Origin of the sequence: Allobosea sp. (assembly GCF_036675845.1) — a bacterium.
In the GTDB taxonomy this organism is placed as follows: domain Bacteria; phylum Pseudomonadota; class Alphaproteobacteria; order Rhizobiales; family Beijerinckiaceae; genus Allobosea.
Map to the genome: position 1 here is coordinate 1 of NZ_JAKFED010000155.1, position 54,532 is coordinate 54,532.

A 54,532-nucleotide genomic window follows, 5' to 3' on the forward strand; every position below is an offset into this window, starting at 1 on the left:
GCGCCGAGTGCGAACAGCACCTGCAGCATGTCCCAGAGCGGGAGGTCGGCGTTCTCCGAGCCCCCGCCAGTGATCGCGAGGACGAACTTCTCGGTATCCCGGGCGGAGAAACGGCGCGAAGAGGCAATCGTGCCGATCTCCGCGACCCTTGCCGGGTCGATGCCCCAATCCATTTGACTATCGCCCGCATCCAGCACCGGGCGCGATCGCGAGAAGCGGAAACCCAGCCCTTCCGCCTGCGCCGTCCACAATGCAAATTTCTGCCATAATTAAAATATCAAGCCACCCGGCCCCTGTCGACCGGGTGGCGTTCTTGTATAGCTGGACCGGGATTAATGGTTACCCGGCAGCCTTTTGTGTCAAATCGTCAGCGGGTCGCGACCTTGCTGACGATGAGGCGGTTGCCGGAGAAGGTGATCTGCCCGTTGAGGCCGACCAGTTCCATCATCAGACGGAAATTGCGGGTCAGGCGGGCGGAGTCCGACGAGGTGCTGTAGAAGAAGTCGGCCGAGTTGCCGGTCATCCGCACGGTGCGGTGGCTGCGATAGCAACCCCAGCGCACGAACTCGCTCTCGATCCGGTCGACCTCGGAGGTGGTGAACTCACGCAGCTGGATCTCGAAATCGGTCGGCAGGTTGGCGCAGCCATCGCCCTGGGCGACCGCGATGCCACCACCGACGCCGCCGTCCTTGCCCACGCTGGCGCCGACTCCGGGCTGGCGGGCGAAGCCTTCGAGCTTCTGGGCGATGGCCGCGCCGAGATCGGTGGCCAGCACGCGCGAATGGGTGCCGACTGTCTCGAGCAGGCACTCGGCACCGCAGGGGTTCGGCAGGGCCGGCAGCTGGAAGCCGCCGACCTCGAAGGCCGCGATGAACTGGCCGCTGCGGACGTTCAGCACCCGCCCGGCGATGCGGATCTCCGGGAAGCGGATGTCGGCGGCGACCGAGCGGCGCGCCGAAGCGTAGATCTGGTAGACCACCATCGCATCGACGGGGGTCGAGACGGAGCGGGCGATCTCGATCAGCTCGGCGTCGCGGCGGCGGACGCGGCCGGTCGGCGTGATGCCGAGCGCCAGGCTGGTTTCGTCATAGACCTGGAAGCCGCGGGTGTTGAGATACTCCGAGAGCTGGAGCTGGACCCGGTTGAAGATGCGGTTGTTGCGCGGCACCGTATCGGGGTCGGCGTCGTCCGACATCACCAAGAGGTTGATGCGGGAGTTGGTGGACTGGGCGCTGGCGGCGGCTGCGAAGGAAAGCAGCAGCGCGAGGCCGAGCATGAGACGCTTGAAGAAGGCCATGGTGGTTACCCCTGGAGGCAGGCGGTTGAAGCGGAAAGGCGACCGGCGGATCAGCCGGTGATGGCGATGACTTCGACGCGGCGATTGACCGGCGAATAGGGGTTGCGCGGATTGCGCAGCATGTCGGGACCGAAGCCATGCGCCTGCAGGCGGTTGCCGTCGACCCCGCCATAGCCGGTGAGCCAGCTGCGGACGGAAGCGGCGCGGTCCCGCGACAGCTCGACATTGTAGTCGTAGTCTCCGTCCTGGCTGGTATGGCCGGCGATCAGGAAGGTCTGGTCGGCCAGGATCGGATCGCGCAGCGCCACCGAAAGGCGCAGCAGCGCCTGCTGCGCACCCGGACGCAACGCCGCGGAGTCGTTGTCGAAGAAGACGGTGACCTCGACGCGGCGGCTGAGATCGATCTCGATCTCCTGGACGACACCGCCGGAACGGGTGCGGACGCGGCGCGGCACCGGGGCGCTGCGCCTTGCGCCGGGGCGGCGGTCATGCGGGGCGAGCGAGCGCAGGATGCTGGTCGCGGCCTGGTCGGTCTGCGCCAGCGCCGGCACGGCAGCCAGCAAAGGCAGCGCCATGAACAGTCCGCCCAGTGTCCGGCGCGACATGTTCTGATGAAGCTCGACGTTTTCGTGGTGATTATCTGCGATCTTCACGATCGTATCCCCCTTGTTGTCTTGTCGCATAGTCATATTGCCTCGACAATGCGGCGGCCAGCCCTCAGCCGAGCGGACGCAGCAATGGCGTTGCCCGAGCCTTGCATGCGTCAGCCGCCTTTTCGCGAAGACCGAAACTTTTCTTGGTAACACTACGGAAGGTAGCGACGTCCGGGACCTGAAAGCCGCGATCTGCGAAAGCGGCCCAGAGCCGGCCAAGGGACAGGCAACGTGCTCGCACCCTCAACGAGGAGACCCGAAATGGGCTTCCAGAACGACATTGCCACCGTGATCGGCGCCCGGGTCGAAACCCGCCGGCGCCTCGCCGTCGCCGCCCTCGCCATCCTCGTCTCGGCCGGCGCCGCGCTGGCCCAGCCCGACCGCGACGGCGCCGCCGCCAACCCGATGCCGGCCATCGACGAGCCGGTCGCTTCCGGCATGCCGAAGATCGCGGAACGGCCGCAGTCGCTGCGCCTCGAATTCTCGGCGCGCACCGTCACCATCGGCGTAGTGCAGGCAGCCCGCGAGATCATGACGACGGGCGCCATCCCCTTCGCGCCAGGCAGCTGGGAGGTCACCTCCGAGGCGCAGCGCGCCATCGGCCGCCTGCGCAACGAATTCCGCGGCAACGTCCCCAAGGGCGCCGCCTTCGCCATCCTGGTCTCAGGGGGCGATGAGGTCGTCAACTATCGCCGGGCGCGCGGCCTGCGCACCGCCCTGATCGAGCAGCAGCTCGAGGACGCCGGCCGGATCGTGATCGCGGCGCGTGCAGCCGGCGAGGGGCAGAGCGCCGACAGCGGCAAGGCCCGCGTCGACCTCGTGCCTATCGACCCGGCGCGCTGCGGCGGCTGCGGCAACACGCCGTTCCGGACCATCGCGCTCGACACCGGCGTCTCCAAGCTGGTGCGCGCCACCGCCGAGGATGTCGTGGTCGCGGCCTCTCCGCAGAGCGGCGCCAACAAGGAGGCCGCCGAGGTCACCACTGCACCGCTGCCGGCGGCACGGCCGCGCCTGACCCAGAATCCGCCGGCGCCGGTGCCGGCTCCCCTGCCGGCTCCTGCGCCGCAGCGCGCCCGTGCGCCGCGCCTGGAAGCGCCGGCGCTCGCCGCCCCCGCCCCTGTCCAGCGCCCCGTCGCCCGCACCGCCATGGCCGAACGCGACGGCCATTATGCTCCCAGGCGGCGCGCCGCACGCAGCCAGGGCGGCTGCCCGCGCCCCGACATCATCATCGACGACTATTATCCCGGCGGACCGCTGGTCAGCTGCGACGGCGCCTATGGCCCGCGCCCGCGCTGGTGAAGTTTGCGGCGGCCGGCGGCCGCCGCGCCCTCCGGCTCAGGCCTCGACCGGGACCTGCTCCGCCGGCGCTTCCGAGAGATTGCGCTGGACCATGCCGAGATAGGCAAGGAAGCGCTCGCGGTCCTGCGCGGAGAAGCCTTCCGTGGCCTTCTCGACGACGCCGACCGCCAGCGGCAGGAGCTGCGGCTTCAACGCCCGGCCCTTCGGCGTCAGCCGGACATGCAGCTTGCGGCGGTCGACGGCGTTGCGCTCGCGCACGACGAGGCCGCTCTTCTCCATGCTGGCGATGGCGCTCAGCGTCGTCGGCTCCATCGTGCCGATCCGGCGCGAGAGCTCGCGCTGGGTCAGCCCGTCCTCCTGCCAGAGCACGCGCAGGAAGTACCACATGCCGAGGGTGACGCCATGCGGCTCGATCCGCTCCTGCAGGTAGCGCTGCGTAGCCCGGTGGGCCATGCGCAGCTGATAGCCGACGCTGGTCGAGAGCGGCAGCTCGGCGCCATCCTCCGCGCCGTCTTTCGGGTCGGCCATGCGCGAATCGTCCCCGCGCGCCACATTGCGCCGGCCAAGTATAGACCATGGCGCGGCGAGCGCACCCTGGCTGAGCGCCCCTCCGTAAAAGTTTGGGAGGTCAAGCGAGATAGTCTTGGACCGGGAGCCGCTGCCCTCGCTAGGCTTGGCGCAAGATCGGCCGCCATTGCCAAGAGCGCCATGAGGGGATGAAACGATGCCGCCGCTGCTGACGGCCACCGCCGCCACGCCGCTCCGGGCCCGCTTGCATGCGGGCGGCCGGCGGGCGCCGCGATGACCGGCGAAACGCAAGGAAACGGGACCGACATGACCGCCTCGACCGCCAGGCTGCGACTGGCCTCGAGCCAGACGCCGAACGACCTCGTCCTCGACGATGTCAGCATGCGCTTCCAGACGCGGGAGGGCACGATCACGGCGGTCGACCGGGTCTCGCTCTCGATCGAGCGCGGCGAGTTCGTCTCGATCATCGGCCCGTCCGGCTGCGGCAAGTCGACCCTGTTCAACATCCTAGGCGGTCTGGTCGGCGGCTATGACGGCACGGTCTCGGTCGCCGGCGAGACGGTCAGCGGGCCGCATCCGGCGATCGGCATGGTCTTCCAGGAGGAGTCGACCTTCCCCTGGCGCACGGTGATCGACAATGTCGCCTTTCCGCTGGAGGTGAAGGGCATCGCCAAGGCCGAGCGGCACGCGACCGCGCGCAAGTTCATCGACATGGTCGGGCTCGCCGGCTTCGAGCAGCGCTACCCTTCCGAGCTCTCGGGCGGCATGCGCCAGCGCGTCGCCATCGCCCGGACCCTGGTTTTCGAGCCGAAGATCCTGCTGATGGACGAGCCCTTCGCCTCGCTCGACGAGCAGACGCGGCTGCTGCTCGGCGACAAGGTGCTGAACATCCAGCAGGAACTGAAGCAGACCACCCTGCTGATCACCCACAACATCACCGAAGCCGTGCAGCTTTCCGACCGGGTGGTGATCATGACCTTCCGTCCGGGCAAGGTGAAACGCATCGTCGACATCCGGCTGCCGCGGCCGCGGCGCGGCGACGTCGTCGGCAGCGACGCCTTCGGCCGCTATGTCGCCGAGATCTGGAACGATTTGCGCGAGGAAGCCTCGCGCGGCATGGCCGAATCGGAAAAGGGGGCGCTCGGGCGCCAAGGGCGCTGACGCCGTGGCCCTCGCCCGCATCCCGCCCATTCTCGTCGGCCTCGCCACGCTCGGCCTCTTCCTCGGCCTGGTCGAGATCCTGCTGCGCCTGCAGATCCTGAACGCCTTCGTCATCCCGCTGCCCTCGGCCGTGTTCGGCAGCTTCGGGCGACTGTTCAGAGAGGAGGAGCTGGCGCGCCGACTGCTGCTGACCGGGGCGGAAGCGCTGACCGCCAGCCTGCTGGTCGCCATCGTCGGCATCGGGCTCGGCATGCTGCTCTATCGTTTCCGCATTCTGCGGCTGGCGACCGAGCCCTGGGTCGCGGCAGTGGCCGCGGCGCCGATCGTGCTCGCCTACCCGCTGTTCCTGGTGATCTTCGGACGCAGCGCCGCGACCATCGTCGCCATGGGCTTCGCCGCCGGCCTCGGACCGGTGATCCTGAAGACGCTGGAGGGGCTGAACGGAGTCAGGAAGAGCCTGATCAATGTCGGGCGCAGCTACAACCTGACGCCCGCGCAGCAATTCCGCATGATCCTGCTGCCGGCGGCGGTGCCGACCATCTTCGTCGGCGTGCGCCTCGGCCTGATCTTCGCCCTGATCAACCTGGTCGGCGTCGAGTTCCTGATCAATTTCGGCGGGCTCGGCCAGCTCATCAACGACCTCGCCGAGCGCTACGATCTGCCCGGCATGTTCGCGACCATCATCTTCGTGATCCTGGTCAGCGTCGTGATCTTCGCCGCACTGGAGCGGATGGAGCGCTGGCTCCGGCCGGCACAGTAGGCCGCGCCGGCACGGGCTTGTTGGCGCGGGTGGCAGGCAGCATAGTGCCGGCCGAACGGAAAGCGCGCAAACGACGCCCGGGAGGCCCAGATCAATCTTCGCCAACTCCGCTACTTCGTGAAAATCGCCGAGGTCGGCAACATCACGAGGGCGGCAGAACAGCTCAATGTCGCGCAGCCGGCGCTCGGCCTGCAGATTCGCCAGCTCGAACAGGACCTGAAGACGGAGCTGCTGCTCCGGCATTCGCGCGGCGTCGTGCTGACCGCCGCCGGCAAGCTCCTGCTCGAACGGGCGACGCGCATCCTGCAAGATGTCGAGGAGGCGCGCCGCGATATCTGCGCGCTCTCCGGCAGCGAGCAGGAAACGCTCGTCCTGGGCCTGACGCCGAGCATCATGCTGCAGATCGGCCCCGACCTCCTGGTCGACGCCAAGAACGACATCCCCACCGTCTCGCTCAGCCTGGTCGAGGAACTCAGCCATGTCCTCGTCCAGGCGCTGGAACGCGGCGAGGTCAACATCGCCTTCGCCTATGGCGTCGAGGACCGGCCCGGCATCGAGCGCAAGCCGATCCTCGAGGAAGAGCTGCTCTTCGTCACGGCGCCGGGCCCCGAGCCGGTGCCGGAGACGATCACGCTCGCCGAGGCGCTCGAGCATGACCTGGTCCAGGCCGGCGAGCGCGACATGGTGCAAAGGCTGCTGAAGCAGGCGGCCGAGCGCTTCGCGCTGCCGCTGCGCATCCTCTACGAGGCGCAGTCGATCCCGGCGATGCGCACGCTGGTGGTGCGCGGGGCGGCCGCCAGCATGATGCCCTACGGCACCGCGATCGAGGAACTGAAGGCCGGCAAGCTGATCGGCCGGCGCGTCGTCGACCTGCCGGTCAAGCGCACGCTCTATCTGGTGCGCGCCGCCGGCGGCCAGGCCTCGCGCCAGAACGAGGCGATGGAGCGCTTCCTCGGCTCGGTGACCGAGCATCTGCTCGAATCGCTCGGGCCGCTCGCCAGGCGCATCGGCTGATCTGGCGCAGCCCGCCTCACACCACCTGCGCCTCACACAACTTGATTGAACAATTGCGTCTCGCCGCGCTCGAGCCGGCCGAGATTGTCGAGCAGCATGTCGATGACATTGCCCTCATAGGCGCGCGTCTCGCCGGCGCTGTGCGGCGTCACCAGCGCGTTGGGCAGGCGCCAGAGCGGCGAATCCGCCGGCAGCGGCTCCTCGTGGACGCAGTCGATGCCGGCGCCGGCGATACGGCCGGCCGTCAGCGCCTCGATCAACGCGGCCTCGTCGACGACGCGGCCGCGCGCGACATTGATCAGGAAGGCGGAGGGCTTCATCGCCGAAAGCGCGGCGGCGCCGATCAGGCCCTCGGTTTCCGGCGTCAGCGGGCAGGTCAACGCGACGATGTCGGCCGCGGCCAGCACCGTGGCGATCTCGCCCGGCGGCACGATCCTGTCGATGCCGGGCTCGCTGCCGCCGCGGCGGCGCACGCCGATGACGCGCATGCCGAAGGCGGCGGCGAGGCCTGCGAGGCGCAGGCCGATGCGGCCGAGGCCGACCACGACCAGCGTCTTGCCGCCGAGTTCGTCCTCGCGCCGGGCCCGGTCGCCGATCATCGGCCGCCAGAAGGCTTTCGCCTGGTTGTCGCGGGCGAAATGGAGCTGGCGCGCCAGCGCCAGGATCAGCGACATGGCGTGCTCGGCAACGGCGCGCTCATTGCAGCCCTGGCCGCTGGCGAGGCGGATGCCGGCTCCGGCAAGGCGCTGCTTGTCGAACTGGTCGGTGCCGGCGCTGACCGACTGGATGAAGCGCAGCTTGCCGGCGAGGTCGAGCATCTCGTTGCGCCAGAGCCCGGAGACGACCAGCACATCGGCCTCATGCGCCCGCGCCTTCAACTCGTCGACGGTCCGGACCTCAAAGCTCGTCGCAGGGCCGCGCCGCGCCAGATACTCGTCCCGAAGCTGGTAGGCCGCATGGCCGAAGCCGATGGTCAGGGCGTTCTGCTTCGGCCAGGGCTGCATGTCTTCGTCTCCGGTCATTGCGTGGGCAGGGGGTGCCGCCACGTCGAATTCCTCAAAGCCGTCATTCCGGACAAGCGGCGAAGCCGCGCCGCTCCGGAATCCATCGTAGAGGACAGCGCCCTTCGATGGATTCCGGCGCTGCGCTTCGCTCCGGCCGGAATGACGGCGCGTAGGGGCGAGTTGCGGCGCGCCGCAATCGCTTCCTGCGTTCAAGCCAACTCTGGGAATGCAGCCTCGCTCGTCAAGCCCCGGCCGCGCAGCCCTGCCATATCGGACGCGTCTCCCAGTCAGCCAGCGGAAGTCTTTGTCGCTCCCCTCGGCCGGCGGCATGCTGGCCGAAATGGCGGGGCTCGCAAAGCTCGCCGGGAGGATGGTTTGTCGAAACTGCGCCTGTCCATCGCCATCGGCGACTATGACCGCAACCGCCCGCTGATCGACGGCGCCGTGCAGATCGACGGCGTCGATCCGGTGTTCATGACGCTGGCGCCGGAGGAGATATTCTTCCGCGCCTTCCGCCACGCCGAATTCGACGTCTGCGAGGCCTCGCTGTCGAGCTTCACGGTCAAGACCGCGCAGGGCACGAACCCCTATGTCGGCGTGCCGGCCTTCCTTTCGCGCGCCTTTCGCCATACCGGCATCTTCGTCCGCAAGGACCGCGGCATCGAAAAGCCGGAGGATCTTAAGGGCCGGCGCATCGGCTGTCCGGAATACCAGCTCACCGCCTGCGTCTGGATCCGCGACATGCTGGAGCAGGACTACGGCGTGAAGCCCTCCGACGTGACCTGGGTGCGCGGCGGCATCGAGCAGCCCGGCCGGGCCGAGAAGATCAAGGTCGAACTGCCGGCCGATATCCGGCTCGAACAGGCCCCGGCAGACCGCTCGCTCAACGCCATGCTGGCCGCAGGCGAGATCGACGGCTTCATCGGCCCGCGCTCGCCCTCCTGCTTCGACCAGGGCCATCCGCAGGTCGGCCGGCTCTTTGCCGACCCGACGGCGGCCGCAAGCGATTATTACCGCCGCACCGGCATCTTCCCGATCATGCATACCGTCGGCGTGCGCAAGACCATCGTCGAGGCGCAGCCCTGGCTGCCGGCGGCGCTGCTCAAGGCCTTCGAGCAGTCGAAGGCGATGGCCCTGGTCAAGCTCTCCGACACCTCGGCGACCAAGGTCACCCTGCCCTTCGTCGAGGAGCAGTTGCAGGCGGCGCGCGCGCTGCTCGGCCCGGACTTCTGGTCCTATGGCGTTGCGCCGAACCGGCAGGTGCTGGATGCTTTCCTCAAGGCCCATCACCGGCAGGGCCTGTCGCCGCGCCAGCTCGGCGTCGAGGAGCTGTTCCATCCCGCGACGCTGGAGGGGTTCAAGATCTGATTTCGCAAGCGGCGCCCGTGCCCGCGAAACCGCCGCAGAGCGGCGAGTGCGGGCGCCGAACCAACAACGCATCGCCAGACGATGCGACAAAGGGAGGATGAGATGACAGGATTCAGGCAATTGGGGCTGGCGCTGGCCGCCTTCGGCTTCGTCGCCGGCATGGCCCTGCCGGCCGCGGCGCAGGACAAGCTCAAGCTCGCCATCGGCCAGCGCGGCAACTGGGACACCTCGGTTTCCGAGATCGGCACCCGGCTCGGCATCTTCAAGAAGCACGGGCTCGAGCTCGAGATGCTCTACACCCAGGGCGGCGGCGAGACGCAGCAGGCGGTGCTCTCCAACAGCGTCGACATCGGCGTCGCCGTCGGCATCATGGGTGCCCTCGGCGCCTATTCGAAGGGCGCGCCAATCCGCATCATCGGCGCGGAGACCACCGGCGGCCAGGACCTGTTCTGGTATGTGAAGGCGGATTCGCCGGTCAAGACGCTGAAGGATCTCGACGGCAAGACCGTCGCCTATTCGACCAACGGCTCCTCGACCCATGGCGTGGTCAACGCCTACATCAAGGAGAACAACATCAAGCCGCGCCCGACCGCGACCGGCGGCCCGGCCTCGACGCTGACGCAGGTGATGTCCGGCCAGGTCGATGTCGGCTGGTCGGCGCCGCCCTTCGGCCTGCAGCAGCTCGACAAGGGCGAGATCCGCGTCATCGCCACCGGCAACGACACCAAGGCCTTCAAGAGCCAGACGGTCCGACTGCTCGTCACCAACACCGCGACGCTGCAGTCGAAGAAGCCGGTGCTGGAGCGCTTCATGAAGGCTTATCGCGAGACGGTCGACGCGATGTATTCCGACCCGGCGGCGCTGAAGCACTATGCCGATTTCGTCGGCATCCCGGAGGCGATCGCCAAGCGCACCCGCGACGATTTCTTCCCCAAGGCGGCGATCGACCCCGACAAGGTCGTCGGGCTGGAAACCATCGTCCCCGATGCGGTGACGCTGAAATACACGGCGCAGCCGCTGACCAAGGAACAGCTCGCCGAGCTGATCCAGATCCCGCCGCGCTGACGGTAGTTTGAGCAGGCCATTGCGATGACGATGACGACCGCAACGACAGCCGCCCGCAGCCCCGTCGCCGACGAGGCCCGCGCGGTCATGCTGACGCGCGTCGCCATCATCGCCACCGTGCTGCTGCTCTGGGAGGGGATGGCCCAGTCCGGCCTGCTCTACAAGGACGTGGTCCCCTCCCTCACCCTCATCGTGCGCGAGCTCGGACTCGTCCTGCTCGACCGGTCCTTCTATGCCGATCTCGGCATCACGACCGGCGAGGTCGCGCTGGCGACCGTGATCGGCGGCGGCGCCGGCATCCTCACCGGCATGGCGCTCGGCAAGAGCCGCTTCCTGCAGCAGGCCTACGAGCCCTTCCTGCACTATCTCGGCCCGACGCCGAAGATCATCTTCTTCCCGATCCTGATCATGTGGTTCGGCGTCGGGCCGGGCTCGAAGGTCGCGATGGGCGCGCTCTCATGCTTCTTCCCGGTGGCGATCAGCGTCGCCGGCGGCATGCGCGAGATCGACAAGGTGCTGATCCGCGTCGGCCTCAGCTTCCGCCTGACCAACTGGCAGATGACCTCGAAGATCTACCTGCCGGCGATGCGCGCGCCGGTGATCAACGGCATCCGGATCGGGCTCGGCGTCGCCATCATCGGCACGCTGCTGGCCGAGACCAAGCTCGCCAATCAGGGGCTGGGCTATGCGGTGATCCGGACCTATGCGACCTTCGACATGCCGAAGATGTACGCCCTGCTGATCATCGTCTTCATGCTGGCGGTCGGCATCAACGTCATGCTCGGGCGCTATACCGAACTGCGGACGAAGGCGTGACGACGATCCCCGTCAAGAACCCGGCCATCCCGGCCTCGGCCTGGTGGCTGGCGACCCTGCCGCCGCTGTTCTGGTCCGGCAACTTCCTGTTCGCCCGCGCCATGCGCGACGCCATCCCGCCCTTCCAGATGTCATTCTGGCGCTGGGTGGTGGCGCTTCTGATCCTGCTGCCCTTCTGCCTGCCGCCGATCAAGGCGCAATGGCCGCGTATCCGGGCCAACCTGCCCTTCCTCGCCTTCCTCGGCCTGATCGGCGTCACCGCCTTCAACTGCTTCGTCTATGCGGCGCTGCATCACACCACCGTGGTCAATGGCGCGCTGGTCAACTCGCTGCTGCCGATCGCGACCTTCCTGCTCGCCTTCCTGATCCTGAAGCAGCGGCTGTCGCCCCGGCAGATCCTCGGCGTGGCGATCTCGCTGGCGGGCGCCGCCGTGGTGATCGCGCGCGGCGACCTTGCGGCGCTGCGCGGCTTCTCGCCCAATCGCGGCGACCTGCTCGTGCTGGTCGGGATGAGCTTCTGGGCGCTCTACACGGTGCTGATCCGCTGGCGGCCGCTCGGGCTCGACCCGATGGCGCTGCTCGGCGTCACCGTCGCCTTCGGCGTACTCTTCCACCTGCCGCTGGTGGCCTGGGAATACCAGGCCCGGGGCGGATTCGCGCTCACCCCGGCCAATGCCGGGGCGATCCTTTATTTCGCGATCTTCCCGTCGATCCTGGCCTATATCTTCTGGAACCGCTCGGTCGCGGTACTCGGGCCGGGTCGGACCGGCATGTTCATGCACCTGCTGCCGATCTTCAGCGCCGTGCTGGCGACGGTCTTCCTCGGCGAAAGGCTGGCGCCCTACCACGCCCTCGGCTTCGCCCTGGTCGTCGCCGGGATCGCGATCGTGACCCGCCCTCAGGCGGCGAAGCCGGCCTGAGTCAAACGCTGCGGAAGACCCGGCCCGCGCTTCTCGCGAAAAGCCGCAATCAGCGCCCCGCGCCCTCGGCGGCAAGCACCTTGGCTAGCCTCGCCCAGCCTGCCTCATCGCCAGGCAGGCCGAAGCGGAGCCGCGAGCGATCAAACTGGAAGCGCCGGACATAGATGCCGGCCCGCCCGAGGCGCTCGAACAGCGCCGGAGCGGCCGGTGTCTCGAACAGGCGATAGAGTGCCGTGCCGCCGACGATGCGGCCATGCGATGCGAGCACGGCATCGAGCCGCGCCGAGTCGGCAGCCCGCGTGCGGGCCGTTTCCGCGAGCCAGCCGGTATCGGCCAGGGCCTGCGCGCCGATCTGCAGCGCCGGCCCAGCCACCGCCCAGGGGCCGAGCATGCCACGCAGCGCCTCGACATGGCGCGCCTCGCCGATGGCGAAGCCGAGACGCAGGCCGGCGAGCCCATAGGCCTTGCCGAAGGAGCGCAGCACCAGCGCCCCAACAGGCAGCGCCGGCACCAGGCTGGCCCCGGGCTGGAAATCGGCAAAAGCCTCGTCGATCACCAGCAGGCCGCCGCGCGCCGCGAGGCGCCCTGCCAGCGCGGTCAACGCGGCGATATCGACGACGCGCCCGTCGGGGTTGTTGGGATTGACCACCACCACGACATCGGCGCCGCCGGCCTCGGCGAGTTCCGCGATCTCGCCGACCTCGCACCCCGCCTTGCGCCAGGCCAGCGCATGCTCGCCATAGGTCAGCCCGAGCACGGCGACGCGTGCCTTCGGGACCAGGCGCGGCAGCAATTCGATCAGGATCTGCGTGCCGGGCGCCGCGACGATGCCGCTTGCCGGCTGGACCCGATAAGCCCTGCGCGCCGCCGCCAGCAGCGCCGCCTCGTCGCGCGCGCCGGGCAGGCGCTGCCACAGGCTTAACGGCAGCGCCGGAAGCGGATAGGGGATGGGGTTGATACCGGTCGAGAGATCGATCCAGGGCTCGGGCGCTTCGGGAAAGAGCGCCTTGGCCGTGGCGAGATCGCCGCCATGCCAGATCGCCTCTCCCGCCCCGGCTCCATCCGCCATGATCTTCCCCGACACCTTGCCGCTCCTGCTCGCCGCCCTGATCATCGAGGCGGGGCTCGGCTATCCGGGCCGCTTGTACGCATGGATCGGCCACCCCGTCACCTGGATCGGCGCGCTGATCGCCGGGCTCGACCACGGCCTGAACCGCGAGAACGCCTCCTTCGCCGTGCGGCGTCTGGCCGGCATCGCGACGCTCGCCATCCTGCTCGCCGTCACGCTGGCCGCGGCGCTCGCTTTGCTCTGGCTCTGCCGTCTCGCGGGAGCCTGGGCGCTGCTGCCGCTCGCCCTGTTCGCCTCGACATTGCTGGCGCAGCGCAGCCTGCACGAGCATGTCGCGCGCGTCGCCGAGGGGCTGGAGCGGGACGGGCTGACCGGGGGCCGCAAGGCGGTTTCGATGATCGTCGGGCGCGATCCGGAGAGCCTCGATAAAGCGGGCGTCGCCCGGGCCGCGATCGAGAGCCTGGCCGAGAATTTCTCCGACGGTATCGTCGCCCCCGCCTTCTGGCTCGGCCTCGGCGGCCTGCCGGGGGCTGCTCTTTACAAGGCGATCAACACCGCCGATTCGATGATCGGCCATAAGTCGCCGCGCCATCTCGCCTTCGGCTGGGCGGCAGCGCGGCTCGACGACCTCGTCAACCTGCCAGCCTCGCGGCTGACCGCGCTGCTGTTGGTCGCAGCCGCAGCGCTGACCCGGGACGCCGACGCCTTCGCCGCCTGGAGCGCGGTCCGCCGCGATGCCGGGCGCCACCGTTCGCCCAATGCCGGCTGGCCGGAAGCCGCGATGGCCGGCGCGCTGGACTTGCGGCTCGCCGGGCCGCGTGTGTACGGCGCGGTCAGGGTCGAGGATGGCTGGATGGGCGATGGCCGGGCCGAGGCGAACGCAGCCGACATCCGGCGGGCGCTTCTCCTCTACCGGCGCGCCTGCCTGCTGTTGTGGGGGTTGGCGGGGCTGGGCGCGGCAGCCTGCCTTACCATCACCGTCTAAGTCCGTGGTCGCCTTACTTTGCAGCGCAGAAGGCGTTATATTGCCCAGGTGAGCTGAACGAAGACCTGCCATGGGAACTCATGTCACGATCGATGAGGATGTGGTGCGCGCAGCCGAGAAGCTGGCGCGCGATCAGAAGCGGTCGGTCGGCGAGGTGATATCCGAGTTGGCGCGGAGATCGCTGCCGACAGAGCAGCGGATTGATCGGCGGAACGGCTTCCCCTTGCTCCCTGAACGAGGCGGACCGCCGGTCACAATGGAACTTGTCAACGCCCTGCGCGACGACGACGATAGGTGATATTTCTCCTCGACGTCAACGTGCTGATCGCCATGATCGACCCGAAGCATGTCGGCCATCAAACGGCCCATCGTTGGTTCGAAACCCATTGCTCGGAGGGGTGGGCGACATGCCCGATCATCGAGAACGGGGTGATCCGCATTCTCGGTAATTCTGCTTACCCGTTTGAAGGTGGCTCTGGGACACCTGCGAGAATCGCCGCGCTTCTGCGCGACCTTCGCAGCGTACCCGGCCACGTCTTCTGGCCAGATGACGTCAGCCTACTCGATTCCGATCTGATCAATTTGGATGCGATTCTTGGCTCGCGCCAGAACACTGATACCTATTTGCTCGCGCTCGCGGTCAAACATGGCGGCATGCTCGCCACGTTCGATCGCCGACTCAATGCATCGGCGGTGCCCCATGGCGCCGAGGCGCTGCAGTCATCGCGCCGGCCTGAGCCTTCAGAACTCGATCCCCTCCTGCGCCTTCACCCCCGCCGCGAAATGGTGCTTCACCAGCGTCATCTCGGTCACCAGATCGGCGGCCTCGATCAGCTCCGGCTTGGCGTTGCGGCCGGTGACGACGACGTGCAGGCCCGGCCGGCGCTGGCGGAGCGTCTCGACCACCTCGGCGAGCCGCAAATAATCGTAGCGCAGCGCGATGTTGAGCTCGTCCAGCACCAGCAGGCGGATATCCGGATCAGCCATCAGCGCCTTCGCCTTGGCGAAGGCGCGCTCGGCGGCGGCGATGTCGCGCGCCTTGTCCTGCGTCTCCCAGGTAAAGCCCTCGCCCATCGAATGCCAGGAGACCTGCTCGCCGAAGGCCTCCAGCGCCTTGCGCTCGCCAGTCGACCAGGCGCCCTTGATGAACTGGACGACGCCGATGCGCCAGCCATGGCCGAGTGCCCGCAGAATCAGGCCGAAGGCGGCGGTCGACTTGCCCTTGCCAGGGCCGGTATTGACGATCAGCAGGCCCTTCTCGACCGTCTTGCCGGCGACCTCGGCGTCCTGGACCGCCTTGCGCTTTTCCATCTTCGCCTTGTGGCGGGCGGCTTCGGCTTCATCGATCTTCATCGTTTCACTCTGCTATTTCACCTGCATCGGCAGACCGGCGACCATGAAGACCACGCGGTCGGCCTGCCTCGCAAGGCGCTGGTGCAAACGTCCGGCTTCGTCGCGGAAGCGACGCGCCAGAGCGTTCTCGGGCACGATGCCGAGGCCGACCTCGTTGGAAACCAGGACGACCGGCCCCGAAGCCTCGCGGCAGGCGGCGATCAGTTCGCCGGTCGCGATGGCGATGTCGCGTTCGGCGAGGATGAGATTGGTCAGCCAGAGCGTCAGGCAGTCGACCAGGATGGGCCGCCCGGCCGGCACCGCACGCAGCGCCTCGGGCAAGGCCATCGGCGCGTCGACCGTGCGCCAGTCCGGCGAGCGGCGGGCGCGATGCTCGGCGATCCGCGCGCGCATCTCGTCGTCATAGGCCTGCGCGGTGGCGATATAGGCCCAGGGCGGCGGCAAGGCTTCGACCAGCGCCTCGGCATGCCGGCTCTTGCCGGAGCGGGCGCCTCCGAGGACGAGGGTGAGCGGGGGAATGGTCATGGCGCGTGAACTCCGCGTCATGGTCGGCCTCGAGCCGACCATCTCCTGCCGGAGCTTCCCGGATCTGCGCGGAGTTTATCCTTGGGCCGACTGAAGGTCGGACCCGAGGGCTCCGCCCGAGAATGACGGTGTCCTGCATTGCACACCACCCGCCACATGGCTAATGATCCTGGCGACGGTGCCTCGGCGACGAGGTGAAAAGGGAACGCGGTGCGATGCCGCGGCTGCCCCCGCAACTGTAAGCGGCGCGTCCTGCGCCATCGGCCACTGGGTTTCCCGGGAAGGCGGAGCAGGACACCAAGCCGTGAGCCAGGAGACCTGCCGTCGTTCGATGTCGTCCAACAGGCTGCCGGTGGGGTGGCCAGGAAGTGAAGCAAGATGAATACGGCTACCGTCACCAGCCAGGCCAGCGTCTCCGAACGGGCGAAAGCCGTCGCCGCCGCGCTGATCCTCGGCTTCGTGCTGATCTATACCGTCGGCTTCGCCGCCTCGGCCAATGTCCACAACGCGGCGCACGACACGCGCCACGGCCTCGCCTTCCCCTGCCACTGACGGGGAAGCATCATGGTCACACGTGTTCTCACGGTCAGTCTTCTGGCCGGGCTTCTGGCTGGGCTCCTGGTCTCGACCCTGCAGCATTTCACCACGACGCCGCTGATCCTCAAGGCTGAAAGCTACGAGGCGGCGCAGCGGCAGGGCGCGGCACCGATGCGCGCTGCGTTCTCCGACGGCGCCCGGATCGTCCTGGTGCACAACCACCCGGCCGCCGGCGCCGAGCACATCGGCGAGCATGATTGGAAACCGCAGGACGGCTTACAGCGCACCGCCTTCACCAGCCTGGTGACGGTCGGCACCGCGATCGGCTTCGCCGCGCTGCTGCTCGCCGGGATGATCGCGGCGAACGAGCGCATCGACGAACGCCGGGCCCTGATCTGGGCGGCCTGCGGCTTCCTCGCCTTCGGCCTCGTGCCGGCGACCGGTCTCGCGCCGGAACTGCCGGGCAGCGCCGCGGCCGAGTTGCAGCTCCGGCAGCTCTGGTGGATTGCGACCGCGCTCGTCACCGCCGGCGGGCTCTTCGTCTTCCTGCGCCTGGAAGCGCCTTGGCTCAGAGTGCTGGCGATCGTCGCCATCCTGGTGCCGCATCTGATCGGGGCCCCGCATCCGGCCGCGCCGGAGAGCAAGGTGCCGGCCGAGATCGCGGCGCATTTCGCGGCGCTCTCGCTCGCCATCCAGGCCGCGCTCTGGCTCGTCACCGGCTTTGCCGTCGGCGTGCTCTGGCCCTGGGCCACGCGCCGCGCCGCAGCGGTTGCGGCCTGACGCCTCGCGCGGCCAGCGATGGCCGCGCCAATCCAAGGAGGCGTTTGATGCTCGAGGGCGATCTCGCCATGACGACCGCAGCCCGGCCGGAGCAAGGCTGCACCATCCATGTCTGCACCGCCTGCCGGCGCCAGCGCGAAGACCTGCCGGAAGGCTACGATCAGCCCGGCATCGCGCTGGCGGCGGCGCTCAGCGAGCGCATGGCCGGCGGCGACATCGCCGTCGTTCCGGTCGAATGCCTGGCCGTCTGCAAGCGGCCCTGCACCATCGCCTTGGCCGCCGACGGCAAATGGACCTATCTGATCGGCGACCTGGATACCGAAACCCATCTCGACGAGATCGTCGGCGCGGCCGAAAGCTTCGCGGCCAGCGCCAACGGCATCGTTCCCTGGAAAGAAAGACCCGCCTCGTTCCGTAAGGGCGTGGTCGCGCGCGTGCCGCCATTGCCGCGTCAGCAAGGATTGAACGAATGAACGCTCCGCAGGACACGACGCTCGGCAAAGTGCCGTGCACAATCATCACCGGCTTCCTCGGCGCCGGGAAGACCACGCTCGTCCGCCATCTGCTCGAGAATGCCGGCGGCAAGCGCCTCGCCGTGCTGGTCAACGAGTTCGGCGATCTCGGCTTCGACGGCTCCTTCATCGCCGGCTGCGGCATCGAAGGCTGCTCCGAGGAGGACATCGTCGAGCTGCCGAATGGCTGCATCTGCTGCACCGTCGCCGATGATTTCGTGCCGGCGCTGGAGAAGCTGCTGAGCCGACCGAACCCGCCGCAGCACATCCTGATCGAGACCTCGGGCCTGGCCTTGCCGAAGCCGCTGGTCCAGGCGTTCAACTGGCCGGCGATCCGCAGCAGAGTCACCGTCGACGGCGTCATCGCCGTGGTCGACGGACCGGCGGTGGCCGAGGGCCAGTTCGCCGACGATCCGGAAGCGCTGAAGGCCCAGGCGGCGCAGGACAGTTCCGTCGACCACGACAACCCGCTGGAGGAGGTGTTCGAGGACCAGATCCTCTGCGCCGACCTGATCCTGCTCAACAAGAGCGACATCCTCGACGCCGCCGGCCGCGAGCGGGTCAAGGCCGAGATCGCGCAGCACCTGCCCAAGGCGATCAAGGTGGTCGAGACCGCCCATGGCAAGGTCGAGCCGGCCCTGATCATCGGGCTTGGCGCCGCCGCCGAGGCCGACCTTGCGGGGCGCCCCTCGCATCATGGCGAGGGCGAGGACCACGACCATGACGACTTCGACAGCGTTGCGCTGCCGCTGCCGCAGGCCGCTTCGCCGGAGGAGTTGGTCGCCCGCGTCGCCAAGGCGGCGGAGGCCGAGGGTGTGCTCCGGCTGAAAGGCTTCGCCGGCATCCCCGGCAAGCGGATGCGGCTCGTCGTCCAGGGTGTCGGCCGCCGCGTCGGCCACCATTACGACCGGGCCTGGGGCGCCGACGAGCCGCGCGACGGCAGGCTCGTGGTGATCGGGCTGAAGGGCTTCGACCGCGCCGCCGTGGAGGCGGCGCTGGCAGGATGATGCGATGCACCTTCTCCCGACCAGCGAGGTGAGGCTCGACGACGGCGCGGACGCCATCGACCTCGCCTTGCCGCCGGGAGACATCGTGGTGCTGTCCTTCGCCGACAGCGATCTCTCGGCGCTGGCGGCGGCGGCCCGGAAAGCGGCGACGCCCTCCCCGTCATGCTCGCCCTTGTCCCGACCATCCACGTCTTCCTCCAGCGAAGGCGGTGTTCGAGACGTGGATGCTCGCCACAAGGGCGAGCATGACGGCGAAGCGCTCACCATTCGCCTCGTGCCGCTGCGGCGGCTGAGGCATCCGCTCTCGGTCGACCTGCTGATCGAGAAGACGATCTCGCAATCCCACTTCGTGCTGCTGCGCTGCCTCGGCGGGCTCGACTATTTCCGCTACGGCGTCGAGCAGATCGCCGAAGCCTGCCGGCGCGAGGGTGTCGGGCTCGCGGTGCTGCCGGGCGACGACCGGCCGGATGAGCGGCTGGCCGGCTACGGCACCGTGGCGTCGGCGTTCGCTACGGAACTGCTCGGCTATTTCCATGCCGGCGGCGGGGCAGAGAACATGCGCCGGCTGCTGGGGCGGATTGAGAGCCGTTTCGCGGCACTTCCCTCATCCGACCCGGCTACGCCGGGCCACCTTCTCCCCCAAGGGGAGAAGGTCGAGACGGCTGCGGCAGCCCCCTTCTCCCCTCGGGGGAGAAGGTCCCGGCAGGGGGATGAGGGCCGGCGCGACCTCGCTCCAATCCCACTCCCCACCCTCTTCGCCCTCGGACCGGACGCCACCCCCCTGCCCTGGCGGGACGCGCTCGCCGCCCTGCCTGCCGACGCTCCGCTGGTGCCGATCCTCGCCTATCGCTCCGGCGTCAGCGCCGGCGACACCGCCATGATCGAGGCGATCACCGCCGCCATGTCGGTGCGGGGCCTCGCGGCACTGCCGCTGGCGCTGACCAGCCTCAAGGACCCGGCCGTCGCGGTCGAACTCGCGGCGCTGATCGCGGCACGCAAGCCGGCGCTGATCGTCAGCACCACCGCCTTCTCGGCCCGCGACGGCGCCGGCTTCGTGCTCGACGCGGCCGACTGCCCGATCCTGCAGGCGGTGCCTGTCGGCAGCGCGCGCGAGGCCTGGGAAGCCTCGCCGCGCGGGCTCTCCGCCGCCGACCTTGCCATGCAGGCGGCGCTGCCGGAATTCGACGGGCGCCTCGGGGCAGTTCCCGTCGCCTTCAAGGAGGAGACGCTCGACCCGGCGACCGGCCTGACGCTGCGCCGCCTCGCGCCCGATGCGGAAGGCGTCGTCGCGCTGGCCGACCTCGCCGCCAACTGGATCGCGCTCGGCGCCAGGCCGCCGGCGGAGCGCCGGCTTGCTTTGGTGATGTCCGACTACCCGGCCCGCGGCGGCCGTGCCGGCTTCGCCGTGGGGCTGGATACGCCGGCCAGCGCGCTGGCGATCCGGGAGTTGCTAGGTGACGCGGGATACGATGTTGCGATGGATCGTCATTGCGAGCGCAGCGAAGCAACCCAAGGGGACGTAGAGCTCTGCCGCCCCTGGATTGCTTCGTCGGCTGCGCCTCCTCGCAATGACGAGACGAGTTCTGCGCTCATGAGTGCCCTGACCAGCGGCCCCGCCGATTTCGCGGTCCCGCTCTCGGCCTATCGCAACTGGCTCGCGACCATCCCCGAAAGTGCTCGCGCGGCCCTCCTCGCCGGCCATGGCGCGCCGGAGGACGACCCGACCTGCGACGGCGGGGCCTTCCGCTTCCGCGCCGTGCAATGGGGCAAGCTCACCATCGCCCTGCAGCCGCCGCGCGACGCCGCCCCGGACCGCAAGGCGCGCTATCACGACCCCGACGCACCTCCCGGCCACGCCTATCTCGCCTTCTATCTCGGCCTGCGCGAAGTTCTCCGCATCGACGCGCTGATCCATCTCGGCACGCATGGCACCACCGAATGGCTGCCGGGCAAGGCGGTGGCGCTCTCGGCTTCCTGCTGGCCGCGCCTCACGATCGGCGCCCTGCCGGTGATCTACCCCTATGTGGTCGACGATCCGGGCGAGGCGGCGCCGGCCAAGCGCCGGCTCTCGGCGCTGACGCTCGGCCATCTGCCGCCGCCGCTGGCCGCACATGAAGCAGCTGGCGAAGCGGCCCTGCTGCGCGACCTCGTCGAGGAATATTCGCAGGCGCAGCTGCTCGATCCGCGCCGTGCAGGCATCGTCGCGCGCGAAATCCTCGACCGGGCGCAGGCGAGCGGGCTCGCAGCAGCCTGCGGCGTAACCGCCGACCAGGACATGCCGAGCGCGCTCGCCGCCCTCGATGCCCATCTCTGCGACCTCGCCGAGACCCAGTTCCGCGACGGGCTGCACGTCTTCGGGCAGTCGCCGGTCGATCCAGCCTCGGCCGCGAACGAGCGCCGGAACCTGCTCGCGGCGCTCGACGCGCGCTTCGTGCCGCCCGGCCCCGCCGGTGCGCCGCATCGCGGCCGGCCCGACGTGCTGCCGACGGGCCGCAACCTTTCGACGCTCGATCCGCGCGCCGTACCAACCCGCGCCGCAGCCCGGCTCGGCGCAGGCGCCGCGCAGTCCGTCATCGCCCGCCATCTGCAGGACCAGGGCGACTATCCCCGCCGCATCGTCATGGATCTCTGGGCCTCGCCGACCTTGCGCTCGGGTGGCGAGGACATTGCCCATGCGCTGCACCTGATGGGCGCCCTGCCGGTCTGGGACCATGGCTCGACCCGCGTCACCGGCTTTGCGATCGTGCCGCAGGCGAAGCTCGCCCAGCCGCGTCTCGATGTGACGATCCGGATTTCCGGCGCCTTCCGCGACACCTTTCCGGCGCAGATCGCGTTGCTCGACGGTGCGGCGCGGGCGGTGGCGGCGCTCGACGAGCCGGATGAATGGAACGAGCCGGCTGCCGCACGACGGCGCGGTGAGGCCGGGGCGCGGATCTTCGGCGCCGCACCCGGCCGCTATGGCGCCGCCATGGCCGACCGGGCGCTCGACGGGCAATGGCAGTCCCGCGACGAGCTCGGCGCCGCCTATCTCGCCGCCACCAGCCATGCCTATGGCGGCGCGGAGGCGGCCGGCGCCGCCGATCGCGGCTTTGCATCCCAGGTCGCGCGGGCCGACGCCTTCGTCCATGTCAGCGACACCGCCGGGCGCGACATCCTCGAGGCGACGAGCGCCGCCGACGTGATCGGCGGCTTCGTCGCGGCGATGCAGACGCTGGGCGGCAAGGCCGCGCTCTACAGCCTCGACAGTTCCGATCCGGAAAAGCCCAGGGCCCGGACGCTGGCCGAGGACGTCTCGCGCATCGTCCATGGCCGGCTCTGCCACCCGCAATGGATCGAAAGCCATCTCGCCCATGGCTGGCGTGGCGCCGGCGAACTCGCCGAAGCGGTCGACGCGCTCTTCGTCTATGCCGCAAGCACCGACGCCGTCTCGGACGCGCTGTTCGATGCGGTTTTCCAGGCCTATTGCGGCAATGCGGCAACCTGGCAGGCGCTCGAGCAGGCCAATGCGCCGGCCGCCGCCTCGATCCGCGCGCGTCTCGCCGAGGCACAGAAGCGCGGGTTGTGGCAGAGCCGGCTGAACTCGACGGCGCTTCTCGCCGCCGCGCCCGAGGCGGCGGAGTGAACGCCCCCGCCACCGAGGCGATGCGGCGCGGCTGGTGCCCCGGCACCTTGCGGCCGATGCAGACCGGAGATGGCTGGCTGGTGCGCCTGCATCCGCCGCGCGGCACGCTTTCGCCGGCACAGCTCGCGCTCGTCGCCGAACTCGCCGACCGGTGTGGCAACGGCCAGGTCGAGGTCTCCGGGCGCGGTAACCTCCAGTTCCGCGGCGTGCGCGAGGAGACGCACCCGGAACTGGTCGAGGAACTGCTCGCCGCCGGGCTGGTCGACGAGGCGGAAGGCGACGGGCCGCACCGCCTAACGCTCGCCTCGCCGCTCGCCGGCCGCGCCAGGGACGACCTGCTCGACGCCGCGTTGCTGACGCAAGCGGTCGAGCGCGAAGGCCGCCGTATCGCCGGGCTGCCGGCGAAGTTCTCGATCGCGGTCGATGGCGGCGGCGCGCTGGCGCTCGACGGGTTCGCCGCCGATCTGAGGCTGCGCGCCGTTGCGGCGGATGCCGTCGCTTTCGGCCTGCCGGGCGACCTCTGGTTCGGGCCGGTCGCGCCTGCCACCGCCGCTCGGACAGCCGCCGGCCTGCTCGCCGGATTCGCAGCCGAAAACCGCAAGCGGCCCGATGCGATCCGCCGCATGCGCGATCTCGATGCGGCGGCGCTGACTTCGCTCGCCGCCGCCTGCGGGCTTGCAGCCATGCCGGCGCCCGCAGCCCGGCCAAAGCCCGCCCCTGTCGGCATCGTCGCCGAGCGGGGCGGCCGCTTCGCCGTGCTCGCCGGCTTAGCCCTCGGCCGCAGCGACGCCCAAGGGCTAGGCCGTCTCGCCGCCCTGGCGCAGCGCTTCGCGGTCGACCAGATCCGGCTCTCGCCCTGGCGCGGCTTCGGCTTCTGCGGGCTGTCGCGCATGGATGCGGAGGCGCTCCACGCAACACTGGCGCGGGACGGCCTCGTGATCGAGGCGCACGACCCGCGCCTCGCCGTCTCGGCCTGCGTCGGGGCACCCGCCTGTGAACGCGCACAGGCCCCGACGCTCGCCGATGCGGCGGCCCTCGCGGAGGTTCTGGCGCCATCGCTGGCGAACGGGCTGACGCTGCATGTCTCCGGCTGCGCGAAATCCTGCGCCCGGCCCGGCCTCGCCGACCTCACCCTGGTCGGGAGCGAAGCAGGCTATGACGTCATCCTCGCTGGGGGCACCCGCGACCTGCCGATCGCGCATCTGCCGCTGGCGGAGCTTGTGCGCCGGCTCGAACCGGGTCAGGACATCCGCGCGCGGCTCGACGCAGCGCATCGCCACCGGGAATGAAAGTTTGAACACGCGTCACGCCTATCTCCGCGACGGAGCCGCGATCTATGAGCGCTCCTTCGCCATCATCCGGGCCGAGGCCGAGCTGTCGCGCTTTTCCGGCACGTCCGAGCGCGTCGTGGTGCGGATGATCCATGCCTGCGGCATGACCGACCTGCCGAAGGACGTGGCGATTTCGCCGGATTTCGCGGCGAAGGCGGAAGCCGCGCTCGCTGCCGGCGCGCCGATCCTGTGCGATGCGCGCATGGTCGCCGACGGCGTCACCCGCGCTCGCCTGCCTGCCGGGAACGAGGTGATCTGCACGCTCGGCGATCCGGCCGTACCGAGCCTGGCGCAGGAGATGGGCACGACCCGCTCGGCCGCGGCGATGGAGTTGTGGCGTCCCCGCCTTGCCGGCGCCCTCGTCGTCATCGGCAATGCGCCGACCTCGCTGTTTCGCCTGCTCGACATGCTCGACGAAGGCGCGCCGAAGCCGGCCGCGGTGATCGGCATCCCGGTCGGCTTCGTCGGCGCGGCCGAATCGAAGGCGGCGCTGGCCGAGGACGGGCGCGTGCCGTTCCTCGCCGTGCACGGGCGGCGCGGCGGTTCGGCGATGGCGGCAGCGGCCGTCAACGCGCTGGCGCAGGCGAAGGAGTGAGAGGGTGAGCGACCAGGCACCCCGCACCCTGCTCTACGGCGTCGGCCTCGGGCCCGGCGACCCGGACTATATGACGGTGCGCGCCCGCGACATCATCCTGCGCGCCGACCGGCTGGTGCATTTCTGCAAGCGCGGCCGGCGCGGCAATGCCCGCGTCACGGCCGACGCGATCATCGCGCCCGATGCCGCCCGCGAGATCGAGCTCGCCTTTCCGGTGACGACCGAGGTGCCGGTCGAGGACGAAGGCTATACCGGACCGATCGCCGCCTTCTACGATGCGGCGGCCGAACAGCTCGCCGGCGAGATGGCGGCCGGCCGCAGCATCGCCGTGCTCTGCGACGGCGACCCGTTCTTCTACGGCTCGTTCATGCATCTGTGGCGGCGCCTCGCCCAGCGTTTCCCGACCGAGGTGGTGCCGGGCGTCACCGGCATGGCCGGCGCCTGGACAAGGGCGGACGCGCCGATCACCTGGGGCGACGATGTCATGACCGTCCTGCCGGGCACGCTCACCGAGGGCGAGCTGACGCGCCGGCTCACCGATACCGACGCGGCGGTGATCATGAAGCTCGGCCGCAACCTGCCCAAGGTCAGGCGAGCCTTGCAGGCAGCCGGGCTGATCGAGCGCGCGATCTATGTCGAGCGCGCCACCATGGCCGATCAGTGCGTCGTCAGGCTGGCCGAGAAGGGCGACGACGAGGCGCCGTATTTCTCGATGATCCTGGTGCCCGGCGAAGGGCGGCGGCTGTGACCGGCTCGCTTGCCATCGTCGGCCTGGGACCGGGCGAGGCGCGCTACCTGACGCCCTCGGCGCAGGCGGCGCTCGCAGCGGCGACCGATCTCGTCGGCTACGGCCCCTATCTCGACCGCATCCCGGCGCAGGCCGGGCAGACCAAGCATGCCAGCGACAACCGCGTCGAGATCGAGCGCGCCCGGCACGCGCTGGAGCTCGCTGCCTCGGGAAAGTGCGTCGCCGTGGTCTCGGGCGGCGATCCCGGCGTCTTCGCCATGGCGGCAGCCGTGTTCGAGGCTCTGGAGGCGGGCGAGCCGGGCTGGCGGGCGCTTTCGATCACGGTCGAGCCCGGCATCACCGCCATGCTGGCGGCGGCAGCGGCCGCCGGCGCGCCGCTCGGCGGCGATTTCTGCGCGCTCTCGCTCTCCGACAACCTCAAGCCCTGGGAGGTCGTCACCGCCCGGCTCGAAGCGGTGCTGCGGGCCGATTTCGTGATCGCCCTCTACAACCCGATCTCGAAGGCGCGGCCCTGGCAGCTCGGCAAGGCGCTGGAACTGGCGCTCGAGGTCCGGGCGCCGGAGACGCCGGTGATCTTCGCGCGCGCCATCGGCCGGGCCGACGAGGCGCTGCGCATCCTTTCGCTGGCGGAAGCAGCCGAAGCGGCAAGCAGCGCCGACATGGCGACCCTCGTGCTGATCGGGGCGAGCGGCACGCGCCTGATCGCGCGCGCGGGCCAGGCGCCGTTCGTCTATACGCCGCGCTCGGTGACGAAGAGCCCCTGCGCCACCAGCCAGGGCAGGACCTGATCGATATGGGCGACGTTCTCGACATCGGGCTTGGGCGGCCGCTCGACCATGACCACCGGCAGGCCGAGCCGGCGTGCGGCGACGAGCTTGCCGAGAGTCATCGGACCGCCGGCATTCTTGCTGACCAGGATCTGCGTACCCTCCCGGTGCATCAGCCTTTCCTCGGCCTCGGCCTCGAAGGGACCGCGCTGCTGCAGGACCTTGGCGTGCGGCAGCGGCAGCTCGCCGACGGGCTCGATGACGCGGATCAGGTAGCGGTGCTGCGGCGCGGCGAAGAAATGCGGCAATTCGAGCCGGCCGATGGTCAGGAAGACGTGCTGCGGCGTCTCCCCCAGCGCCTCGACGGCAGCGGCGATGTCGGGCACGCTGCGCCAGCGGTCGCCGGCCTGCGGCTTCCAGCTGTCGCGCCGGATCGCCAGCAGCGGCACGCCCTCCGCCTTGCAGGCTGCTTCGGCATGGTAGGGCATGATGGCGGCGAAGGGATGGGTCGCGTCGATGACCGCGACCACGCCCTCCTCGACGAGGTACTGGCGCAGGCCGGCAATGCCGCCGAAGCCGCCGATGCGGCTCGGCAGCGACATCGGCCGCGGGTCGGAAGTGTGGCCGGCAAGGGAGATCACGGCGCGAATCTCGGGCGCCTGTTCAGCCAGGAGCTGGTCAAGCGCAGCCGCTTCGCTCGTGCCGCCAAGAATGAGGACCGTCATGAATCAGTTTTCGCCTGAAACCCATGAACTGTCGAGCACGGGGCCGACCGGTCCCTGGCTCTCCCTGGTCGGTCTCGGCGAGGATGGGCGCGCCGGATTATGCGAAGCGGCACGGGCAGCATTGGAGCAGGCCGAGGTCGTTTTCGGCGGCGAGCGCCATCTGGCGCTGATCGGAAACGTCCCCGGCGAGGCCCGGGCCTGGCCTCAACCCTTCCGAAATGCGCTGCCGGCGATCCTGGCGGAGCGTGGCCGGCCGGTCTGTGTCCTCGCGACCAGCGATCCGTTCCATTACGGCATCGGCGCCGGCCTGACCAAGGCGGTGGCGCCCGAGGAAATGCGGGTGATCCCGCAATTGTCAGCCTTCTCGATGGCTTGTACCCGGATGCGCTGGCCGCAGGAGGAATGCGCCCTGGTCTCGCTGCACGGGCGGTCGCTGCAAAGGATCATCCCGCATCTGCAGCCCGGTGCGCGCGTGCTCGCCCTGTCCTGGGACGAATCGACCCCGGCCGCAGTGGCGCGGCTGCTCGCGGAGCGCGGCTTCGGCGAGAGCTCGATCACCGTGCTGGAAGCGCTGGGCGGCCCGAAGGAGCGCATTCGCGAGGCGCGCGCCGAGGATTTCGCGCTCGACGGGATCGTGCCGCTCAACATGCTGGCGGTCAGCGTCGCAGCCGGCACTGAGGCCCGCGTCCTGCCGCTCGCCAACGGCCTTCCCGACGAATGGTTCGAGCATGACGGCCAGCTGACCAAGGCCGATATCCGCGCCATCACGCTCTCGGCACTGGCGCCACGCGCCGGCGAGCTGCTCTGGGATGTCGGCGCCGGCGCCGGCTCGATCGGCATCGAATGGTGCCTGCGCCATCGTCATAACCGCGCCCTCGCCTTCGAGGAACAGCCAGAGCGGGCAGCGCGCCTCGGCCGCAACCGGCTGGCGCTGGGCGCGCCGCCGCTCGAGATCGTCGAGGGCAAGGCGCCGGAAAGCTTTGCCGGCAAGGCAACGCCGGATGCGGTCTTCATCGGCGGCGGGCTCACCGATCCCGGCGTGGCCGAGGCCGCCTTCGCCGCGTTGAAGCCGCGCGGCCGCCTGGTCGCCAATGCGGTGACGATCGAGGGCGAGGCCAGGCTCGCGGCACTCTTTGCCCAGCATGGCGGAAACCTGCGCCGGATCGGCATCGCCCATCTCGACCCGATCGGCAGCCTGCATGGCTGGCGCGCCGCGATGGCGGTGACGCAATGGCGGGTGGTGAAGCCGTGACTTCGCGCGACACCTATCTCACCCACGCCGTCATCCTGGGCTTCGCGCAGCGAAGTCCCGGGAGCCATCGTAAGGCACCGGAGCCCTACGATGGATCCCGGAGCTGCGCCGCTCCGCGGCTTGTCCAGGATGACGGCACGGTATTGTCCAGTGGTGGTGTGTACCCATGACGGGCACGCTGATCGCCGGAATCGGTCTGCGTCCCGGCACGAGCACGCAGGATATCCGCGCCTGCCTCGACGATGCGCTGGCGCAGGCTGGACTCGCCGAGGCTCCGACGCGCATCGCGACGCTGGCGAGCCGCTTCGATGAGCCGGGCCTTGCCGAACTGGCGACCGCCCTGAATGTGGCGCTCGTCGCCATTCCCGACGAGGCGCTAGCAGGCTTTGAAGCCGCCTGCGCCACGCGCTCGACCCGGATCGCCGGACTTTACGGCGTCGGCTCGGTGGCCGAGGCGGCGGCCCTCGCCGCGGCAGGACCGGGCGCCGTGCTGGTGCAGCCGCGCATCGCCACCGCCCGCGTCACCTGCGCGCTCGCACGCGGCGCCGAAACGGGCGAGAGCTCTTCATGACCGTGCATTTCATCGGCGCCGGCCCCGGCGCGCCCGATCTGATCACCCTGCGTGGGCGCGACCTGATCGCGGCTGCGCCCGTCTGCCTCTATGCCGGCTCGCTGATCCCGCAGGCGATGCTGGGCTGGTGCCCGGCGGGCGCGCGCATCATCGACACCGCCCCGCTCGACCTCGACGCGATCATCGCGGAAATCGAGAGGGCTCATGCCGAAGGCAAGGACGTCGCCCGGCTGCATTCCGGCGACATTTCGATCTGGAGCGCGGTCGGCGAACAGATGCGCCGGCTCGAGGCGCTCGGCATCCCCTATGAGGTGACGCCCGGCGTGCCAGCCTTCGCGGCCGCCGCAGCGCTGCTCAAGCGCGAGCTGACCTTGCCCGGCGTGGCGCAGTCGCTGGTGCTGACGCGGACCTCGGGGCGCGCCTCGGCGATGCCGGAGAAGGAGAGGCTCGCGACGTTTGCCGCCTCCGGCGCGACGCTAGCCATCCATCTCTCGATCCATGTGATCGAGCAGGTCGCGGCGGAGCTGGCGCCTCACTATGGCACCGACTGCCCGGTCGCCGTGGTGTTCCGCGCCTCCTGGCCGGACGAACGCGTGCTGCGCGGCACACTTGCGGGCATCGCGGCCGAGGTGCGCGCTGCTGCGCTGGAGCGCACGGCGCTGGTCCTGGTCGGCCCGGCGCTCGGCTCGGAAGATTTCGGCGAGAGCGCGCTCTATTCCGCCGGCTACGACCGCCGCTTCCGGCCGGGCGGAGGTATCTGATGGCGAATCGTCATTGCGAGCGGAGCGAAGAAATCAAGGGGGGCACGCTGCACGGCCCCTGGATTGCTTCGTCGGCTGCACCTCCTCGCAATGACGGGGAGCGGCGCTCATGACAGCCCGCGGAATCCTCATCGCGGCGCCGCGCTCCGGCTCCGGCAAGACCACGATCACATTGGGTCTCCAACGCGCGCTGGTCCGGCGCGGGCTTGGCGTGCGCGGGCTGAAATGCGGGCCGGACTATATCGACCCCGCCTTCCACGCCGCCGCCACCGGCGCGCCCAGTGCCAATCTCGACAGCTATGCCATGCCGGACGCGCTGCTCGCCGGCATCGCCGGCGCGGCCGCCGAGGCGGCGGAGATCATCGTCGCCGAAGGCTCGATGGGGCTGTTCGACGGCGTGCCGGGCGCGGAGGGCCATACCGGCGCCAGCGCCGACATCGCCGCCCTGCTCGGCTGGCCGGTCGTGCTCGTCGTCGACGTCTCGGGGCAGGCGCAATCGGCCGGCGCGGTCGCACTCGGCTGCATGCTCTACGATCCGCGCATCAGGATCGCCGGGGTCATCCTCAACAAGGTCGCGAGCGAGCGGCATCGGCGTCTGGCCGCAGCCGGCATGGAGAAGGTCGGCCTGCCGGTCTTCGGCGCGCTGCCGCGCGAGGCCAGCCTGATCCTGCCCGAGCGCCATCTCGGACTGGTGCAGGCCGGCGAGACGGCCGACCTGCATGCCAGGCTCGACGCGCTGGCGGAAGCGATCGCCGCTGCCGTCGATCTCGATATGGTCATCTCGGCGGCGACGGCGACGACCTTGCCGGTATCGGCCAAGGCCGGACCTGCCCTGCCCGCGCCCGGAAAGCGCATCGCCATCGCCCGCGACGCCGCCTTCAGCTTCGTCTACCCGCATGTCGAAGCCGGCTGGCGCGACCAGGGCGCCGAGCTTCTGCCGTTCTCGCCGCTGGCCGACGAGCCGCCGCCGGAGAGCTGCGACGCCTGCTGGCTGCCCGGCGGCTATCCCGAGCTTCACGCCGGCCGGATCGCTGCCGCCTCGCGTTTCCTGGCAGGCCTGTGCACTTTCGCGCAAACGCGGCCCGTCCATGGCGAGTGCGGCGGCTACATGGTGCTCGGCAAGGGCCTGACCGATGCCGAAGGCGTCCATCACGCCATGGCCGGCCTGCTCTCGGTCGAGACCAGCTTTGCCAAGCGCAAGATGAATCTCGGCTATCGCAATGCCGTGCTCGAAGTCGACGGCCCGCTCGGCCCGGCCGGCCAGCGTCTCAACGGGCACGAATTCCACTATGCCAGCATCGTCTCGCAGGGCGAGGATCCGCCGCTCGCCATGGTCAGCGACCCGCATGGCTCGGCGCCGACCGCCGCAGGCAGCCGGCGCGGCCTGGTCACCGGGTCTTTCTTCCACGCGATCGCGGTACGGGAGGAAGCGTGACGCGGCCGGTCGCATCCACAACCCTCATCCTGAGGAGCCGCGCAGCGGCGTCTCGAAGGATGCTTTCAGCGCGCACTGGAACATCCTTCGAGATGCGGGCTGCGCCCGCTCCTCAGGATGAGGGCTGAGAAGCGGAGTCGGGCCCATGCCACCCGCCTTTGACGACGCCTTCACGGAAAAGCTCGGCGAGTTGCTGGCCTGGCGCCGCGATGTCCGCCGCTTCCGGACGGAAGCCCTGCCGGAAGCGCTGCTGGCGAAGCTCATCGAGCTGATGCAGCTCTCGCCCTCGGTCGGCCATTCGCAGCCCTGGCGCTGGCTGCGGCTGCGCGATCCGGGGCAGCGCGCCGCGGTCCAGGCGAGCTTTTCCGCCTGCAATGCGCAGGCGCTGGCCGATTACGAGGGCGAGCAGGCCCGGCTCTACGCCACGCTGAAGCTGGAAGGCCTGCGCGAGGCGCCGGAGCAGTTCGCGGTGTTCTGCGACCATGGCACGGCGCAGGGCCACGGGCTCGGCCAGCGCACCATGCCGGAGATGCTGGACTATTCGGTCGTCGCCGCGATCACGCAGTTCTGGCTCGCGGCGCGCGCCCATGGCGTCGGCGTCGGCTGGGTCTCGATCCTCGATCCCGAGGAGGTCCGGCGCATCGCCGGCGCGCCGCCGCAGTGGAAGCTGATCGGCTATCTCTGCGTCGGCTTCCCGGAGGAGGAGCACGACGTGCCGGAGCTGGTGCGGGCGGGCTGGGAGAAGGGTCGGTAGGTGCTCTGGCCTCGACAAGCAAGCGCGGGAGCCCTCTCCCATAGGGAGAGGGTTGGGTGAGGGGTCGGCCAGAACACCAGCAAAACTGAACGCAGGCAGCGGCCCGGTCACGGCCGGGACGTCGCACGGCCTACACCTCACCCCTGCCCCTCTCCTTACAGGAGAGGGGTTCCCCGCGGGTTCTCGTCGTAGTTTACGCTTCGCCTACAGCGCGACCTTGAAGCCGGCTTCGGTCTTGCCCTTGATCTCGTCGAGGCTGACGCCTTCGGCGAGCTCGATCAGGGTCATGCCGCCGCCGTTCTCGTCGATCTTGAAGACGCCGAGATCGGTGATCACCATGTCGACGACGCCGGCGCCGGTCAGCGGCAGGTCGCAGGCCTTGAGCAGCTTCGGCGATTCCGAGCCGTCCTTGTTCCTGGCGACATGCTCCATCACCACGACGACCTTCTTGACGCCGGCGACGAGGTCCATGGCGCCGCCCATGCCCTTCACCACCTTGCCGGGGATCATCCAGTTGGCGAGATCGCCGTTCTCCGCGACCTGCATGGCGCCGAGGATGGAGAGATCGATATGGCCGCCGCGGATCATGCCGAACGAGTCGGCCGAGGAGAAATAGCTCGTCGTCGGCAGCTCGGTGATGGTCTGCTTGCCGGCATTGATCAGATCGGGATCCTCGTCGCCCTCGTAAGGGAACGGGCCCATGCCGAGCATGCCGTTCTCCGACTGGAGCTGCACGCTCATGCCGTCGGGGATGTAGTTCGAGACGAGCGTCGGGATGCCGATGCCGAGATTGACGTAAAAACCGTCCTGCAGCTCCTTGGCGGCACGGGCGGCGATCTGTTCACGGGTCCAGGCCATGGTTTCTCTCCAAATTCGCGTTCAAACGGTCCGGCCCCGTTCGTCAGGAGCGCAGCGACGAGGCAATCCAGGAGGACGTGGAGCGCTGCCGCCCCTGGATCGCTTCGCTACGCTCGCAATGACGGCGAAGGCCGGCGCATGGCTCAGGCCGCGCGCTTGCGGGTGGTGCGCTGCTCGATGCGCTTGACCGGATCTTGCACATGCACGATCCGCTTCACGAAGATGCCGGGCGTGTGCATCTGGTCGGGGTCGATCTCGCCGGCCGGGACGAGATGCTCGACCTCGGCGACGGTGAAGCGCGAGGCCGAGGCCATCATCGGATTGAAGTTGCGCGCCGTCTTCCGGTAGACGAGGTTGCCTTCGGTATCGCCCTTCCAGGCGTGGACGATCGAGATGTCGGCGAAGAGGCCGCGCTCCATGATGTAGCGCTCGCCGTCGAACTCGCGCTCCTCCTTGCCCTCGGCGATCAGCGTGCCGACGCCGGTCTTGGTGAAGAAGGCCGGGATGCCGGCGCCGCCGGCGCGGATGCGCTCGGCCAGCGTGCCCTGCGGGGTGAATTCGAGCTCGAGCTCGCCGGCGAGGTATTGCTGGGCGAAGAGCTTGTTCTCGCCGACATAGGAACTGATCATCTTGCGGATCTGGCGGGTCTCGAGCAGCACGCCCAACCCCGCCCCGTCGACGCCGGCATTGTTCGAGATGAAGGTCAGGTTCTTGGCGCCGGAATCGCGGATCGCCGCGATCAGCGTCTCCGGGATGCCGCAAAGGCCGAAGCCGCCGGCCATGATGGTCATGCCGTCCTTGACGACGCCGGCCAGAGCCGCCGCCGCATCCGGATAAACCTTCTTCATCGTGATGCCTTTTGTCGCTCGGATTGGAACTGCCTTCCCTCACAGCACTAGCCGAGCGCGTGGTGCGCTTGCAACCTGAAGGAAGCGGCTCCTACGCCTTTGGTCTAAGCGCGGGCCCTTCACGCTTATGGCATGGACTTACCTGCACGCACGCGCCGTTGACATGGGCGATATGCGCGGTGCAGCATGCGGCCAGGGGACAAACAAGCAAGAATGAGCAGGGTGGTCGCCATGTGTGCGTGGTATGTCTGAGGATATTATTCTCTCGACGTCGGGTCTTACGAAAGAATTCGCCGGCTTTACCGCAGTCAATGGAGTAGACCTCAGCGTCAAGCGGGGCACGATCCACGCCCTGATCGGCCCGAACGGCGCCGGCAAGACGACCTGTTTCAACCTGCTGACCAAGTTTCTCGCCCCGACGCGCGGCTCGATCGTCTATAACGGGCGTGACATCACGCGGCAGCGGCCGGCGGATATCGCGCGGCTGGGGCTGGTGCGCTCCTTCCAGATCTCGGCGGTGTTCCCGCAGCTCAGCGTGATGAACAATGTTCGCATCGCTCTGCAGCGCAAGCGCGGCGACAGCTTCGACTTCTGGCGTTCGGAGGACGTGCTGCGCTCGCTGGACGACGAGGCGCTGGCGCTGGTCGAGGCCGTGGGCCTGTCCGCCTTCGCCGAACTGCCGGCGGTCGAGCTCTCCTACGGCCGCAAGCGCGCGCTCGAGATCGCCACGACCCTGGCGCTCGACCCCGAGATGCTGCTGCTCGACGAGCCGATGGCCGGCATGGGCCGCGAGGATATCGAGCGCATCGCAACGCTGATCCGCAAGGTCTCGCAGAACCGCACGATCCTGATGGTCGAGCACAACCTCTCGGTCGTCGCCTCGCTGTCGGACCGCATCACCGTGCTGGCGCGCGGCCAGGTGCTGGCCGAGGGCGACTACGCCACGGTCTCGAAGGATCCGCGCGTGATCGAGGCCTATATCGGCTCGGGAGTCGGCCATGGCCATTGAAGCGACCCTGGAGCGTCAGGTCCAGGCCGGGGTGAAGCCGCTGCTGCGCGTCCACGGGCTCGAGGCCTGGTATGGCGAGAGCCATGTGCTGCACGGCATCGACCTCGATGTCGGCGAGGGCGAGGTGGTGACGCTGCTCGGCCGCAACGGCGCCGGCAAGACGACGACCCTGAAGTCGATCATGGGCGTGATCGGCAAGCGCAAAGGCTCGGTCTCGTTCGGCGGCCAGGAGACGATCGGGCTGCCTTCGCGCGCGATCGCCCGGCTCGGCCTCGGCTATGTCCCCGAGGAACGCGGCATCTACTCGACCCTCTCGGTCGAGGAGAACCTGATGCTGCCGCCGCAGGTGAAGCCCGGCGGCCTCTCGGTGGCGCAGATCTTCGAGCTCTTCCCCAACATCAAGGAGCGGCTGAAGAGCCAGGGCACCAAGCTCTCCGGCGGCGAGCAGCAGATGCTGGCGATCGGGCGCATCCTGCGCACCGGCGCCCGCCTGCTCCTGCTCGACGAGCCGACGGAAGGGCTCGCGCCGGTGATCATCGACCAGATCGGCGCCACCATCGCAAAACTGAAGCGAGAGGGGTTCACCATCATCCTGGTGGAGCAGAATTTCCGCTTCGCCGCGACGGTCGCCGACCGCCATTACATCGTCGAGCAAGGCAAGGTCATCGACATGATCCCGAACGCCGAGCTCGACGCCAATATCGACAAGCTACACGGCTATCTCGGCGTCTGAACCAGCCCAGAACAACAATAGACAGTGGAGGAACGGCATGAAGATCACAGCATTGCTTCTTGGAACCGCCCTCGCCGCCCTGGCGGCGGGCGTCGCGCAGGCCCAGACCAGCGTCAAGGTCGGCGTGATGAACGACCGCTCCGGCCTTTATGCCGACCTTTCCGGCGAGGGCTCGGTGATCGCCGCGCGCATGGCGGTGGAGGATTTCAAGGCGGCCGAGAAGGGCATCAAGGTCGAGATCGTCTCGGCCGACCACCAGAACAAGCCCGATGTCGGCTCGACCATCGCCCGGCAGTGGTATGATCAGGACGGGGTCGACGCGATCCTCGACGTGCCGACCTCCTCGGTCGCGCTCGCGGTGAACCAGATCACCAAGGAAAAGAACAAGATCCTCATCAATTCGGGCGCGGCCTCCTCGGACCTGACCGGCAAGGCCTGCTCGCCGAACACGATCCACTGGACCTACGACACCTACGCACTGGCCCAGGGCACCGGCGGCGCCATGGTCAAGGCCGGCGGCGACAGCTGGTTCTTCCTGACCGCCGACTACGCCTTCGGCCATGCGCTCGAGCGCGACACCGGCGCCGTCGTCACCAAGGCCGGCGGCAAGGTGCTGGGCGCGGTGCGCACCCCCTTCCCGGGCACGGACTTCTCGTCCTTCCTGCTGCAGGCCCAGGCGTCGAAGGCCAAGGTCATCGGCCTCGCCAATGCCGGCGGCGACACGATCAACTCGATCAAGCAGGCGGGCGAGTTCGGCATCGTGGCGGGCGGGCAGAAGCTCGCCGGGCTGCTCGTCTTCATCACCGACGTGCACGCGCTCGGCCTGCAGACGGCGCAGGGGCTGGTCCTGACCGAAGCCTTCTACTGGGATCTGAACGACCAGACCCGCGCCTGGTCGGAGCGCTTCGCCAAGCTCAACGGCGGCAAGAAGCCCTCCATGGTCCAGGCCGGCGTCTATTCCGGCCTGCTGCACTATCTCAAGGCGATCGAAGCGACGAAGGGCAAGGATCCGACCGCGGTGATGGCCAAGATGAAGGAAATGCCGACGGACGACCCGCTGTTCGGCAAGGGCTCGGTCCGCGTCGACGGCCGCAAGATGCACAACATGTATCTGTTCGAGGTCAAGAAGCCGTCGGAATCGAAGGCCCCCTGGGACTACTACAAGCAGGTCGCAGTGCTGAAGGCCGAAGACGCCTTCAAGCCGCTTTCCGAAAGCGAATGCCCGCTCGTCAAGAAGTGAGCCTTTGAGGCTGAAGCGTCGTCCCGGGCGCCCGCAGGGCGACCCGGGACCCATGCCTGAGCCTCTCCGATGATCCGTCAGGCATGGATCCCGGATCTCCGCTTCGCTCCGTCCGGGATGACGGGGTATCGACAGCACGATCTAAGATAAGCGCAGCCAAACCATGTTCGAGCTTCTCGGAATCCCGCCACAAGCCCTGTTCGGCCAGCTCCTGCTCGGCCTGATCAACGGCTCGTTCTACGCCATCCTCAGCCTCGGGCTGGCGGTGATCTTCGGCCTGCTCAACATCATCAACTTCACCCATGGCGCGCAGTACATGATGGGCGCCTTCGTCGCCTGGATGTGCCTGAACTATCTCGGCATCAACTACTGGGCCGCACTGCTGCTGGCGCCGGTCATCGTCGGCGTCTCGGGCGTGATCATCGAGCGGCTTTTCCTCAAACGCATCGCCCATCTCGACCATCTCTACGGCCTGCTGCTGACCTTCGGCCTGGCGCTGATCATCCAGGGCCTGTTCCGCAACAACTACGGCTCGTCGGGCCTGCCCTACCAGATCCCGCCGCAGCTCGCGGGCGGGCACAATCTCGGCTTCATGTTCCTGCCGACCTATCGCGGCTGGGTGATCGTCGCCTCGCTGATCGTCTGCCTCGGCACCTGGTTCCTGATCGAGAAGACCCGGCTCGGCGCCTATCTGCGCGCCGCCACCGAGAACCCGGCCCTGACCCAGGCCTTCGGCATCAACGTGCCGCTGCTGGTGACGCTGACCTACGGCTTCGGCGTGGCGCTGGCGGCGTTCGCCGGCGTGCTCGCGGCGCCGATCTACTCGGTCAACCCGAACATGGGTGGCGACCTGATCATCGTCGTCTTCGCCGTCGTCGTCATCGGCGGCATGGGCTCGATCATGGGCGCCATCGTCACCGGCTTCGGGCTCGGGCTGGTCGAGGGCCTGACCAAGGTCTTCTACCCCGAAGCCTCCGCCACCGTGATCTTCATCGTCATGGTGCTGGTGCTGCTGGTGAAGCCGGCCGGCCTGTTCGGGCGCACGGCCTGATGCGCGCCCCTGTCATCCTCACGGCCTCGCAGCCGCTTCATCCCCAAGGAGCCGCCCATGGCTGACGTTCTGCCTGCCGCCGGCGCCCCGGCGAGCGACGAGGCCAGTCGCGGCACCGGCACCCTGCACCGCAACCTCTTCATCGGCATCGCGATCGCGCTGGCGATCGCGCCCTTCGTCGCCTATCCGGTCTTCGTGATGAAGGTGCTGTGCTTTGCGCTGTTCGCGCTCGCCTTCAATCTTCTGCTTGGCTATGGCGGCCTGCTTTCCTTCGGCCACGCCGCCTATTTCGGCATGGCAAGCTATGTCAGCGCCTACACCGCCAAGTACTGGGGCCTCAATCCGGAATTCGCGATCCTGCTCGGCACCGGCGTCGCTGCCATCCTCGGCCTCGTCTTCGGCGCGCTGGCGATCCGCCGGCAAGGCATCTACTTCGCCATGATCACCCTGGCGCTGGCGCAGATGGTGTTCTTCTTCTCGCTGCAGACGCCGGGCTTCACCGGCGGCGAGGACGGCATCCAGGCGGTACCGCGCGGCAAGCTCTTCGGCCTGGTCGACCTCGCCGACGATCTGACCCTGTACTGGGTCGTGGCGCTGATCTTCATGGGCGGCCTGCTCGCCTTCTACCGGATCATCCATTCGCCCTTCGGCCAGGTCTGCAAGGCGATCCGCGACAACGAACCGCGCGCAATCTCGCTGGGCTACCGCGCCAACCAGTACAAGCTCGCCGTCTTCGTGCTCTCGGCCACGCTGGCCGGCCTCGCCGGCGCGACCAAGGCGATCGTCTTCCAGCTCGCCTCGCTCACCGACGTCTACTGGACGATGTCGGGCGAGGTCGTGCTGATGACGCTGGTCGGCGGCATGGGCACGGTGTTCGGCCCGATCGTCGGCGCCTTCGTGATCGTCGCCATGCAGAACTTCCTGGCGACCTTCGGCGCCTGGGTCACGGTGATCCAGGGCGTGATCTTCGTGCTCTGCGTGCTGCTGTTCCGCGAAGGCATCCTCGGCGTGGTCTCGAAATGGATCAGGAAGCCGCTCTGAGCGGCGCCGTCATCGCTCGAGCAGAAACACCGCCATCGCCGCGCGATCGGCATCGCTCAGGCCTCCCGGCGGGCTCATCCAGCCGCCGGGAACGATCGAATCGGGGTCGGCGAGATAGGCCTCGAGCCGCTCCGCATCCCAGCGCAGGCCCTGCGCCCGCGCCTGCCTGAAGCCGGGCGAATAGTCGAAACCCCAGGCCGAACCGAGAAGACGGCCGGCGAGCCCGTCGAGAGGCGGGCCGGCCATGCCCGGCCTGCCGGGATCGAGGCTGTGGCAGGACCGGCAACTCTGGAACAGCGCCTCCCCCCGCTTCGCCTCGTCGGCCATCGCGCCCGACCCGCCCGCCAGCACGAACATGGCCAGCGCGACGAGCCTTGCCCTCACGCCGGCTTCACCGTCTGGATGCGCACCAGCCGGTTGGTGCCGCTCTCGCCGCCCCAAGCCTCGCCGGAGCGCCCGTCCATCTGCCGGACATTGGCGCCGGCCCTGTCGCTCGGGAAGCTGTTGAAGTCTTCCGTCAGCGGATCGAAGCGGAGGATGGCATTGGCGGCGAAATCGGTCAGCCAGACCTTGTCGGCATCGTCGACATAGACCGAATAGGTGCGCGGCTTGTCGCCCGGCAGCTTCCAGCCCTTCCAGCTGCCGCTCTCGGTGTCATAGGCCGAGACCTGGCCGGAATTCCATTCGCTGACCCAGATCCGGTTCTTCGAATCGGACCAGACCCGGCGCGCACCCTGCCCGGCCGTCGGCGGCTCGACCACGGTGACGGAGGCCGTCTCGGTGTCGATCCGGGCGATGTGGTTGCCGGCGAGCGAGGCGTACCAGACCTCGCCCGAAGGCGTCAGCGTGATGCCATAGGCGCCCGGCCCGCGCGGGGCGTCGAAGACCTCCATCTTGCCGGTCTTGGGATCAAGGCGGCCGATGATGCCGCTCTGGCCGGTGAACCAGAGGATGCCCTTTTTGTCGAAGACCGGCGTGTTGAGATTAGCGCGCTCGCGGCCCGGCGGCAGTGCGAACAGATCGACCTTGTGGCTCTTGTCGTCGACGCGGGCGATGGCGTTCTGGCCGCCCTCGGTGACCCAGGCGGCGCCATCGGGCCCGCGCACCACGCCATGCGGCGCGGCGCCCTCGCCGAGCGAGATCACCTTGACCTGACGCGTCCGCGGATCGAAGCGCCCGAGCGTGCCGTTGCGCTGGCCGCAGACCCAGAGCGTGCCGTCCCCGGCATCGGTGACGTCGCGCGAACCCTTGATCTCGGGCACGTCGAAATAGGTGACGATGAAGGGGCTGCCCGGGCGCGGCTGCTCCGTCGCCTGCGCGCCCCGCAGGATCAGGCTGGGGGCGGCGATACCGGCAAGGCCGAATTTCAGGAACGAACGGCGCAGCATCGGCGTCTCCTTTCGTTGTCGGCGCGCGGATCATCCGCTTCGCCAGCTTCGGCGTAAACCGACAACGTCGTGAAACTAGGGCGGCCCGCAGCGGGTTCCCTCAGAGCTGCCTTTGCAGGCCGACAGGCAGGGTCGAGACGCGCGCCATTTCCCCATTGAGGAAGTCGCCCGGTGCGGCGAGATAGTCGCGGGCCATCGCCATGGCATCGACGCCCCAGAAGATCTCGCCGTCGATCAGCAGGCTCGGCACGCCGAAGATGCCGGCCGCGACCGCCTCCTCCGTCGCCTGGCGCAAGCTGTCCTTGACGTTCTGGTAGCCGATCGCCTCGACCGCACCCGGCTGCTCGCCGGCAATCGCGACCAGTCCCAGCACCTGCGGATCATTGGCGTCGCGCCCCTCGCCCCAGACCAGGCGGAAGGCTTCGCGCACCGCGGCCTCATCGCCCTCCAGCACCGTCAGCAGGCGCAGCATCGCCAGCGGATTGAAAGGAAGGCTCGGCGGGAAGCGGAAGGGCACGCCCATGGCCGCCGCGACATGCGTCGCGAGGCGATAGGTATGGACGCGCTTCGGCGCGATCTCGGCCGGGCCGAGCTGGCCCCAGGCCTTGAGCACCCCGCCGAAGACGATCGGCCTCAGCACCACCGGCCGGAGCGCGCGGATCGGCTCGAGCCTGGTCAGCGCCAGATGGGCGAAGGGCGAGAGGATGTCGAAATACCAGATGGCGGGCTTGGTCACTGGGCTCACCTGATCAGCCTGGAGGCGGCGCGGAATTGCGGATGCTCGGCGGTGCGCAGCCATTCGAACACCACCATCTCGGTGGTGACGATCTCGGCGCCATGGCGTTCAAGGCGGCGCAGCGCCACCTCCTTGCTCTCGGGCGCCCGCGCGCCGACCGCGTCCTGCACCACGAAGACACGGCGCTGGCGCGCCAGCAGCGAGAGCACGGTCTGGCCGAAGCAGACATGCGCCTCGCAGCCGCAGAGGATCAGCTCCTCGTCGCCGGCGATCGCTTCGAGGAAGCCCGCAGCGCAGCAGGAATCGAAGCTCATCTTGGCGATGACCGGCCCCGCGCCGGCAAGCTCCCCGACCGTCGAACCGAGCCCGGCCGGATTCTCCTCGGTCATCAGGATCGGCACGCCGAGCAGCCCGGCGGCGTCGACCAGCCGGCGGGCATTGGCGACCAGGCGGGGCCCGTCATGGATCGCCGGCATCAGCCGTGCCTGGAAATCGACGATGACGAGGCGCGAGCGGCCGGCATCCATCAGGCTCATCGAATCACCTCCCAGACCGGAGCCGGTCCAGCTCCGTTTCGACATGGCGTTCCATCAAGGCGCGCGGCGGCGTCCCGAACATCAAGATGCGCCGCGTATGCGCCAGCAGGAGCACGCCGGAAGCATGGGCGAAGGCATCGGCCATGATCAAGTCGGCAAGCTCCGCAGCCGCCCCGAGCTCGCGGGCGGCCTCGCGGATCGGCGCCAGGCTCGCCTCCAGCGCCTCGTTCAGCGCCCGGTCGCGCTCGCGGCCGAGGCCGTGCGGGCGCATGCCGCCGCGGAACAGGTAGAAGCCGAGGTCGAGATCGCGCGGATTGGCGGCATAGAAATCGAAGAAGGCGAGCGCCGCGGCGCAGAAGCGCTGCCCGGGGGTCGCGGCTGCCGCGACCGCGACATCGACGAAGGCTCCGAGCGCCGAAAGCGACTGGCCCAGCACCTCGGCATAAAGCGCCTCCTTCGAGTCGAAATGAAAGTAGAGCGCCGCCGGCGTGTAGCCGGCCTCGGCCGCGATCGCCCGCAGCGAGGCGCCGTCGAGCCCGTCGCGCTCGAAGACGCTGCGCGCCGCCGTGACGATCAGGCCGCGCTTGAGATCGGTCGCGGCATAGCGGCCACGCTTTCGTCCCGTCGCCTCGCCGCTCACGCTGAAACCCCTTCCAAAAGACTGCCTGCAAAAGACCGCTTGACGAAAATCTAACACCGTTCGATTTTACCGACAACGACCCGTTGGAGGATGACGCCATGCTGATGGACGCCGCCGGCTATCGCGAATCGCTCCGGAGCTATCGCCCCCGGGTCTTCGTCAACGGCCAGCGCGTCGAAAGCGTCGCCGACGAGCCCCTGCTGGCACCCGGCATCAATGCGGTGGGCGTCACCTACGACCTCGCCCATGACGAGCGCTATCTGCCGATCATGACCGCGCTGCAGACGAGTTCGGGCAAGACCGTCAACCGCATGCTGCATGTCGACCAGAGCTCCAGCGACCTTTTGGCGAAGCTCGAGGCGGTGCGGCTGGTCTGCAAGATCTCGGGCTGCGCCCAGCGCTATCTGACGCATGACGCGCTCGGCGGCATCCTGCAGGCGACGACGCGGGCCGACGCCAATCATGGCAGCGACTACAGCCAGCGCTTCCTTTCCTATCTGCACGACGTCCAGGACCGGGACCTGACGCTCGGCGTCGCGATGACCGACGCCAAGGGCGACCGGGCCAAGCGGCCGGGCGCCCAGGCCAACCGCGATGCCTACGTCCACATCAAGGAGCGGCGGAAGGACGGCATCGTCATTCGCGGCACCAAGGCAATCGTCACCGGCGCGCCCTATATGCATGAATTCCTGGTGATGCCCTGCCGCACCCATGCGCCGGGCGACGAGGATTTCGCGCTCTGCTGCGCCGTGCCCTGCGATGCGGAAGGGCTGACTATCGTAGCGCGGCCCGCCGGGCGGCCGGGCGATCCGGCGGCGAAATTCTCGGCGAAATACGGCCAGTCGACCGGCGCCGTGATGTTCGACGACGTCTTCGTGCCCTGGGACCGGGTGTTCATGGCCGGCGAGATCGAAGAGGCCGGCTATCTCACCACCAGCTATGCCAGCCATCACCGCCATAGCTGCATCGGGGCGCGGGCCGGCTTCGGCGACCTTTTGATCGGCGCCGGCGCGCTGATGATCGAGGCCAACGGGCTCGACGCCGACCGCCATTCCCATGTCCGCGAGCAGATGGTCGAGCTGATCACCATCACCGAGAGCTTTTTCGCCTGCGGCGTCGCGGCCTCGGTCTACTGCCAGAAGGATGCGTCCGGCGTGGCGATGCCCGACACTGTCTTCGCCAATATCGGCAAGCTGCTGCTGGCGACCAAGATCTACGACATGCACCGCATCGCCCATTACGTCTCGGGCGGGCTGATCGTCGCCCTGCCCGGACCGGACGAGGACCACAACCCGGAGACCGCTGCCTCGCTCGCCGCCGTGCTGACCGGGCGGCCGGACGTGCCCTATGAGCAGCGGGCAGAGGTGGCGCGCTTCATCGAGGACCTCACCGTCTCGAAGGAGGCCGGCTGGTATTCGGTGATCTCGCTGCATGGCGGCGGCTCGCCCGAAGCGATGAAGCGCGAGATCTGGCGCAATTATCCGGTGATGGAGAAGGTCGAGCTGGTCGAAAGCCTGCTCGACCGCGGCGTGCTGGCGGACGGCTCGCGGGTCTCGAAGCAGCCCGGGCGCTGCTGCGTCACGGGGTGCGAGGTGCCGGAGCGGATGGTGCCGGCTAAAGTGGCAGCCGAGTAGCGCCCCAATTCGTCATGGTCGAGCCTGTCCCGACCATCCACGTCTTCACCTTGTCCGCGTCGCAAGACGTGGATGCTCGCCACAAGGGCGAGCATGACGCGAGCGCCCTCATGAACGCCCACCCCACCGCCACCCATCAGGTCCTCAACCAGGCCCGCCCGGCTACCGGCTGGAACGCCTTCTCCGACGATGCCGTGCTGCAGGGCGTCGTGGCGCGACTCGCGCCCTGGGCGGCGGGCAAGGCCGCGGCGCTCGGCGCCCATGCCGGCGATGCCGAGGTGCAGGAACTGGCGCGGCTCGCCAACAAACATGGCCCGGAACTGAAGAGCCATGACCGCTTCGGCAACCGCACCGACTGGATCGAGTTCCACCCGGCCTGGCACGAACTGATGGGCCTCGCCTTCGCCCATGAGGTGCCGTCGCTCGCCTGGACGACAAAGGAGCCGAACGGGCATGCGGCGCGCGCCGTGATGTCCTATCTCTGGAACCAGGTCGAGCACGGGACGGGGTGCCCGACCGGCATGACCTATGCAGCCTTCCCCGGCCTCGCCCAGCCCGAGTTCGCGCTCTGGCGCGAGAAGATCACCTCCGGCCGCTACGACAAGCGGCCGCTGCCGGTGGCGCAGAAGAGCGGCGCCAGCATCGGCTATGCGATGACCGAGAAACAGGGCGGCTCGGACCTGCGCCAGACCCAGACCACGGCGCGCTATCTCGAGGATACGCCGGAGGGCCGGGTCTACCTGATCACCGGGCACAAATGGTTCTTCTCGGTGCCGCAATCGGACGGGTTCTTCACCCTGGCACGCACGGAGAGCGGCGTCTCCTGCCTGTTCTGCCCGGGCTTCCTGCCCGATGGCAGCCGCAACCGGCTGCAGATCCAGCGGCTGAAGGACAAGGCCGGCAACCGCTCGAACGCCTCCTCCGAGGTCGAATTCCGCGAATGCCTCGGCTGGCTCGTCGGCGAGGAAGGCTCGGGCATCAAGGAGATCCTCAGCCACGCCCATCTGACGCGGCTCGACTTCGCGATCGGCTCGGCCGGACTGATGCGCCAGGCGCTGACCCTGGCGCTGAACCACACCCAGTCGCGCCGGGGCTTCGGTTCTTCGCTGGCCGAGCAGCCGATGATGACCAATATCCTCGCCGATCTTGCGATCGATTCCGAAGCCTCGACGCTGATGGCCTTCCGCGTCGCCGCTGCGACCGACGCGATAGAGAGCTCCGAGCAGGAGCGCCATGTCGCGCGGGTCTCGACGCCGCTCGCCAAGTTCTGGAACTGCAAGCGCGCCGCCGCCTTCGTCGTCGAGGCGCTGGAATGCCATGGTGGCAACGGCTTCATCGAGGAGAACCCGATGGCGCGGCTCTATCGCGAGGCGCCGCTCAACGCGATCTGGGAGGGCACCTCGAACATGATGTGCATGGACGTGCTGCGCTCCTTCAACCGGGATCCCCGCACCAAGGAGGCCTTCATGACCGAGGTCGGCAGCGCGCGCGGGGCGAACCGGGCGCTCGACCGCTGGCTCGATCGGCTCGGCACGGAAGTCGCAAAGCCGCGCAATGACGATGGCCATGGCCGCCGTCTCGCCAATCTGATGGCCTATGCGCTGCAGGCCTCGGAATTGCGCAAGCACGCCGACGAGGCGGTGTTCGAGAGCTTCTGCCGCTCGCGGCTCGACGCCGACTGGGGCTATGTCTTCGGCACGCTAGAGCCCTCGCCGGAGCTCGCCGGGATCGTGCAGCGGGCGACAGTGGCGCGGGCGTAGCGCGACGACCGCCCGTCATTGCGAGCGCAGCGAAGCAATCCAGCCGTCTCGCTCGACGGTCCCTGGATTGCTTCGTCGGCTTCGCCTCCTCGCAATGACGGCATCGGCCGTCGTCATCGCAGTGAAATCGCGCGCCCCAAGTCCGTGCCCTTCCGGAGACGGACGACCCTACCAACCCTATGCGCGCGTTCCGTGGTTCGCCGCCCTCAGGCGGCGCAGCAGGCATGTGCCCTGGGCTGCTCCTCGTATTCGTCATGGCGTTTGACGAAGCTCAGCGTCGAGGTCTCGTTGCGGCCCTTGGGCGCGCGGTCGAGGATCATCAGCGTCGAGAGCAGTTCCTCGCCACCGCGGGCATAGGAGGAGTAAGTGTGGAACACCTCGCCCTGCTCGTCGCGGATGAAGGCGCTCATCCCCGGCAGCTCGTCGAAGGCCTGTTCGGTCGGCGTTTGTGTGAAATTGTACTCGACCTGGCCGCTCGCCAGTTCCTCCTTGGTGAAGGAGACGTGGAAGTCGAAATTGAAGTCGCTGCCGAAGGACGAAACCCAGGGGAAGGTCCAGCCCATGCGCTGCTTGTAGGCCTCGATCCTGGCGAGCGGCGCCCGCGAGACCGCGACCAGCGTGACGTCGTGATTGTTGAGATGCGGCAAGGTACCGTCGAAATGATCGGCCATGAAGGAGCAGCCGGGGCAGCCCGCCTCCCAGTCCGGCCCGAACATGAAATGATAGATCACGAGCTGGCTGCGGCCGTCGAACAGCTCCGCGAGGCCGCGCCTGCCGGCCGGGGTCTCGAAGACATAATCCTTCTCGACCCTGACCCAGGGCAGCGCCAGGCGCTCGGCGTTGATCTCGTCCCGCAGGCGGGTGAATTCCTTCTCCCGCGCCAGCAGCGCCCGGCGCGCCGCCAGCCATTCGGTTTTCGAGGCAAGCTGATGATGCTGCATGGTTTTCTCCTCCAGCAAATGCGCCCCAGACCTTGACATTGTGAGTTGATATCAACATAATTGAACAATGTCAAAATCAGCCGCCATGCCGGCCGAATCGCCGGTCCCCTTCACGGTCACGCTGCATGTCCGCGACCATTGCCTGTGCCTGCACATGCAGCGCGCGGCGCGCACGCTGGCGCGGCTGTTCGACGAGGCGCTGCGGCCACTCGGGCTGACCAACCAGCAGTTCTCGCTGCTGATGTCGCTGAACCGGCCGGAGCCGCCGAGCATCGCGCCGGTGGCGAGCCTGCTCGGCATGGACCGCACCACGCTGACCGCCGCGCTGAAGCCGCTGGAGCGGCGCGGGCTGGTCAACGTCGCGCCCGGAAAGAAGGATCGCCGCAGCCGGCTGCTGGCGATTACGCCCGAGGGAATTGCGCTGCTGGCGGAGGCCGTGCCGATCTGGCGGCGCACGCATGACGCGGTCGATGCCCGCCTCGCCGATCCGGAACCGGAGCGGCTCAGGCAGACGCTGCGCGCCATGTCATAGCCTTGCCACATCCGCCCGGCCCACTGGCCGATCCACCCGAAAAGACGGTGCCTGCCCAAGGAGCACGCAATGCCCCAGATGATCTTCGTCAACCTGCCGGTGAAGGACCTTGCGAAGTCGATGGACTTCTTCAAGGCGCTCGGCTTCTCCTTCAACCCGCAGTTCACCGACGAGACCGCCGCCTGCATGGTGATCAGCGACACGATCTTCGCCATGCTGCTGACCCATGAGAAATTCGCCAGCTTCTCGCCGAAGCCGGTCGCCGATACGAACCAGGCGATCGAGGTGCTGATCGCGCTCTCGCGCGACAACCGCGAGGCGGTGGATGCCATCGTCAAGGCGGCGCTCGCGGCGGGTGGCAGCACCTTCAGCGAGCCGCAGGATCACGGCTTCATGTACGCCCATGCCTTCCGAGACCTCGACGGCCATGTCTGGGAGGTGATGTGGATGGATCCGGCCGCCGTACAATAGAGCAGGCGGCGAACGGGGTCGCGTTCAGCGCGGCTCCGCCTGCAGCGCCATGACCGGCGGCCTGGCCATCTGCGCCGCCATGTAGTCGTCGAGCGCACGGCGCTGCTCGGGCGAGAAGCGCAGTCCGAGCTTGCTGCGCCGGAATAGCACGTCCTCCGCAGTCAGCGCCCATTCCTGCGCCATCAGCCAGGCAACCTCGCGCTCGGTCAGGTCGGCGCCGAAGACGCGGCCAAGGTCGCCCATCTCCCTGGCGCCTTCGAGCAGCGCCTCGGTGCGGGTGCCATAGGCGCGGGCCAGCCGGCGCGCCAGCCTGCGCTCGAGCCAGGGCCGCGCCGCGCAGAGCCGCTCGACCAGCGCCTCGAAGCCCTCGACCGGAAAATCGCCACCCGGCAAGGGGGCGCCGGCCGTCCAGGGTGGCGCGCGCAGGGCCGGCACGGCGGCGGCGAGCTTCGCCACCGCCGCCTCGGCAAGGCGGCGCGAGGTGGTGATCTTGCCGCCGAAGACCGAGAGCAGCGGGGCCGTGCCCGCCGGCTCGTCGAGCGCCAGCACATAGTCGCGCGTCGCCTCCTGGGCCTTGCTGGCGCCGTCGTCATAAAGCGGGCGCACGCCGGAATAGGTCCAGACCACGTCGTCGCGCCGGATCTCGCGGCGGAAATATTCGCCGGCCGCGGCGCAGAGATAGGCGATCTCGTCCTCGCTGGCGGCGACCTTGGCCGGATCACCGCGATAATCCCTGTCGGTGGTGCCGATCAGCGTGAAATTGCCCTCATAGGGGATGGCGAAGACGATGCGGCCGTCGCCGTTCTGGAAGATGTAGCAGCGCTCATGCTCGAACAGGCGCGGCACGACGATATGGCTGCCCTGAACCAGCCTGACCGAGGCCGGCCGCTCGCTCGGCACGATGCCGTTGAGCACATCGGCGACCCAGGGTCCGGCGGCATTGACCAGAGTGCGGGCCGAGGTCTCGGCGCGGGTGCCCTCGCGGTCTTCCGTCGTCACCAGCCAGTGATCGCCCTGCCGGCGCGCGCCGACGACCTTCGTTCGCGTCAGGATGCGGGCCCCGCGCTCGGCGGCGTCACGGGCGTTGAGCACGACGAGACGCGCATCCTCGACCCAGCAATCGGAATATTCGAAGGCACGGCGGAAGCGCGGCTGCAATGGCTCCCCGGCCGCGTCCTGCCGCAGATCGAGCGAACGCGTCGCCGGCAGCAGATGGCGGCCGCCGAGATGGTCGTAGAGGAAAAGGCCGAGCCGCAGCAGCCACCAGGGCCGCAGCCCCTGATGATGCGGCAGAACGAAGCGCAGCGGCCAGACGATATGCGGCGCGGCGCGCCAGATCACCTCGCGCTCGGTGAGGGCCTCGCGCACCAGCCGGAACTCGTAATGCTCGAGATAGCGCAGGCCGCCATGGATCAGCTTGGTCGAGGCCGAGGAGGTGGCGCCGGCAAGGTCTCCCTGCTCGAACAGGACGACGGAGGCGCCGCGCCCTGCGGCATCGCGGGCGATGCCGCAGCCATTCACGCCGCCGCCGATGATGGCGATGTCGAAAACCGGAGCCGTCACGGATCTTCCTCCCGGAGGGCAGATGCGATCGCCATCCCGGCCTCAAAATAAGGCGCGCCTTACTTGCGCGCAACGGAAAAACGAAATTAAAACGAAAGTTCAAGTTTCGCTTTTCATTTCGCCTCCGCTCATGCCGCGCGAAGGTTCAGTCCGGGTCGCCGTCCGGCGGCCGGGTGGCGGCCTCCTTCGCCGTCTCGATCACCGCGACCTCCTCGTTGCGGCAGAGCTCGCGCAGGGAGGACGATTGCAGCCGATCGGTGACGAAGACGTCGACATCGCGCAGATGGCCGATGCGGACGGGGGCGGAGCGCTCGAGCTTGGTGCTGTCGGCGACGAGCAGGCATTGCCGGGCATTCTCGATGATCGCCTGCGAAACCCTGACCTCGCGAAAGTCGAAATCGAGCAGCGCGCCGTCCTCGTCGATGGCCGAGGTGCCGATTACGGCATAGTCGACCTTGAACTGGCGGATGAGATCGACCGCCGCCGCGCCGATGACGCCGCCGTCCGAACGCCGGACCGGACCGCCGGCGACGATGACCTCGATGCGCGGATGCGGGTAGAGCAGCGTCGCGACATGCAGGTTGTTGGTGATCACCAGCAGGCCCTGATGGTCGGTCAACGCGCGGGCGACCTCCTCGGTGGTCGTGCCGATATTGATGAACAGCGAGGCGTCGTTGGGGATCAGCGCGGCGGCGGCGCGGCCGATCGCAGCCTTCTCCTCGCCGGCGATGAAGCGGCGCGCCTCATAGGCGAGGTTCTCGACGCTGGAGGCGACGACAGCGCCGCCATGGACGCGCGACATCACCCGCTGCTCGCAGAGCTGGTTCAGGTCCTTGCGGATGGTCTGGACGCTGACCTCGTAGCGCGCCGCCAGTTCCTCGACGCTGACCCGGCCCTGGCTGCGGGCCAGCGTCACGATCTCGCGCTGGCGCGGCGTCAGGCTTTCCATGGGCGAGGCTCCTTCGGGCGTGGCGCCAAGCTGACGATGCGGCGCGGCGGCGTCAACCGGCAGCGGCGGGCAGGGTGAAGGCTCGCAAGAAGGGAAGCATGGGGGATCGATTATCTGGCTGCCCGCCGCGCGAACCTGGCCGCGCCATGTCAAAAGACATGCCGGTTTTACACGCATTGCTGTAGCGGTCGAACTGCACCGCCGAAAAGCAAGGATCGGAAGCGCTCGTGCCGACACAGGTTGACAAGGATGCGCGCTTCATGAGCGCCGTGCTCGCCGCTTCCGAGGACTGCATCAAGGTGCTCGACCTCGAAGGCCGGCTGAGCTTCATGAGCGAAGGCGGCCAGCGGGTGATGGAGGTCGTCGATTTCGAAGCGATCCGCGGCTGCGCCTGGCCCGATTTCTGGGAGGATGCCCACTCGGACGAGGCGCGGGCGGCGCTCGCGGCAGCACGCGAGGGCAGGAGCTACCGCTTCCACGGCCCGGCCAACACCGCCGCCGGCAATCCGCGCTACTGGGACGTGCAGGTCTCGCCGATCATCGGGTCGGACGGAGCGCCTGAAGCGATCCTCTCGGTCTCGCGCGACATCACCGAGCTGCGCGCCAGCGAGGAGCGCTACCGCACGCTCGCCAGCGAGCTCAACCACCGCATCAAGAACCTGCTCGCCATGGTCCAGGGCATCGTCAACCAGACGCTGCGCCAGCGCGACGAGCCGCCCGAAGTCGCCAAGACCCGGCTCAGCGAGCGCCTGCAGGCGCTCGGCGCGGCGCAGGACCTGCTGATGTCGGCGAGCCGGCATGGCGCCGACCTGAAGCAACTGGTCGAGACCGTGCTGGCGCCGCATCGCTTCGGCACGCGGATCAGAATTTCGGGGCCCGCCCTCGCGCTTTCGCCGAAATGCGCACTGGCGATGGCGCTGGCCACCCATGAGCTCGGCACCAATGCCATGAAATACGGGGCCTTGTCGCATGAAGCCGGCCATGTCGAAGCCGGGTGGCAGATCGAGGACGGGGAGCTGCACTTCCGCTGGCAGGAGCGCGGCGGCCCGCCGGTCGAGCCGCCCGTCCGGCGCGGTTTCGGATCGCAGATGATCGAGAAGGCGCTCGGCAGCTATTTCGGCGGCCAGGCCCAGACCCAGTATGCTCCGGACGGTATCGTGCTGACGCTGCGGGCTCCGGTCGCGGGATTGGCGGAGTTCTAGATCGCCGTGCGTCCATTCGGACGCAGAGATGGCGATCTAGCTCTTTGTTGTAGCATCGGATTCAACCGAAAACCGGATTCCACTTTTCGGTCCGATGCTCTGGATCGCTTGCCGTCCGCCGGACGCAGAGGTGGCAGCTAACGTGGATCGAGGTCGGCCGGCACAGCGCGGGGCAGCTTCGCGCGATACATCAGGCCCCAGGCGTCGCGGCCCAATGGAAAGTCCCGGCATTTGAGGTCGGCCGCTTGCCGGCCGGCCTGCGTGACCAGCACGCCGTTCCGCTCGCCCTGCCCCTTCACGATGATCGAATAGAGCGCGTAGGTGGCATCGCCGCGGGAGAAGCGGACAATGTCGCCGGCAGAGCCGGCGTCGCCGATGACGGCGGCACTGAAGGCTGCATCCGGCGGACGGGGCGGATCGGGATAGGTCAGTTCCAGCGCCCCCTCGCGCCCGAAGCGGTAGATCAGCGTGCCGCTGCCGGGGCCGATATCGGCGGAGGCGCAGAGCGAGACGATCCTGGCGCCGACCGCACAGGAGAACACCGCCTCCTCCTCGCGCAGGCAAAGCGAGGGCCGCCGATCGGCCGCGGCGGCCATGCTCGCCAGAACGGCCGGCGCGAGCAGGGCCGGCGCCAGGCACCAGAGCAAGCGCCTCATTTCAGCCAGAGCCTGAGCGGGATCTGGCCGGCCCTGCCGCAATCGGCGAAGGCGACGCCGTCCTCGGAGAGCCTGCCGGCGACCTTGCAAACATCATCCCCGAGGGTGAGGTTCGCGGCATAGCGCTGGCCGTTGCGGCTGAGGCGGATCGAGCCGGTCTTCTGCGAGACCTCGCCCGGCCCGCAAATGGCGAGATGCTTCAGGTGCAGAGCGCCGGCGAATTCGCGCCGGCGCCAGAGCCCGGCCGCCTTCTCCTCGGCAAGCGCTGCCGTGACCGCCCATTCCCCGGCATAGCCATAGCGGCCGGTGAGCTCGAGCCCCTGCGCGAGTGCGGCGCCGGGGACGAGGATGAAAACCAGGAATATCGCTGCGCGCATCGCAGCCTCCGCCATGGCGCTGTCATAGCGACCGCCCTGGTATTCTGCACCGGCACCGATAAATCGCGAAATGCGCTGCGCCGGGAGCGCTGATCGGCCCTGCGCCCCCGCAACTGGCGCATGGCGAAACAGCTCACTATGTTCCGCCATTCCCAATTCACAGGACGGGCACAGTGCCGATGGACAAGCGGGTCGAGACCGAGGAGCCGGCGGCTGCGCTGAGCCATGCCGATATCCGCTCGATCCTGATCGGCATCATGCTCGCGATGTTCCTGGCGGCGCTCGACCAGACCATCGTCGCGACCGCGATGCCGACGATCGGCCGCGAACTCGGCGACGTCACCCATCTGCCCTGGGTGGTGACCTCCTATCTCCTGGCCTCGACCGCGGTGACCCCGCTCTACGGCAAGCTCGCCGACATCCATGGAAGGCGGGTGACGCTGCTCGGCGGCATCGTCATCTTCATCGTCGGCTCTGTCGCCTGTGCGCTCGCCTCCTCGCTCTGGCTGCTGGTCGTCGCCCGCTTCGTGCAGGGGCTCGGCGGCGGCGGGCTGATCGCGCTCGCCCAGACCATCATCGGCGACATGGTGCCGCCGAAGGAGCGCGGGAAATATCAGGTCTACATCGCCAGCGTCTTCTTCACCTCCTCGCTGCTCGGCCCGGTGCTCGGCGGCGTGATCTCGGAAGCGCTGCACTGGTCGGTGATCTTCTGGATCAACCTGCCGCTCGGGCTCGCCGCCTACTGGATGACGGACAAGGCGCTCAAGCTTCTGCCGCGCCACGAACGCCCGCACCAGCTCGACGTGCTCGGCGCCCTGCTGATGACCGGTGCGACGATGACCCTGCTGCTCGCGCTCTCCTGGGGCGGCGTGCTCTACCCCTGGGCCTCCTGGCCGATCTTCGGGCTGGTGCTGCTTTCGCTGGTGCTCTGGCTCGGCTTCGGCTGGCGGCTGCGGGTCGCGGCCGAGCCGCTGATCCCGCTCGCCATCCTCGCCAATCCGGTGGTGCGCGACGGCACCATCGCCGCCGGCTTCGGCATGGGCACCTTCATCGGACTGACGATCTACCTGCCGCTCTATTTCGAGACGGTCGTCGGCCTGTCGGCCGCCAATTCCGGACTGGGGCTGATCCCGCTGACCTGCGGCACCGTGGTCGGCGCGACCGCCTCGGGCCGGGCGATGACGAAGCTGACGCATTACAAGCGGGTGCCGATCGCGGGGCTCGCCGTGGCGCTGGCGGGAACCGCCGTCCTCGCCGCCTTCGCCGGCCGGCTGCCGCTCCTGCCCTTCGCGCTGGTGCTCTGCGTGATCAGCCTCGGCTTCGGAACGGTGCTGCCGGTCGCGACCGTCGCGATCCAGAACGCGGTCGCGATGCACCAGCTCGGCACCGCCACCGCGACGGCCAATTTCTTCCGGCAGATCGGCGGGGCGCTGATCGTCGCCGTCTTCGGCGCCATCGTGCTCGGCGGCATGGGCGCAAGCGGCGCCGGGCTCTCGGCCGAGACGCTGAAGGCCGGCGCCGTCGACCGTGAGACCATGGTCCGGCTGTTCAGTTACGTCTTCGCGGCGACCTTCGTCGGCTTCGCCATGTGCCTGCTGTTCCTGGCCAGGATGAAGGAATTGCCGCTGCGCGGCGCGGCGAAGGCGGCGGCGAAAGAGGTTCTGGGCGAGTAGGCGCGCCCCTCGCCGGGCAGGAACCAGCCTCGGCGCCGCAGGGCGCAACCTGCCCGTTGCCGCAAACCTGTCACAAGCTATGGTCAGGCTGGCATTCCCGCCGCAGGAGAACCGCCATGTCCGATCTCGTCGTCATCGTCTATCCGACCGAGGCCAAGGCCGAGGAAATGCGCCAGAAGATCATCGGGCTGCAGAAGGAGTACCTGATCCAGATCAGCGATGCCGCCATTGCGGTGATGCATGAGGGCGGCAAGATCAAGCTCAACCAGCTGCTCAACACCACGGCGCTCGGCGCCGCCTCGGGCGGCTTCTGGGGTCTGCTGATCGGCGCGATCTTCCTGATGCCGGTGTTCGGCGCGGCGATCGGTGCCGCCTCCGGCGCGCTCGGCGGCGCGCTGACCGATTACGGCGTCGACGACAAGTTCATGAAGGAGCTCTCGACCAACCTGCAGCCCGGCAATGCGGCGCTGTTCGTGCTGATCCAGAAGATCACCTCCGACAAGGTGCTCGAGGCGATCAAGGGCACCGGCGGCGTGGTGCTGAAGACCTCGCTCGACCATTCGCAGGAGCAGAAGCTGCGCGATGCGCTCGCCGCCTCGCCGGCCGCCCAGCCACTGCGGCCCAGCCCCGGCCCGGACGCGACGACGAATCCCGCTCCGGCGGCGTGAGGCGCAAGCTGGCCTCGGCGGCTGCGTCAGGCCAGCCTGCTGCCATGGACAACTCGCCGTCATTCCGGGGCGCTGCGCAGCAGCGAGCCCGGAACCCATGAACACGACACAAATCGAGGCCGCGCAGCGACAGACTGCCTTCTGGAAAAGTCTCGCGTTCATGGGTTCCGGGCTCAGGCCTTCGGCCTGCCCCGGAATGACGGCGAGGTTCCGGGCTCAACCCGTTAGCCAGAAGCTATCTCCGCTTGAAGCTCTGCTTCTCGATGGTGAGCGCGATGGTCCGCCCGGTTCCGGGCGAGCCCTCCATCGCATGCGCCCTCAATTCCGCGCCGATGCCGGAGAGCCGCATGGCGGCCGGGTCGTCCGGCAAACTCCAGCTATGTGTCTGCGCGTGGAAGGTCAGCGGCACGTCGAAACGGCCGTTCGTGCCGGCGAGATAGGCGACCATCTGGCCGACCGTGCCGGCGCGGAGCTGGTCGAGCCGAACCTTGTAGAGGGCGCGCCTTCCGAGCAGCTCGAGCTCGACGCCGACGACGAGATGCTCGGCCGCATGGCGGGTGAAGGCGCTGGTCGAGGAAATGCTGCGGCGCTCGGGCGACGCCTCGAAGCTGGCGCGGACGACGCCCCTCGCGTCGCTGCTCAGGCGCTTGCCGGCACCGGGCGCGCTGACCTCGGCATCGGAGCCTATGGCGACGCGGACGGCATGGCGGGCGAGCGGCTTGCCGGCCTCGTCGACCAGCTTCAGCGTCAGCGAAACCGGCTCGGCCGCGACAGCCGGCGCAAGCAGCGCGATCAGGGCGAGGAGGCCGGCA

Annotated in this window: 57 protein-coding genes, 1 pseudogene and 1 riboswitch (1 of these 59 cut by a window edge); of the genes and pseudogenes, 37 read left to right on the forward strand and 21 right to left on the reverse strand. The window is 68.8% G+C overall.

The genetic code is table 11. The annotated features are described in order from the left end of the window. Nucleotides 1-367: 367 nt before the first annotated feature. Nucleotides 368-1,297, reverse strand: coding sequence for a hypothetical protein (locus tag V6M56_RS17415; RefSeq protein WP_332685424.1), 930 nt, complete (start codon nucleotides 1,295-1,297; stop codon nucleotides 368-370). 50 nt (nucleotides 1,298-1,347) lie between these two features. Continuing rightward, the gene (locus V6M56_RS17420) at nucleotides 1,348-1,950 is read right to left on the reverse strand and encodes an OmpA family protein (protein WP_332685425.1); all 603 of its coding nucleotides are present in this window, start codon (nucleotides 1,948-1,950) and stop codon (nucleotides 1,348-1,350) included. 261 nt (nucleotides 1,951-2,211) lie between these two features. Here V6M56_RS17420 and V6M56_RS17425 point away from each other — a divergent pair, with 261 nt between their 5' ends. Next, nucleotides 2,212-3,249 carry a hypothetical protein gene (locus tag V6M56_RS17425; protein WP_332685426.1) on the forward strand — a complete coding sequence of 346 codons (1,038 nt, stop codon included), beginning with the start codon at nucleotides 2,212-2,214 and terminating at the stop codon, nucleotides 3,247-3,249. A 36-nt stretch (nucleotides 3,250-3,285) separates the two neighbouring features. Here V6M56_RS17425 and V6M56_RS17430 read toward each other — a convergent pair whose 3' ends face one another. Then, nucleotides 3,286-3,777, reverse strand: a complete 492-nt coding sequence (locus tag V6M56_RS17430; RefSeq protein WP_332685427.1) for a MarR family winged helix-turn-helix transcriptional regulator — start codon at nucleotides 3,775-3,777, stop codon at nucleotides 3,286-3,288. A gap of 306 nt (nucleotides 3,778-4,083) precedes the next feature. Here V6M56_RS17430 and V6M56_RS17435 point away from each other — a divergent pair, with 306 nt between their 5' ends. The 3 genes from V6M56_RS17435 to V6M56_RS17445 all read left to right on the forward strand — a co-directional run bounded on the left by V6M56_RS17435 (nucleotide 4,084) and on the right by V6M56_RS17445 (nucleotide 6,712). Continuing rightward, nucleotides 4,084-4,938 (forward strand): ABC transporter ATP-binding protein, encoded by an 855-nt coding sequence (locus V6M56_RS17435; RefSeq protein WP_332685428.1) that lies wholly within the window; start codon nucleotides 4,084-4,086, stop codon nucleotides 4,936-4,938. A gap of 4 nt (nucleotides 4,939-4,942) precedes the next feature. Beyond that, a complete protein-coding gene (locus tag V6M56_RS17440; RefSeq protein WP_332685429.1) occupies nucleotides 4,943-5,698 on the forward strand; it encodes an ABC transporter permease in 756 nt (251 codons plus the stop codon). A 90-nt stretch (nucleotides 5,699-5,788) separates the two neighbouring features. Then, nucleotides 5,789-6,712 (forward strand): LysR family transcriptional regulator, encoded by a 924-nt coding sequence (locus V6M56_RS17445; protein WP_332685501.1) that lies wholly within the window; start codon nucleotides 5,789-5,791, stop codon nucleotides 6,710-6,712. 32 nt (nucleotides 6,713-6,744) lie between these two features. Here the strand turns inward: V6M56_RS17445 and V6M56_RS17450 are convergent, their stop codons facing one another. Next, nucleotides 6,745-7,716: a D-2-hydroxyacid dehydrogenase gene (locus V6M56_RS17450; protein ID WP_332685430.1), complete on the reverse strand. Its 972-nt coding sequence runs from the start codon at nucleotides 7,714-7,716 to the stop codon at nucleotides 6,745-6,747. Nucleotides 7,717-8,091: 375 nt separating this feature from the next. Here V6M56_RS17450 and V6M56_RS17455 point away from each other — a divergent pair, with 375 nt between their 5' ends. The 4 genes from V6M56_RS17455 to V6M56_RS17470 all read left to right on the forward strand — a co-directional run bounded on the left by V6M56_RS17455 (nucleotide 8,092) and on the right by V6M56_RS17470 (nucleotide 11,885). Next, on the forward strand, nucleotides 8,092-9,084 hold the full coding sequence (locus V6M56_RS17455) for an ABC transporter substrate-binding protein (RefSeq protein WP_332685431.1): 993 nt from the start codon (nucleotides 8,092-8,094) through the stop codon (nucleotides 9,082-9,084). A gap of 102 nt (nucleotides 9,085-9,186) precedes the next feature. Then, on the forward strand, nucleotides 9,187-10,149 hold the full coding sequence (locus V6M56_RS17460; protein ID WP_332685432.1) for an ABC transporter substrate-binding protein: 963 nt from the start codon (nucleotides 9,187-9,189) through the stop codon (nucleotides 10,147-10,149). Between the two features lie 24 nt (nucleotides 10,150-10,173). Continuing rightward, nucleotides 10,174-10,965 (forward strand): ABC transporter permease, encoded by a 792-nt coding sequence (locus V6M56_RS17465; RefSeq protein WP_332685433.1) that lies wholly within the window; start codon nucleotides 10,174-10,176, stop codon nucleotides 10,963-10,965. Then, entirely contained in the window at nucleotides 10,962-11,885 is a 924-nt protein-coding gene (locus V6M56_RS17470) for a DMT family transporter (protein WP_332685434.1), read from the forward strand. The genes V6M56_RS17465 and V6M56_RS17470 overlap by 4 nt, the downstream gene beginning before the upstream one ends. Before the next feature lie 49 nt (nucleotides 11,886-11,934). Here V6M56_RS17470 and cobD read toward each other — a convergent pair whose 3' ends face one another. After that, entirely contained in the window at nucleotides 11,935-12,969 is a 1,035-nt protein-coding gene (cobD, locus tag V6M56_RS17475) for a threonine-phosphate decarboxylase CobD (RefSeq protein ID WP_332685435.1), read from the reverse strand. Between cobD and cbiB the strand changes: the two genes are divergently transcribed. From cbiB to V6M56_RS17490, 3 genes and pseudogenes are all read left to right on the forward strand, one after another. Beyond that, on the forward strand, nucleotides 12,953-13,939 hold the full coding sequence (gene cbiB / locus V6M56_RS17480; RefSeq protein WP_332685436.1) for an adenosylcobinamide-phosphate synthase CbiB: 987 nt from the start codon (nucleotides 12,953-12,955) through the stop codon (nucleotides 13,937-13,939). The genes cobD and cbiB overlap by 17 nt on opposite strands. A gap of 70 nt (nucleotides 13,940-14,009) precedes the next feature. After that, nucleotides 14,010-14,237, forward strand: coding sequence for a CopG family transcriptional regulator (locus V6M56_RS17485; protein WP_332685437.1), 228 nt, complete (start codon nucleotides 14,010-14,012; stop codon nucleotides 14,235-14,237). After that, a pseudogene (locus V6M56_RS17490) lies at nucleotides 14,234-14,656 on the forward strand (TA system VapC family ribonuclease toxin); the annotation flags it as partial. The gene V6M56_RS17485 and the pseudogene V6M56_RS17490, both read left to right, overlap by 4 nt. Nucleotides 14,657-14,680: 24 nt before the next feature. On the opposite strand, the gene cobO reads toward V6M56_RS17490, so the two are convergent. Then, complete coding sequence (cobO, locus tag V6M56_RS17495; protein ID WP_332685438.1) at nucleotides 14,681-15,292, reverse strand: cob(I)yrinic acid a,c-diamide adenosyltransferase; 612 nt, start codon at nucleotides 15,290-15,292, stop codon at nucleotides 14,681-14,683. Nucleotides 15,293-15,304: 12 nt separating this feature from the next. Beyond that, nucleotides 15,305-15,817 carry a bifunctional adenosylcobinamide kinase/adenosylcobinamide-phosphate guanylyltransferase gene (cobU, locus tag V6M56_RS17500; protein WP_332685439.1) on the reverse strand — a complete coding sequence of 171 codons (513 nt, stop codon included), beginning with the start codon at nucleotides 15,815-15,817 and terminating at the stop codon, nucleotides 15,305-15,307. Between the two features lie 159 nt (nucleotides 15,818-15,976). After that, a riboswitch (cobalamin riboswitch) is annotated at nucleotides 15,977-16,157 on the forward strand. 38 nt (nucleotides 16,158-16,195) lie between these two features. On the opposite strand from cobU, the gene V6M56_RS17505 reads away from it, so the two are divergent. The 9 genes from V6M56_RS17505 to cobJ are packed head-to-tail and all read left to right on the forward strand — an operon-like array spanning nucleotide 16,196 to nucleotide 25,737. After that, a complete protein-coding gene (locus V6M56_RS17505) occupies nucleotides 16,196-16,369 on the forward strand; it encodes a CbtB domain-containing protein (RefSeq protein ID WP_332685440.1) in 174 nt (57 codons plus the stop codon). 12 nt (nucleotides 16,370-16,381) lie between these two features. Continuing rightward, on the forward strand, nucleotides 16,382-17,134 hold the full coding sequence (locus tag V6M56_RS17510) for a CbtA family protein (protein WP_332685441.1): 753 nt from the start codon (nucleotides 16,382-16,384) through the stop codon (nucleotides 17,132-17,134). A gap of 47 nt (nucleotides 17,135-17,181) precedes the next feature. After that, on the forward strand, nucleotides 17,182-17,607 hold the full coding sequence (locus V6M56_RS17515; RefSeq protein ID WP_332685442.1) for a DUF1636 domain-containing protein: 426 nt from the start codon (nucleotides 17,182-17,184) through the stop codon (nucleotides 17,605-17,607). Continuing rightward, entirely contained in the window at nucleotides 17,604-18,653 is a 1,050-nt protein-coding gene (gene cobW / locus V6M56_RS17520; protein WP_332685443.1) for a cobalamin biosynthesis protein CobW, read from the forward strand. The genes V6M56_RS17515 and cobW overlap by 4 nt, the downstream gene beginning before the upstream one ends. A 4-nt stretch (nucleotides 18,654-18,657) precedes the next feature. Continuing rightward, nucleotides 18,658-22,275: a cobaltochelatase subunit CobN gene (gene cobN / locus V6M56_RS17525; RefSeq protein ID WP_332685444.1), complete on the forward strand. Its 3,618-nt coding sequence runs from the start codon at nucleotides 18,658-18,660 to the stop codon at nucleotides 22,273-22,275. Continuing rightward, complete coding sequence (cobG, locus tag V6M56_RS17530) at nucleotides 22,272-23,564, forward strand: precorrin-3B synthase (RefSeq protein WP_332685445.1); 1,293 nt, start codon at nucleotides 22,272-22,274, stop codon at nucleotides 23,562-23,564. The genes cobN and cobG overlap by 4 nt, the downstream gene beginning before the upstream one ends. Before the next feature lie 4 nt (nucleotides 23,565-23,568). Beyond that, complete coding sequence (locus V6M56_RS17535) at nucleotides 23,569-24,201, forward strand: precorrin-8X methylmutase (RefSeq protein WP_332685446.1); 633 nt, start codon at nucleotides 23,569-23,571, stop codon at nucleotides 24,199-24,201. Nucleotides 24,202-24,205: 4 nt separating this feature from the next. Next, complete coding sequence (locus tag V6M56_RS17540) at nucleotides 24,206-24,949, forward strand: precorrin-2 C(20)-methyltransferase (RefSeq protein WP_332685447.1); 744 nt, start codon at nucleotides 24,206-24,208, stop codon at nucleotides 24,947-24,949. After that, nucleotides 24,946-25,737 carry a precorrin-3B C(17)-methyltransferase gene (gene cobJ / locus V6M56_RS17545; protein WP_332685448.1) on the forward strand — a complete coding sequence of 264 codons (792 nt, stop codon included), beginning with the start codon at nucleotides 24,946-24,948 and terminating at the stop codon, nucleotides 25,735-25,737. Before V6M56_RS17540 ends, cobJ begins: the two co-directional genes overlap by 4 nt. Here cobJ and V6M56_RS17550 read toward each other — a convergent pair. After that, nucleotides 25,680-26,441: a cobalt-precorrin-6A reductase gene (locus V6M56_RS17550; RefSeq protein ID WP_332685449.1), complete on the reverse strand. Its 762-nt coding sequence runs from the start codon at nucleotides 26,439-26,441 to the stop codon at nucleotides 25,680-25,682. The two genes, cobJ and V6M56_RS17550, sit on opposite strands and share 58 nt — an antisense overlap. On the opposite strand from V6M56_RS17550, the gene cbiE reads away from it, so the two are divergent. The 5 genes from cbiE to bluB all read left to right on the forward strand — a co-directional run bounded on the left by cbiE (nucleotide 26,440) and on the right by bluB (nucleotide 31,214). After that, nucleotides 26,440-27,693 carry a precorrin-6y C5,15-methyltransferase (decarboxylating) subunit CbiE gene (gene cbiE / locus V6M56_RS17555; protein WP_332685450.1) on the forward strand — a complete coding sequence of 418 codons (1,254 nt, stop codon included), beginning with the start codon at nucleotides 26,440-26,442 and terminating at the stop codon, nucleotides 27,691-27,693. The two genes, V6M56_RS17550 and cbiE, sit on opposite strands and share 2 nt — an antisense overlap. 166 nt (nucleotides 27,694-27,859) lie before the next feature. After that, nucleotides 27,860-28,264 (forward strand): cobalamin biosynthesis protein, encoded by a 405-nt coding sequence (locus V6M56_RS17560; RefSeq protein ID WP_332685451.1) that lies wholly within the window; start codon nucleotides 27,860-27,862, stop codon nucleotides 28,262-28,264. After that, nucleotides 28,261-29,025 (forward strand): precorrin-4 C(11)-methyltransferase, encoded by a 765-nt coding sequence (gene cobM, locus V6M56_RS17565; protein WP_332685452.1) that lies wholly within the window; start codon nucleotides 28,261-28,263, stop codon nucleotides 29,023-29,025. Before V6M56_RS17560 ends, cobM begins: the two co-directional genes overlap by 4 nt. Nucleotides 29,026-29,134: 109 nt before the next feature. Then, complete coding sequence (locus V6M56_RS17570) at nucleotides 29,135-30,460, forward strand: cobyrinate a,c-diamide synthase (RefSeq protein WP_332685453.1); 1,326 nt, start codon at nucleotides 29,135-29,137, stop codon at nucleotides 30,458-30,460. A gap of 145 nt (nucleotides 30,461-30,605) precedes the next feature. Then, a complete protein-coding gene (bluB, locus tag V6M56_RS17575) occupies nucleotides 30,606-31,214 on the forward strand; it encodes a 5,6-dimethylbenzimidazole synthase (protein WP_332685454.1) in 609 nt (202 codons plus the stop codon). Nucleotides 31,215-31,418: 204 nt separating this feature from the next. On the opposite strand, the gene V6M56_RS17580 is transcribed toward bluB, so the two are convergent. Beyond that, nucleotides 31,419-32,072, reverse strand: a complete 654-nt coding sequence (locus tag V6M56_RS17580; protein WP_332685455.1) for a 3-oxoacid CoA-transferase subunit B — start codon at nucleotides 32,070-32,072, stop codon at nucleotides 31,419-31,421. A 143-nt stretch (nucleotides 32,073-32,215) separates the two neighbouring features. Then, nucleotides 32,216-32,920 carry a CoA transferase subunit A gene (locus V6M56_RS17585; RefSeq protein WP_332685456.1) on the reverse strand — a complete coding sequence of 235 codons (705 nt, stop codon included), beginning with the start codon at nucleotides 32,918-32,920 and terminating at the stop codon, nucleotides 32,216-32,218. 244 nt (nucleotides 32,921-33,164) lie between these two features. Between V6M56_RS17585 and V6M56_RS17590 the strand changes: the two genes are divergently transcribed. The 5 genes from V6M56_RS17590 to V6M56_RS17610 all read left to right on the forward strand — a co-directional run bounded on the left by V6M56_RS17590 (nucleotide 33,165) and on the right by V6M56_RS17610 (nucleotide 37,994). Next, nucleotides 33,165-33,929, forward strand: coding sequence for an ABC transporter ATP-binding protein (locus V6M56_RS17590; protein ID WP_332685457.1), 765 nt, complete (start codon nucleotides 33,165-33,167; stop codon nucleotides 33,927-33,929). Further along, nucleotides 33,919-34,662 (forward strand): ABC transporter ATP-binding protein, encoded by a 744-nt coding sequence (locus V6M56_RS17595; RefSeq protein WP_332685458.1) that lies wholly within the window; start codon nucleotides 33,919-33,921, stop codon nucleotides 34,660-34,662. The genes V6M56_RS17590 and V6M56_RS17595 overlap by 11 nt, the downstream gene beginning before the upstream one ends. A 37-nt stretch (nucleotides 34,663-34,699) precedes the next feature. Continuing rightward, complete coding sequence (locus V6M56_RS17600; RefSeq protein WP_332685459.1) at nucleotides 34,700-35,902, forward strand: ABC transporter substrate-binding protein; 1,203 nt, start codon at nucleotides 34,700-34,702, stop codon at nucleotides 35,900-35,902. A 163-nt stretch (nucleotides 35,903-36,065) separates the two neighbouring features. After that, nucleotides 36,066-36,953 carry a branched-chain amino acid ABC transporter permease gene (locus V6M56_RS17605; protein ID WP_332685460.1) on the forward strand — a complete coding sequence of 296 codons (888 nt, stop codon included), beginning with the start codon at nucleotides 36,066-36,068 and terminating at the stop codon, nucleotides 36,951-36,953. Nucleotides 36,954-37,010: 57 nt separating this feature from the next. Beyond that, nucleotides 37,011-37,994 (forward strand): branched-chain amino acid ABC transporter permease, encoded by a 984-nt coding sequence (locus V6M56_RS17610; protein WP_332685461.1) that lies wholly within the window; start codon nucleotides 37,011-37,013, stop codon nucleotides 37,992-37,994. Nucleotides 37,995-38,003: 9 nt separating this feature from the next. On the opposite strand, the gene V6M56_RS17615 is transcribed toward V6M56_RS17610, so the two are convergent. From V6M56_RS17615 to V6M56_RS17635, 5 genes are all read right to left on the reverse strand, one after another. Then, nucleotides 38,004-38,378: a c-type cytochrome gene (locus V6M56_RS17615; RefSeq protein ID WP_332685462.1), complete on the reverse strand. Its 375-nt coding sequence runs from the start codon at nucleotides 38,376-38,378 to the stop codon at nucleotides 38,004-38,006. Next, the gene (locus tag V6M56_RS17620) at nucleotides 38,375-39,382 is read right to left on the reverse strand and encodes a Vgb family protein (RefSeq protein ID WP_332685463.1); all 1,008 of its coding nucleotides are present in this window, start codon (nucleotides 39,380-39,382) and stop codon (nucleotides 38,375-38,377) included. The genes V6M56_RS17615 and V6M56_RS17620 overlap by 4 nt, the downstream gene beginning before the upstream one ends. A 100-nt stretch (nucleotides 39,383-39,482) precedes the next feature. After that, nucleotides 39,483-40,118 (reverse strand): 2-hydroxychromene-2-carboxylate isomerase, encoded by a 636-nt coding sequence (locus V6M56_RS17625; protein WP_332685464.1) that lies wholly within the window; start codon nucleotides 40,116-40,118, stop codon nucleotides 39,483-39,485. Between the two features lie 5 nt (nucleotides 40,119-40,123). Then, entirely contained in the window at nucleotides 40,124-40,654 is a 531-nt protein-coding gene (locus V6M56_RS17630) for an isochorismatase family protein (protein WP_332685465.1), read from the reverse strand. 4 nt (nucleotides 40,655-40,658) lie between these two features. Further along, entirely contained in the window at nucleotides 40,659-41,294 is a 636-nt protein-coding gene (locus V6M56_RS17635) for a TetR/AcrR family transcriptional regulator (RefSeq protein WP_332685466.1), read from the reverse strand. A 98-nt stretch (nucleotides 41,295-41,392) separates the two neighbouring features. Here V6M56_RS17635 and V6M56_RS17640 point away from each other — a divergent pair, with 98 nt between their 5' ends. Next, nucleotides 41,393-42,928: a 4-hydroxyphenylacetate 3-hydroxylase family protein gene (locus tag V6M56_RS17640; RefSeq protein ID WP_332685467.1), complete on the forward strand. Its 1,536-nt coding sequence runs from the start codon at nucleotides 41,393-41,395 to the stop codon at nucleotides 42,926-42,928. A 110-nt stretch (nucleotides 42,929-43,038) separates the two neighbouring features. Next, on the forward strand, nucleotides 43,039-44,688 hold the full coding sequence (locus V6M56_RS17645; protein ID WP_332685468.1) for an acyl-CoA dehydrogenase family protein: 1,650 nt from the start codon (nucleotides 43,039-43,041) through the stop codon (nucleotides 44,686-44,688). A 206-nt stretch (nucleotides 44,689-44,894) separates the two neighbouring features. Here the strand turns inward: V6M56_RS17645 and V6M56_RS17650 are convergent, their stop codons facing one another. Beyond that, entirely contained in the window at nucleotides 44,895-45,629 is a 735-nt protein-coding gene (locus tag V6M56_RS17650) for a DUF899 domain-containing protein (RefSeq protein WP_332685469.1), read from the reverse strand. Nucleotides 45,630-45,714: 85 nt separating this feature from the next. On the opposite strand from V6M56_RS17650, the gene V6M56_RS17655 reads away from it, so the two are divergent. Both V6M56_RS17655 and V6M56_RS17660 read left to right on the forward strand, forming a co-directional pair. Next, a complete protein-coding gene (locus tag V6M56_RS17655) occupies nucleotides 45,715-46,161 on the forward strand; it encodes a MarR family winged helix-turn-helix transcriptional regulator (protein ID WP_332685470.1) in 447 nt (148 codons plus the stop codon). 69 nt (nucleotides 46,162-46,230) lie between these two features. Then, nucleotides 46,231-46,632 carry a VOC family protein gene (locus V6M56_RS17660; protein ID WP_332685471.1) on the forward strand — a complete coding sequence of 134 codons (402 nt, stop codon included), beginning with the start codon at nucleotides 46,231-46,233 and terminating at the stop codon, nucleotides 46,630-46,632. A 24-nt stretch (nucleotides 46,633-46,656) separates the two neighbouring features. Here V6M56_RS17660 and glpD read toward each other — a convergent pair whose 3' ends face one another. Beyond that, a complete protein-coding gene (glpD, locus tag V6M56_RS17665) occupies nucleotides 46,657-48,195 on the reverse strand; it encodes a glycerol-3-phosphate dehydrogenase (protein ID WP_332685472.1) in 1,539 nt (512 codons plus the stop codon). A gap of 145 nt (nucleotides 48,196-48,340) precedes the next feature. Continuing rightward, nucleotides 48,341-49,144, reverse strand: a complete 804-nt coding sequence (locus tag V6M56_RS17670; RefSeq protein ID WP_332685473.1) for a DeoR/GlpR family DNA-binding transcription regulator — start codon at nucleotides 49,142-49,144, stop codon at nucleotides 48,341-48,343. A gap of 227 nt (nucleotides 49,145-49,371) precedes the next feature. On the opposite strand from V6M56_RS17670, the gene V6M56_RS17675 reads away from it, so the two are divergent. Continuing rightward, nucleotides 49,372-50,346, forward strand: coding sequence for an HWE histidine kinase domain-containing protein (locus tag V6M56_RS17675; protein ID WP_332685474.1), 975 nt, complete (start codon nucleotides 49,372-49,374; stop codon nucleotides 50,344-50,346). Nucleotides 50,347-50,483: 137 nt separating this feature from the next. On the opposite strand, the gene V6M56_RS17680 is transcribed toward V6M56_RS17675, so the two are convergent. Both V6M56_RS17680 and V6M56_RS17685 read right to left on the reverse strand, forming a co-directional pair. Continuing rightward, nucleotides 50,484-51,002 carry a hypothetical protein gene (locus tag V6M56_RS17680; protein WP_332685475.1) on the reverse strand — a complete coding sequence of 173 codons (519 nt, stop codon included), beginning with the start codon at nucleotides 51,000-51,002 and terminating at the stop codon, nucleotides 50,484-50,486. Continuing rightward, entirely contained in the window at nucleotides 50,999-51,379 is a 381-nt protein-coding gene (locus tag V6M56_RS17685; RefSeq protein ID WP_332685476.1) for a hypothetical protein, read from the reverse strand. Before V6M56_RS17685 ends, V6M56_RS17680 begins: the two co-directional genes overlap by 4 nt. A gap of 179 nt (nucleotides 51,380-51,558) precedes the next feature. On the opposite strand from V6M56_RS17685, the gene V6M56_RS17690 reads away from it, so the two are divergent. Together V6M56_RS17690 and V6M56_RS17695 are read left to right on the forward strand one after the other, a co-directional pair. Beyond that, nucleotides 51,559-53,052 carry an MDR family MFS transporter gene (locus V6M56_RS17690; protein ID WP_332685502.1) on the forward strand — a complete coding sequence of 498 codons (1,494 nt, stop codon included), beginning with the start codon at nucleotides 51,559-51,561 and terminating at the stop codon, nucleotides 53,050-53,052. A 116-nt stretch (nucleotides 53,053-53,168) separates the two neighbouring features. Further along, nucleotides 53,169-53,720, forward strand: coding sequence for a DUF1269 domain-containing protein (locus V6M56_RS17695; RefSeq protein WP_332685477.1), 552 nt, complete (start codon nucleotides 53,169-53,171; stop codon nucleotides 53,718-53,720). Nucleotides 53,721-53,955: 235 nt separating this feature from the next. Here V6M56_RS17695 and V6M56_RS17700 read toward each other — a convergent pair whose 3' ends face one another. Further along, nucleotides 53,956-54,532, reverse strand: partial view of a hypothetical protein gene (locus V6M56_RS17700; RefSeq protein ID WP_332685478.1) — the 3' portion only. The gene runs 20 nt beyond the window's last position; the window shows 577 of its 597 coding nt (coding positions 21-597); the start codon falls outside the window, past its right edge; the stop codon is at nucleotides 53,956-53,958.

Bases quoted from the DNA above. Each gene is read 5' to 3' on its own strand.
- V6M56_RS17415 (WP_332685424.1), bottom strand. From the start codon at position 1,297: ATGGCCTTCTTCAAGCGTCTCATGCTCGGCCTCGCGCTGCTGCTTTCC.
- V6M56_RS17425 (WP_332685426.1), top strand. From the start codon at position 2,212: ATGGGCTTCCAGAACGACATTGCCACCGTGATCGGCGCCCGGGTCGAA.
- V6M56_RS17430 (WP_332685427.1), bottom strand. From the start codon at position 3,777: ATGGCCGACCCGAAAGACGGCGCGGAGGATGGCGCCGAGCTGCCGCTC.
- V6M56_RS17435 (WP_332685428.1), top strand. From the start codon at position 4,084: ATGACCGCCTCGACCGCCAGGCTGCGACTGGCCTCGAGCCAGACGCCG.
- V6M56_RS17450 (WP_332685430.1), bottom strand. From the start codon at position 7,716: ATGCAGCCCTGGCCGAAGCAGAACGCCCTGACCATCGGCTTCGGCCAT.
- V6M56_RS17460 (WP_332685432.1), top strand. From the start codon at position 9,187: ATGACAGGATTCAGGCAATTGGGGCTGGCGCTGGCCGCCTTCGGCTTC.
- V6M56_RS17465 (WP_332685433.1), top strand. From the start codon at position 10,174: ATGACGATGACGACCGCAACGACAGCCGCCCGCAGCCCCGTCGCCGAC.
- cbiB (WP_332685436.1), top strand. From the start codon at position 12,953: ATGATCTTCCCCGACACCTTGCCGCTCCTGCTCGCCGCCCTGATCATC.
- V6M56_RS17485 (WP_332685437.1), top strand. From the start codon at position 14,010: ATGGGAACTCATGTCACGATCGATGAGGATGTGGTGCGCGCAGCCGAG.
- cobO (WP_332685438.1), bottom strand. From the start codon at position 15,292: ATGAAGATCGATGAAGCCGAAGCCGCCCGCCACAAGGCGAAGATGGAA.
- cobU (WP_332685439.1), bottom strand. From the start codon at position 15,817: ATGACCATTCCCCCGCTCACCCTCGTCCTCGGAGGCGCCCGCTCCGGC.
- V6M56_RS17505 (WP_332685440.1), top strand. From the start codon at position 16,196: ATGAATACGGCTACCGTCACCAGCCAGGCCAGCGTCTCCGAACGGGCG.
- V6M56_RS17510 (WP_332685441.1), top strand. From the start codon at position 16,382: ATGGTCACACGTGTTCTCACGGTCAGTCTTCTGGCCGGGCTTCTGGCT.
- V6M56_RS17515 (WP_332685442.1), top strand. From the start codon at position 17,182: ATGCTCGAGGGCGATCTCGCCATGACGACCGCAGCCCGGCCGGAGCAA.
- cobW (WP_332685443.1), top strand. From the start codon at position 17,604: ATGAACGCTCCGCAGGACACGACGCTCGGCAAAGTGCCGTGCACAATC.
- cobN (WP_332685444.1), top strand. From the start codon at position 18,658: ATGCACCTTCTCCCGACCAGCGAGGTGAGGCTCGACGACGGCGCGGAC.
- cbiE (WP_332685450.1), top strand. From the start codon at position 26,440: ATGAATCAGTTTTCGCCTGAAACCCATGAACTGTCGAGCACGGGGCCG.
- V6M56_RS17550 (WP_332685449.1), bottom strand. From the start codon at position 26,441: ATGACGGTCCTCATTCTTGGCGGCACGAGCGAAGCGGCTGCGCTTGAC.
- V6M56_RS17560 (WP_332685451.1), top strand. From the start codon at position 27,860: ATGACGGGCACGCTGATCGCCGGAATCGGTCTGCGTCCCGGCACGAGC.
- cobM (WP_332685452.1), top strand. From the start codon at position 28,261: ATGACCGTGCATTTCATCGGCGCCGGCCCCGGCGCGCCCGATCTGATC.
- V6M56_RS17570 (WP_332685453.1), top strand. From the start codon at position 29,135: ATGACAGCCCGCGGAATCCTCATCGCGGCGCCGCGCTCCGGCTCCGGC.
- bluB (WP_332685454.1), top strand. From the start codon at position 30,606: ATGCCACCCGCCTTTGACGACGCCTTCACGGAAAAGCTCGGCGAGTTG.
- V6M56_RS17580 (WP_332685455.1), bottom strand. From the start codon at position 32,072: ATGGCCTGGACCCGTGAACAGATCGCCGCCCGTGCCGCCAAGGAGCTG.
- V6M56_RS17585 (WP_332685456.1), bottom strand. From the start codon at position 32,920: ATGAAGAAGGTTTATCCGGATGCGGCGGCGGCTCTGGCCGGCGTCGTC.
- V6M56_RS17590 (WP_332685457.1), top strand. From the start codon at position 33,165: ATGTCTGAGGATATTATTCTCTCGACGTCGGGTCTTACGAAAGAATTC.
- V6M56_RS17595 (WP_332685458.1), top strand. From the start codon at position 33,919: ATGGCCATTGAAGCGACCCTGGAGCGTCAGGTCCAGGCCGGGGTGAAG.
- V6M56_RS17600 (WP_332685459.1), top strand. From the start codon at position 34,700: ATGAAGATCACAGCATTGCTTCTTGGAACCGCCCTCGCCGCCCTGGCG.
- V6M56_RS17605 (WP_332685460.1), top strand. From the start codon at position 36,066: ATGTTCGAGCTTCTCGGAATCCCGCCACAAGCCCTGTTCGGCCAGCTC.
- V6M56_RS17610 (WP_332685461.1), top strand. From the start codon at position 37,011: ATGGCTGACGTTCTGCCTGCCGCCGGCGCCCCGGCGAGCGACGAGGCC.
- V6M56_RS17620 (WP_332685463.1), bottom strand. From the start codon at position 39,382: ATGCTGCGCCGTTCGTTCCTGAAATTCGGCCTTGCCGGTATCGCCGCC.
- V6M56_RS17630 (WP_332685465.1), bottom strand. From the start codon at position 40,654: ATGAGCCTGATGGATGCCGGCCGCTCGCGCCTCGTCATCGTCGATTTC.
- V6M56_RS17640 (WP_332685467.1), top strand. From the start codon at position 41,393: ATGCTGATGGACGCCGCCGGCTATCGCGAATCGCTCCGGAGCTATCGC.
- V6M56_RS17645 (WP_332685468.1), top strand. From the start codon at position 43,039: ATGAACGCCCACCCCACCGCCACCCATCAGGTCCTCAACCAGGCCCGC.
- V6M56_RS17650 (WP_332685469.1), bottom strand. From the start codon at position 45,629: ATGCAGCATCATCAGCTTGCCTCGAAAACCGAATGGCTGGCGGCGCGC.
- V6M56_RS17655 (WP_332685470.1), top strand. From the start codon at position 45,715: ATGCCGGCCGAATCGCCGGTCCCCTTCACGGTCACGCTGCATGTCCGC.
- V6M56_RS17660 (WP_332685471.1), top strand. From the start codon at position 46,231: ATGCCCCAGATGATCTTCGTCAACCTGCCGGTGAAGGACCTTGCGAAG.
- V6M56_RS17670 (WP_332685473.1), bottom strand. From the start codon at position 49,144: ATGGAAAGCCTGACGCCGCGCCAGCGCGAGATCGTGACGCTGGCCCGC.
- V6M56_RS17680 (WP_332685475.1), bottom strand. From the start codon at position 51,002: ATGAGGCGCTTGCTCTGGTGCCTGGCGCCGGCCCTGCTCGCGCCGGCC.
- V6M56_RS17685 (WP_332685476.1), bottom strand. From the start codon at position 51,379: ATGCGCGCAGCGATATTCCTGGTTTTCATCCTCGTCCCCGGCGCCGCA.
- V6M56_RS17690 (WP_332685502.1), top strand. From the start codon at position 51,559: ATGGACAAGCGGGTCGAGACCGAGGAGCCGGCGGCTGCGCTGAGCCAT.
- V6M56_RS17695 (WP_332685477.1), top strand. From the start codon at position 53,169: ATGTCCGATCTCGTCGTCATCGTCTATCCGACCGAGGCCAAGGCCGAG.